The sequence below is a fragment of the Sphaerisporangium rufum genome, assembly GCF_016863395.1.
In the GTDB taxonomy this organism is placed as follows: domain Bacteria; phylum Actinomycetota; class Actinomycetes; order Streptosporangiales; family Streptosporangiaceae; genus Sphaerisporangium; species Sphaerisporangium rufum.
Window position 1 is genome coordinate 1 of sequence record NZ_BOOU01000003.1, and the last position, 57,671, is coordinate 57,671.

General features: G+C 72.8%; 48 protein-coding genes (1 of these 48 running past the window's edge). 27 read left to right on the forward strand and 21 right to left on the reverse strand.

Features of this window, described 5'->3' with window-relative positions:
* Window positions 1-17: 17 nt before the first annotated feature.
* Window positions 18-326: a hypothetical protein gene (locus tag Sru01_RS00935; protein ID WP_203981877.1), complete on the reverse strand. Its 309-nt coding sequence runs from the start codon at window positions 324-326 to the stop codon at window positions 18-20.
* Between the two features lie 369 nt (window positions 327-695).
* Here Sru01_RS00935 and Sru01_RS00940 point away from each other — a divergent pair, with 369 nt between their 5' ends.
* The 8 genes from Sru01_RS00940 (at window position 696) to Sru01_RS00975 (ending at window position 10,094) form a co-directional block, all read left to right on the forward strand.
* A complete protein-coding gene (locus tag Sru01_RS00940) occupies window positions 696-1,544 on the forward strand; it encodes a helix-turn-helix domain-containing protein (protein ID WP_203981878.1) in 849 nt (282 codons plus the stop codon).
* Window positions 1,545-1,907: 363 nt separating this feature from the next.
* Entirely contained in the window at window positions 1,908-2,120 is a 213-nt protein-coding gene (locus Sru01_RS00945; protein ID WP_203981879.1) for a DUF397 domain-containing protein, read from the forward strand.
* A gap of 726 nt (window positions 2,121-2,846) precedes the next feature.
* Window positions 2,847-3,095, forward strand: a complete 249-nt coding sequence (locus Sru01_RS00950) for a DUF397 domain-containing protein (protein WP_239136679.1) — start codon at window positions 2,847-2,849, stop codon at window positions 3,093-3,095.
* Window positions 3,096-3,186: 91 nt separating this feature from the next.
* The gene (gene mscL / locus Sru01_RS00955) at window positions 3,187-3,615 is read left to right on the forward strand and encodes a large conductance mechanosensitive channel protein MscL (RefSeq protein WP_203981881.1); all 429 of its coding nucleotides are present in this window, start codon (window positions 3,187-3,189) and stop codon (window positions 3,613-3,615) included.
* Window positions 3,616-4,107: 492 nt separating this feature from the next.
* On the forward strand, window positions 4,108-5,115 hold the full coding sequence (locus Sru01_RS00960; RefSeq protein ID WP_203981882.1) for a LacI family DNA-binding transcriptional regulator: 1,008 nt from the start codon (window positions 4,108-4,110) through the stop codon (window positions 5,113-5,115).
* Window positions 5,116-5,125: 10 nt separating this feature from the next.
* Window positions 5,126-6,631, forward strand: a complete 1,506-nt coding sequence (locus Sru01_RS00965; protein WP_203981883.1) for a serine/threonine-protein kinase — start codon at window positions 5,126-5,128, stop codon at window positions 6,629-6,631.
* Window positions 6,632-6,924: 293 nt separating this feature from the next.
* Window positions 6,925-8,514 (forward strand): cellulase family glycosylhydrolase, encoded by a 1,590-nt coding sequence (locus Sru01_RS00970; protein ID WP_203981884.1) that lies wholly within the window; start codon window positions 6,925-6,927, stop codon window positions 8,512-8,514.
* Between the two features lie 266 nt (window positions 8,515-8,780).
* Window positions 8,781-10,094, forward strand: a complete 1,314-nt coding sequence (locus tag Sru01_RS00975; RefSeq protein WP_203981885.1) for an ice-binding family protein — start codon at window positions 8,781-8,783, stop codon at window positions 10,092-10,094.
* A 78-nt stretch (window positions 10,095-10,172) separates the two neighbouring features.
* On the opposite strand, the gene Sru01_RS00980 is transcribed toward Sru01_RS00975, so the two are convergent.
* The gene (locus Sru01_RS00980) at window positions 10,173-10,382 is read right to left on the reverse strand and encodes a DUF6158 family protein (protein ID WP_203981886.1); all 210 of its coding nucleotides are present in this window, start codon (window positions 10,380-10,382) and stop codon (window positions 10,173-10,175) included.
* A gap of 763 nt (window positions 10,383-11,145) precedes the next feature.
* Between Sru01_RS00980 and Sru01_RS00985 the strand changes: the two genes are divergently transcribed.
* The 3 genes from Sru01_RS00985 to Sru01_RS00995 all read left to right on the forward strand — a co-directional run bounded on the left by Sru01_RS00985 (window position 11,146) and on the right by Sru01_RS00995 (window position 17,401).
* Window positions 11,146-14,028, forward strand: a complete 2,883-nt coding sequence (locus tag Sru01_RS00985) for a glycoside hydrolase family 48 protein (protein WP_275412127.1) — start codon at window positions 11,146-11,148, stop codon at window positions 14,026-14,028.
* Between the two features lie 237 nt (window positions 14,029-14,265).
* Window positions 14,266-16,611: a glycoside hydrolase family 9 protein gene (locus tag Sru01_RS00990; RefSeq protein WP_203981888.1), complete on the forward strand. Its 2,346-nt coding sequence runs from the start codon at window positions 14,266-14,268 to the stop codon at window positions 16,609-16,611.
* Between the two features lie 220 nt (window positions 16,612-16,831).
* Complete coding sequence (locus tag Sru01_RS00995; RefSeq protein WP_239136681.1) at window positions 16,832-17,401, forward strand: C40 family peptidase; 570 nt, start codon at window positions 16,832-16,834, stop codon at window positions 17,399-17,401.
* A gap of 27 nt (window positions 17,402-17,428) precedes the next feature.
* Here Sru01_RS00995 and Sru01_RS01000 read toward each other — a convergent pair whose 3' ends face one another.
* Window positions 17,429-18,733 carry an ImmA/IrrE family metallo-endopeptidase gene (locus Sru01_RS01000; protein ID WP_203981889.1) on the reverse strand — a complete coding sequence of 435 codons (1,305 nt, stop codon included), beginning with the start codon at window positions 18,731-18,733 and terminating at the stop codon, window positions 17,429-17,431.
* Window positions 18,730-19,131: a hypothetical protein gene (locus Sru01_RS01005; RefSeq protein WP_203981890.1), complete on the reverse strand. Its 402-nt coding sequence runs from the start codon at window positions 19,129-19,131 to the stop codon at window positions 18,730-18,732. The genes Sru01_RS01000 and Sru01_RS01005 overlap by 4 nt, the downstream gene beginning before the upstream one ends.
* Before the next feature lie 299 nt (window positions 19,132-19,430).
* Here Sru01_RS01005 and Sru01_RS01010 point away from each other — a divergent pair, with 299 nt between their 5' ends.
* Both Sru01_RS01010 and Sru01_RS01015 read left to right on the forward strand, forming a co-directional pair.
* Window positions 19,431-21,710, forward strand: coding sequence for a glycoside hydrolase family 3 N-terminal domain-containing protein (locus Sru01_RS01010; protein WP_239136683.1), 2,280 nt, complete (start codon window positions 19,431-19,433; stop codon window positions 21,708-21,710).
* 154 nt (window positions 21,711-21,864) lie between these two features.
* The gene (locus Sru01_RS01015) at window positions 21,865-23,538 is read left to right on the forward strand and encodes a RecQ family ATP-dependent DNA helicase (RefSeq protein WP_203981891.1); all 1,674 of its coding nucleotides are present in this window, start codon (window positions 21,865-21,867) and stop codon (window positions 23,536-23,538) included.
* A gap of 64 nt (window positions 23,539-23,602) precedes the next feature.
* On the opposite strand, the gene Sru01_RS01020 is transcribed toward Sru01_RS01015, so the two are convergent.
* The 5 genes from Sru01_RS01020 to Sru01_RS01040 form a co-directional block, all read right to left on the reverse strand.
* Window positions 23,603-24,340 carry a phosphatase PAP2 family protein gene (locus tag Sru01_RS01020; RefSeq protein WP_203981892.1) on the reverse strand — a complete coding sequence of 246 codons (738 nt, stop codon included), beginning with the start codon at window positions 24,338-24,340 and terminating at the stop codon, window positions 23,603-23,605.
* Window positions 24,324-25,136 carry a phosphatase PAP2 family protein gene (locus tag Sru01_RS01025; protein ID WP_239136684.1) on the reverse strand — a complete coding sequence of 271 codons (813 nt, stop codon included), beginning with the start codon at window positions 25,134-25,136 and terminating at the stop codon, window positions 24,324-24,326. Before Sru01_RS01025 ends, Sru01_RS01020 begins: the two co-directional genes overlap by 17 nt.
* 49 nt (window positions 25,137-25,185) lie before the next feature.
* On the reverse strand, window positions 25,186-26,223 hold the full coding sequence (locus tag Sru01_RS01030) for a YihY/virulence factor BrkB family protein (RefSeq protein WP_239136686.1): 1,038 nt from the start codon (window positions 26,221-26,223) through the stop codon (window positions 25,186-25,188).
* Between the two features lie 3 nt (window positions 26,224-26,226).
* Window positions 26,227-27,120: a diacylglycerol/lipid kinase family protein gene (locus tag Sru01_RS01035; protein ID WP_507763310.1), complete on the reverse strand. Its 894-nt coding sequence runs from the start codon at window positions 27,118-27,120 to the stop codon at window positions 26,227-26,229.
* 72 nt (window positions 27,121-27,192) lie between these two features.
* Window positions 27,193-27,930 (reverse strand): PP2C family protein-serine/threonine phosphatase, encoded by a 738-nt coding sequence (locus Sru01_RS01040; protein ID WP_203981894.1) that lies wholly within the window; start codon window positions 27,928-27,930, stop codon window positions 27,193-27,195.
* A 116-nt stretch (window positions 27,931-28,046) separates the two neighbouring features.
* Here Sru01_RS01040 and Sru01_RS01045 point away from each other — a divergent pair, with 116 nt between their 5' ends.
* The 3 genes from Sru01_RS01045 (at window position 28,047) to Sru01_RS01055 (ending at window position 32,067) form a co-directional block, all read left to right on the forward strand.
* Complete coding sequence (locus Sru01_RS01045) at window positions 28,047-29,972, forward strand: N-6 DNA methylase (protein WP_203981895.1); 1,926 nt, start codon at window positions 28,047-28,049, stop codon at window positions 29,970-29,972.
* 40 nt (window positions 29,973-30,012) lie between these two features.
* Window positions 30,013-30,906 carry a serine/threonine-protein kinase gene (locus Sru01_RS01050; protein ID WP_203981896.1) on the forward strand — a complete coding sequence of 298 codons (894 nt, stop codon included), beginning with the start codon at window positions 30,013-30,015 and terminating at the stop codon, window positions 30,904-30,906.
* 87 nt (window positions 30,907-30,993) lie between these two features.
* Window positions 30,994-32,067, forward strand: a complete 1,074-nt coding sequence (locus tag Sru01_RS01055) for an FUSC family protein (protein ID WP_239136688.1) — start codon at window positions 30,994-30,996, stop codon at window positions 32,065-32,067.
* Window positions 32,068-32,082: 15 nt separating this feature from the next.
* Here the strand turns inward: Sru01_RS01055 and Sru01_RS01060 are convergent, their stop codons facing one another.
* Together Sru01_RS01060 and Sru01_RS01065 are read right to left on the reverse strand one after the other, a co-directional pair.
* Complete coding sequence (locus Sru01_RS01060; protein ID WP_203981897.1) at window positions 32,083-33,222, reverse strand: globin domain-containing protein; 1,140 nt, start codon at window positions 33,220-33,222, stop codon at window positions 32,083-32,085.
* A gap of 4 nt (window positions 33,223-33,226) precedes the next feature.
* Entirely contained in the window at window positions 33,227-34,021 is a 795-nt protein-coding gene (locus Sru01_RS01065) for a pyridoxamine 5'-phosphate oxidase family protein (protein ID WP_239136689.1), read from the reverse strand.
* A gap of 220 nt (window positions 34,022-34,241) precedes the next feature.
* Between Sru01_RS01065 and Sru01_RS01070 the strand changes: the two genes are divergently transcribed.
* From Sru01_RS01070 to Sru01_RS01085, 4 genes are all read left to right on the forward strand, one after another.
* Window positions 34,242-35,195 (forward strand): TIGR03557 family F420-dependent LLM class oxidoreductase, encoded by a 954-nt coding sequence (locus Sru01_RS01070; protein ID WP_203981898.1) that lies wholly within the window; start codon window positions 34,242-34,244, stop codon window positions 35,193-35,195.
* A gap of 148 nt (window positions 35,196-35,343) precedes the next feature.
* On the forward strand, window positions 35,344-36,705 hold the full coding sequence (locus Sru01_RS01075; protein WP_203981899.1) for an extracellular solute-binding protein: 1,362 nt from the start codon (window positions 35,344-35,346) through the stop codon (window positions 36,703-36,705).
* On the forward strand, window positions 36,702-37,643 hold the full coding sequence (locus Sru01_RS01080; RefSeq protein WP_203981900.1) for a carbohydrate ABC transporter permease: 942 nt from the start codon (window positions 36,702-36,704) through the stop codon (window positions 37,641-37,643). The genes Sru01_RS01075 and Sru01_RS01080 overlap by 4 nt, the downstream gene beginning before the upstream one ends.
* Entirely contained in the window at window positions 37,640-38,560 is a 921-nt protein-coding gene (locus tag Sru01_RS01085) for a carbohydrate ABC transporter permease (protein WP_203981901.1), read from the forward strand. Before Sru01_RS01080 ends, Sru01_RS01085 begins: the two co-directional genes overlap by 4 nt.
* A 36-nt stretch (window positions 38,561-38,596) precedes the next feature.
* On the opposite strand, the gene Sru01_RS01090 is transcribed toward Sru01_RS01085, so the two are convergent.
* Both Sru01_RS01090 and Sru01_RS01095 read right to left on the reverse strand, forming a co-directional pair.
* Window positions 38,597-39,103 (reverse strand): GNAT family N-acetyltransferase, encoded by a 507-nt coding sequence (locus Sru01_RS01090; protein ID WP_203981902.1) that lies wholly within the window; start codon window positions 39,101-39,103, stop codon window positions 38,597-38,599.
* Window positions 39,104-39,176: 73 nt separating this feature from the next.
* On the reverse strand, window positions 39,177-39,386 hold the full coding sequence (locus Sru01_RS01095; RefSeq protein WP_203981903.1) for a DUF3072 domain-containing protein: 210 nt from the start codon (window positions 39,384-39,386) through the stop codon (window positions 39,177-39,179).
* Window positions 39,387-39,814: 428 nt separating this feature from the next.
* Here Sru01_RS01095 and Sru01_RS01100 point away from each other — a divergent pair, with 428 nt between their 5' ends.
* The 4 genes from Sru01_RS01100 to Sru01_RS01115 all read left to right on the forward strand — a co-directional run bounded on the left by Sru01_RS01100 (window position 39,815) and on the right by Sru01_RS01115 (window position 44,045).
* A complete protein-coding gene (locus Sru01_RS01100; protein ID WP_239136692.1) occupies window positions 39,815-40,132 on the forward strand; it encodes a hypothetical protein in 318 nt (105 codons plus the stop codon).
* Window positions 40,129-41,235 carry a sensor histidine kinase gene (locus Sru01_RS01105; protein WP_203981904.1) on the forward strand — a complete coding sequence of 369 codons (1,107 nt, stop codon included), beginning with the start codon at window positions 40,129-40,131 and terminating at the stop codon, window positions 41,233-41,235. The genes Sru01_RS01100 and Sru01_RS01105 overlap by 4 nt, the downstream gene beginning before the upstream one ends.
* Window positions 41,232-41,885 carry a response regulator gene (locus Sru01_RS01110; protein WP_203981905.1) on the forward strand — a complete coding sequence of 218 codons (654 nt, stop codon included), beginning with the start codon at window positions 41,232-41,234 and terminating at the stop codon, window positions 41,883-41,885. The genes Sru01_RS01105 and Sru01_RS01110 overlap by 4 nt, the downstream gene beginning before the upstream one ends.
* A 138-nt stretch (window positions 41,886-42,023) precedes the next feature.
* Window positions 42,024-44,045 (forward strand): MMPL family transporter, encoded by a 2,022-nt coding sequence (locus tag Sru01_RS01115; RefSeq protein ID WP_203981906.1) that lies wholly within the window; start codon window positions 42,024-42,026, stop codon window positions 44,043-44,045.
* 60 nt (window positions 44,046-44,105) lie between these two features.
* Here Sru01_RS01115 and Sru01_RS01120 read toward each other — a convergent pair whose 3' ends face one another.
* Together Sru01_RS01120 and Sru01_RS01125 are read right to left on the reverse strand one after the other, a co-directional pair.
* Window positions 44,106-45,374, reverse strand: coding sequence for an aspartate aminotransferase type Ic (locus tag Sru01_RS01120; protein ID WP_203981907.1), 1,269 nt, complete (start codon window positions 45,372-45,374; stop codon window positions 44,106-44,108).
* 79 nt (window positions 45,375-45,453) lie between these two features.
* Window positions 45,454-47,205 (reverse strand): sulfatase-like hydrolase/transferase, encoded by a 1,752-nt coding sequence (locus Sru01_RS01125; protein ID WP_203981908.1) that lies wholly within the window; start codon window positions 47,203-47,205, stop codon window positions 45,454-45,456.
* Between the two features lie 541 nt (window positions 47,206-47,746).
* Between Sru01_RS01125 and Sru01_RS01130 the strand changes: the two genes are divergently transcribed.
* Window positions 47,747-49,417: a S8 family serine peptidase gene (locus Sru01_RS01130; RefSeq protein WP_239136693.1), complete on the forward strand. Its 1,671-nt coding sequence runs from the start codon at window positions 47,747-47,749 to the stop codon at window positions 49,415-49,417.
* A gap of 163 nt (window positions 49,418-49,580) precedes the next feature.
* On the opposite strand, the gene Sru01_RS01135 is transcribed toward Sru01_RS01130, so the two are convergent.
* Window positions 49,581-50,777: an NAD(P)/FAD-dependent oxidoreductase gene (locus Sru01_RS01135; protein ID WP_203981910.1), complete on the reverse strand. Its 1,197-nt coding sequence runs from the start codon at window positions 50,775-50,777 to the stop codon at window positions 49,581-49,583.
* 103 nt (window positions 50,778-50,880) lie between these two features.
* Window positions 50,881-51,825: an RNA polymerase sigma-70 factor gene (locus Sru01_RS01140; protein WP_203981911.1), complete on the reverse strand. Its 945-nt coding sequence runs from the start codon at window positions 51,823-51,825 to the stop codon at window positions 50,881-50,883.
* Between the two features lie 509 nt (window positions 51,826-52,334).
* Between Sru01_RS01140 and Sru01_RS01145 the strand changes: the two genes are divergently transcribed.
* Window positions 52,335-53,681: a lectin gene (locus Sru01_RS01145; RefSeq protein ID WP_239136695.1), complete on the forward strand. Its 1,347-nt coding sequence runs from the start codon at window positions 52,335-52,337 to the stop codon at window positions 53,679-53,681.
* Between the two features lie 221 nt (window positions 53,682-53,902).
* A complete protein-coding gene (locus tag Sru01_RS01150) occupies window positions 53,903-54,271 on the forward strand; it encodes a DUF427 domain-containing protein (RefSeq protein WP_203981912.1) in 369 nt (122 codons plus the stop codon).
* Between the two features lie 16 nt (window positions 54,272-54,287).
* Here Sru01_RS01150 and Sru01_RS01155 read toward each other — a convergent pair whose 3' ends face one another.
* From Sru01_RS01155 to Sru01_RS01170, 4 genes are all read right to left on the reverse strand, one after another.
* Window positions 54,288-54,590 carry a DUF1905 domain-containing protein gene (locus tag Sru01_RS01155; RefSeq protein WP_203981913.1) on the reverse strand — a complete coding sequence of 101 codons (303 nt, stop codon included), beginning with the start codon at window positions 54,588-54,590 and terminating at the stop codon, window positions 54,288-54,290.
* A 103-nt stretch (window positions 54,591-54,693) separates the two neighbouring features.
* Window positions 54,694-56,364: a PucR family transcriptional regulator gene (locus tag Sru01_RS01160; RefSeq protein ID WP_239136697.1), complete on the reverse strand. Its 1,671-nt coding sequence runs from the start codon at window positions 56,362-56,364 to the stop codon at window positions 54,694-54,696.
* Window positions 56,365-56,461: 97 nt separating this feature from the next.
* Window positions 56,462-57,568: an o-succinylbenzoate synthase gene (menC, locus tag Sru01_RS01165; RefSeq protein WP_203981915.1), complete on the reverse strand. Its 1,107-nt coding sequence runs from the start codon at window positions 57,566-57,568 to the stop codon at window positions 56,462-56,464.
* A protein-coding gene (locus Sru01_RS01170) for a GNAT family N-acetyltransferase (RefSeq protein ID WP_239136699.1) crosses the window boundary here: on the reverse strand, window positions 57,565-57,671 show its end. It continues 766 nt past the right edge of the window; only the last 107 of its 873 coding nucleotides appear in the window; its start codon lies off the right edge, out of view; its stop codon occupies window positions 57,565-57,567. Before Sru01_RS01170 ends, menC begins: the two co-directional genes overlap by 4 nt.

A 57,671-nucleotide genomic window follows, 5' to 3' on the forward strand; every position in this document is an offset into this window, starting at 1 on the left:
TCAGACGCGGTGCGTGGTCAGACGCGGTGCCGGGCGGCGGGCGCCTCGACGAAGTTCAGCAGCCCGTCCCCCTTACAGGTGCGGCAGGCCCCGCCGCACTCCCCTTTTCCCGAGCCCCCGCAGGTACGGCAGGCGGCCACCCGGTCGAAGCGGGGGTCGCGGTAGCGGTGCCCGGTACCGAGCCGGCTGATCTCCCAGCCCTGCACCCAGGCGAACCCGTCGATCTCGGCGAACACCGCGTCGCCGAGCCGGCGGCGGCGGGTGATGGCGTGCTCGCGGACGAGCGCCCACAGGCCGGCTGATATCCCGGCGGGGCTGACATTCATCGAAGATCGTCCTCTCGCTCCAGGTGTGGGACTGCGGCCGAGCCCCCCGGCCCGGCGATGGTCACGGCGCCGTCGTGGCCCGCGCTCGATCCGGCCGCGCCCCGTCCGCGCGGCGCCCCCGCCGGAGCCGCCACCGCGAGAGTCCGGTCGTCGGAGGCGGCGTTCGCGGCGTCGGGGGCTACCATTTCTTTACCCTTGCCCGTGCCACCGGCAAACGCCTTTGGCAATTGCCATAGGAAAGTGTCCCCGAAGGGTACGCCGGGGGTGACGGCGTGGCCAATAGGGTTGGCTCCCGGCGGCCGACCGGTCCGCACCCCGGCGAGCGGCGGCGGACCGCCCGGGTGACCCTTCCAGAAGAGGTGAGCGCGGATGGCCGGGCCGAATCCGACCCTGCGGCGCCGCCAGCTCGCCACCCGGCTGCGCGAGCTGCGCAAGCAGGCGGGGCTCAGCATCGAGGAGGCCGCGCACCGCCTGGAGTGCTCGCCCGCCAAGATCAGCAGGATCGAGACGGCCCAGCGGAGCGTCATCCCGCGCGACGTGCGCGACCTGTGCCTGATCTACCAAAGCGACGAGGCCGAGGCCGAGGCGCTCATCACCATGGCGCGGGAGGCCCGGCAGACCGGCTGGTGGCAGGAGTACGAGGATCTCGACCTCGACCCCTACATCGGCCTGGAGGCCGAGGCCTCGGCGATCACGATGTACGAGACCACCACCGTGCCGAGCCTGCTGCAGACCGAGGACTACGCCCGCGAGGTGATCCGCGGCTGCCTGCCCCGGATCAAGCAGGAGGTGCTGGAGGAGCGGGTCGACGCCCGGCTGAAGCGCCAGCGGCTCCACCTGGGCGACCGGCCGCCCAACTGCTGGGTGCTGCTGGACGAGTCAGTGCTGCACCGGCACGTCGGCGGCCGCGCGACCATGCGGGCCCAGCTGGCACGGGTGGTCGAACTGGCCGAGATGCCGCACATCATCGTGCAGGTGATCCCCTTCACCGTGGGCGCGCACATCGGGTTCGACAGCATGTTCATCCTGCTGGAGTTCCCCGGCGATCTGATCCCGGCCACCGTGTACGTGGAGTCGCTGATGGGGGACTTCTACCTGGAGAAGCCCCGGGAGCTGGAGCGGTTCCGCGAGGTCATCACCCACCTGCGCGCGGCAGCCCTCAACCCGCGCGACTCGGTCGCCCGGATCGCGGAGATGGGCCGTTCGTACGCCGGCTGACCATCAGGGCACACCTCCGACAAATGGCGATAAACACCCAATCAGCCTGTTGGGTCTGACATTAATCGCCAACCCTTCCATATCGGGCAAAGGCTAACTTCCCGCCAGCCGAGGGGTGATGCCGCCGATAGAAGTGGCGAACTTCGACCAGCTCAGGCTGTTGATCATGTTGACATGTCCCCGATAGCTGCGATAAATGATCACCAGGAGCCCCCGCGCGCAGCGCCGGTCCACCCGGACCATGCCTGCTGCGGGGGCTCATGCCTATTTATCCGGCCCGATCACGTCGGTCGCGCCCGCGAAGGGCGGCGACCCAGGACGGGCGCGGCGCGGCGGGACGGCCTCGCTTTATCAGGAGAGACGATGACGTCGCAGTACGTTTTGCGCTATTCCGGGCTGAACTGGAGAGCCGCCGGCCAATGCAACAACGGCACCTGCGTGGAGGTCGCCGAGCTTCCCGACGGCGGCGTCGGCATCCGCGACAACAAGGCCGGCGACGGCCCGGTGCTCGAATTCACCCTGGAGGAGTTCCGCAGCTTCGTCCAGGGCGTCAAGGCCGGCGAATTCGACCTGTGAGGCCGCCGGAGTGCCGCGACGGCCGCCCGGACCGCGCGGCGGCCCGGCCGGACGGCCCGGCGATACCGGCGGCGGCCGCCCCGATGGGACCGGGCGGCTGACCTGACGGTCGGCGGTCGCGGGACGCGGTGACGCTACGAGCGCGCACGTCCCGCGGGAACGCTCCCCGAACGATGCGTGACGGTGGAATCCCGATGAAACGCAGCCGAGCAGACGGCGCCGGACGCTAATTCCGGCAATACCGGCAATACCCGCCTTTCGGGTGCTCCCGGCGCCGTTTCCGACCTGCCGCCCGCCGCGCCCCGGCGGTTTCCCGCCCGCCCGCCCTGGCGCCACCGGCACGCGAGCCCCGTCGCCTCCTCGCTCCGACCGCCGCGGCGTGCCCCGCCGCGACCGGCGCCCGGCTTCGCCGGCCGGATGCGCGAATCCCTATTTTCCCCGAAACGGCTTCTCCGGTTATCCGGTCAGCGGCCGGACGTAATCCTCGGTGCGGCTATTGATTGGTACATAAGGCGAACCGGCCCGCCCGCCGGCGAATGCCGTCCGGGCATCCGGCCGGAGCGTTCTGGGCCCCGCCCCCCATCATCGTCCGCGATGCCTTACCGGCACCCGTTTCATTTCCGCCGCCATCATCTATGATTTAACCGGTGCCAACGTCCCGACAGCGATTTCCGGTGAATGTCCCGTGGAGGGAGACCGATGGCGGGCGGACCTGCTTTCCATGACGTGACATGGCATGCCGCGTGCAACAACGGCAGTTGCGTCGAGGTGGCCTACGACGACGGATGGGTGGGCGTGCGTGACGGCAAGCGCGGCGACGGCCCGGTCCTCGTCTACTCCGGCCCGGAGTGGATCTCCTTCATCGACGCCGCCAAGGCCGGGCGGTTCGACCTCGACCGGATCGCGGCCGGCGGCCCCCGGGGCGACCACCACGGCCCCCGGAACGACGACCGGGACCACCGGGACGGCCCCTGAGCCATCGGGGCGCCGGCCTGGTTTGCGGATCACCCGGCGGGTAGCCCGGAAGGCTCACCCTGGCGGCTCGCCTTCCCTGGAGGATACGAGGATGGGCGGTTTCAAGAAGTTCCTGATGCGCGGCAACCTGGTGGAGCTCGCGGTGGCGGTCGTGATCGGCGCCACGTTCAGCGGGCTGGTGCAGGCCTTGGTGGCCGACCTGATCACCCCGCTGATCGCCGCGGTGACCGGCGGGCGGCAGCCGGACTTCTCGAAGTACGTCTTCACCGTCAACGGAGCGGAGTTCAAGTACGGCGACTTCATCAACCACCTGCTGACCTTCATGATCATCGCAGCGGTCATCTACTGGCTGGTGGTGATGCCGATGACCCGGTTGATCTCCTTCTTCGACCGCGACAAGCAGGCCACCGAGAAGAAGTGCCCGGAGTGCCTGAGCGACATCCCGCTGGAGGCCCGCCGCTGCGCCTTCTGCACCGCAGAGCTCAGCCGGGTGCCGGCGAACGACCGGCCGCCGGCCTGAGAGCGCCGCCCGGCCGCCCGCCCCGGCGGCGGGCGGCCGGACGGAAGAAGCCGTGGGAACGGTCCATTACCGCGACCTCCGACTTTCCCGCTGAACGGCTCACAATTCGCATTCGCGGACATAGGACGCGAGAACCTGTCATACCACACGAAACCCGATGAATTGGGTAACAGGCTGGTAACTTTTCCCCTGGCGCCGGCTCCGGCGGGTGGGCCGCCCCGGTCCGGGCCGAGCGACCCGAGCAGGCCTATCATCCCATTCTGCGGTATAGACCACTTCGGTCACGGGTGCGACGGGAAGCCCGTCATCACCTCTTCTACCAGCAACTTCTGACTGGGACCTTTCATCCTCTGACATCTGACCGTAACATCGCTCGGGAGATCGGGCGTGGAACATTTACCCGAAACATCTGTTGACACCCAAGAAACACTGTTATTGTAATGGGAGCGCTCCCACGCCTTCGCGATATGCCTTGAAAGCGGAGGAAGCCGGATGGCCGAACAGCCCACGCTTGCCCAGGTAGCAGCCGAAGCAGGGGTCTCCCCCGCCACGGCATCACGAGTGCTCACCGGTTCGGTCCGGGTGAGCACATCGACCCGCCGTCAGGTCCATGACGCCATGTCACGTCTGGGTTACGTACGGCATCGCGCACCGCGGGGCACCTCTGCCCGGCGGTCCGACCAGCTAGTCGCGGCGGTGATCTGCGAGCACACCCAACGCATGTTCTCCGAGCCGTTCTACGCGCGGCTCCTGTCCGCCGCGGACGAGGTGTTCACCGGGTACGGCATGCCCTTCGTGGTCATGACCGCCACCTCGGCCACCTCGACGATCGCGGCACCACCCCTGGTGACCGGATCTTTCGACGGAGTGCTGCTGGCCGGCGCCCGGGAGCGGCATCCCCTCGCCGTCACCCTGGCCGCGTCGGGCATCGCGGTACGCAGCGCCGGCCGGCCGCCGGACGGCATCGACCTCCCGTTCGTCGACATGGACAACCGGGACGGTGCCCGTCAGGCGGCCGAACACCTGCTACTCACCAACCGGCGGGCCATCACGGTCATCGCCGGGCCGCCCACGCTTCCCGGAGCCCGGGACCGGCTGGACGGTTTCCTGCGAACCCTGCAGGCGGCCGGGATGACCGACGTCCCGGTGGCCTACGGGGACTTCACCCACGCCTCGGGGGCGCACGCCATGCAGTGGCTGCTCCAGCGCTCCCCTCACCTCGACGCGGTCTTCGCCGCCTCCGACCCGATGGCGGCCGGGGCGATGCAGGCGCTGCGCCGGGCCGGGCGCCGGGTGCCGGACGACGTGGCGGTCATCGGTTTCGACGACGCCCCGCTGGCCCGGCACACCACGCCCACCCTGACCACCGTCCGCCAGCCGGTCGAGGAGCTCGCCATCCTCACCGCGCGCATGCTGCTCATGTCCATCACCAACCCCGACGACGTCCCGCACGGCAACCCCATACTTCCCACGGAGCTGGTGGTACGTGAATCCACTTGATACCGGGGGCATGCAGGAAGGCGATGTGCTCACCCGCCGGTACCGGCTGGTCGAGCAGATCGCCACGGGGGGAATGTCCGCCATCTGGCGGGCATTCGACCAGTCGCTGCACCGGACGGTCGCCATCAAGGTGCTGGACGGCTGCATGTCCGACCACGGCGGGCGCGATCTCATCCGGCGGGAGGCGCGGGCCACCGCCCGCCTCATCCATCCGGACGCGATCGAGGTCTACGACTACGGCGAGACGGTCACCGACCGCGGACGGCTGGCCGCCTACGTCGTTATGCGCCTGCTGGACGGCCGGCCGCTGTCCGAGCGGATCGACGAGGGGCCGCTGCCCTGGCGGGAGGCGGCGACCATCGGCCTCACCGTGGCCAAGGTGCTCGCCGCCGCCCACCAGCGCGGCATCGTGCACCGCGACGTCACCGCCGAGAACGTGCTGCTCACCCTGGAGGGCCCGAAGCTGCTGGACTTCGGCATCGCGGCCTTCGTCGGCGAGCAGGTCGACCAGCGTCTCGCCGACTACGGCACCCCGCCGTACGTCGCACCCGAGCGGCTCACCGGCGCCGCCGCGCACCCCGCGGTGGACGTGTACGCGCTCGGTGTGCTGATCTTCGAGATGCTGACCGGCGCTCCGCCCTACCCGGAGACGACCTGGGAGGCGGTCGAGTCGGCCTGCCGGACCGGCCCGCCGCCGGTGCCGGCGGACGTTCCCGGCCTGCCCCCGGAGATCTCCGAGCTGTGCGCGGGATGCCTGGCCCACGAGCCGGGGGCCAGGCCGAGCGCGCAGCACGTGGCGGACGTGCTCACCGCCGCACTACGGGAGCCGGAGACCCCGGCCGGCCCGTCCCCGTGGGCGCGGCGGGCGAGGATCGTGACCGTCGCCGCGGCCGTGCTGACCTCGTGGAGCGCCCTGCTGCTGTGGTTGCAGCCGGACTTCTCCGCGCCGGTCGTCGCGGCCTTCGACAGCTATCCACCCGCCACGCCGATGCCGTCCGCCGGCGGCCCGTCCACCCCCGGGGAACCAGGACCCCGGGAGACGGGCGGTGCCGCGTCACGGGCCTCCGCCGAACCGGTCGCCGACCGGCCGGAAAGGGAGCGCTCTCAGCCCACCGTCACCGTCACCGCGCCCGCGCCCCAGGCGGTCACCCCGCCGGAGGCCGGGAAGCCGAAGAAGTTCTCCGCGGGCGACGCCGGGCCGGCCGTGCGCCGCAGCCCGCGGGCCGCACCGGCGGCCACCGCACTGCCCAGCCTCGACCAGGCGGTGGGCAGGTTCAACGCGGCGCTGCGCGCGGGCGAATCGACTGGGGACATCCGCCCGGACGTCGCCCTGGACCTGCACCAGGTCCTGCGGAACACGCTGCGCGACTCCTCCGTCGACCCCGTCCAGGGACTCGACGACGTGCGCGGCAAGGTGGCCACCCGGTTCGAGGAGGGCGCGCTGTCCGCCGGCGCGCGGACCGAACTGGAGCAGGAACTCCGGCTGATCAGCACGATCCTGCAGAAAACGGCCTGACCGGCCGGCACGTACCTCGGACCGGCCACCAGGCGTCCCCTCCGCCCGGTGGCCGGTCCGCCGTCCGGCCCGATCGCGGGCTGAAAGTTACATGACGCCGCGCAGGTCACCGCGCCGGCGGATCCGCTCCCGGTTGACGGTGCCGAACCGCTCGCCGAAGCATGACCAGCGGCCGGCCCGCCCACGCGGCCGGTCCCGTCCCGGCCGCCCGTACGCGGCCGGCGATCTTCGGCCGCGGCCGGCCTCGCCCCCGGCGGCCCACCGCGCCCACCACGTCCACGAAGGGCACCCGTATGAAGTCACCCTGGATCGGGCGGAGGTGGCAGGCCGCGCTCACCGCGGTCGCCGCCACCGCCGCCACCACCGCGCTGGCGGTCACCCTTGGTTCGGCACCCGCCCAGGCGGCGGGCGGCACCGGCACCGGCTACCTCCACACCAGCGGCAACAAGATCGTCGACAGTACCGGTGCGACGGTGCGACTGACCGGTATCAACTGGTTCGGCATGGAGACCGACAACAAGACCTTCCACGGTCTGTGGGCGAACAACCCCTGGCGCAACCAGCTCGACCTGATGGCGAGCCTCGGGTACAACACCATCCGGGTGCCCTTCTCCGACGACGCCATCAAGCCGGGCGCCGTCGCCACCAGCGTGAACACCTACAGCAACCCCGACCTGGTCGGCCTGTCGCCGCTGCAGATCCTCGACAAGGTGGTCGACTACGCCGGCAGCAAGGGCATGCGCATCATCCTGGACCGCCACCGGCCCACCTCGGCCGGCCAGACCGCGCTCTGGTACACCTCCGCCGTGCCGGAGAGCACCTGGCTGGCGAACTGGAAGTCGCTCGCCCAGCACTACGCGGGCAACACCACCGTGATCGGCGCCGACCTGCACAACGAGCCGCACGCCGACGGCACCGAGCCCAACAGCACCGGCTCCTGCTGGGGCTGCGGCGACAGCGCGCGCGACTGGCGGCTGGCGGCCGAGCGGGCCGGCAACGCCATCCTGTCGGTGCAGCCCAACTGGCTGATCTTCGTCGAGGGGGTGAGCTGCCCGAGCGGCGGCAACGCCAACGCCTGGGACGGCATCCCCGACGAGCCGTGCGGCTGGTGGGGTGGCAACCTGTCCAAGGCGAAGGACTACCCGGTGCGGCTGAACGTGGCCAACCGGCTGGTCTACTCCCCGCACGAGTACGCCACCTCGGTCTTCCGGCAGACCTGGTTCGACGACCCGACCTATCCGGCGAACATGCCGGCCATCTGGGACCGGTTCTGGGGCTACATCCACAAGCAGAACATCGCCCCGATCATGATCGGTGAGTTCGGCACCACCATGGCCAGCGAGACCGACCGGATCTGGCTGCAGGAACTGATGAAGTACACCGGCACCGGGGTGAACGGCATGTCCTTCACCTACTGGTCCTGGAACCCCAACTCCGGCGACACCGGAGGCATCCTCAAGGACGACTGGGCGACCGTCGACCAGGCCAAGCAGAGCATCCTGCAGCCGTACCTCATCCCGCCGACCGGCGGCGGCACCGGGCCCGGCGGCCCGTCACCGTCGGCGACGCCGACCCAGGGCGGCACCGTCTCCTGCGGCACCACCTACACGGTCACCAACGCGTGGAACGGCGGGTTCCAGGCGGAACTGGTACTGAAGAACACCGGGACCTCCACCTGGAAGAACTGGTCGGTGCGCTGGACGGTTCCCTCGGGGGTCACCCTGGGCAGCGGCTGGAACGCCACCGTGACCCAGAGCGGTACCACCATCACCGCCAAGGCGCCGAGCCACGCGCCGGACCTGGCGGCCGGCCAGTCGGTGTCGGTGGGCTTCACCGCCAACGGGCCGTCCACTCCCGCCCCGACCGCCTTCACCTGCGCGTAGGCGGCGATCTTCGCGGCCGGCCGTTCTTCTATATACCGCGCTTTTCTGACGCCATATTCGGAAATTCCAGGAGCATTCCGTAAAGCGATGAACGGCCGAGATCGGAGCCACGCACCCTCGGCCGGAGAAACGGCCGGTCCGCGGTTTCCCTGGTGGCGCATGTCGTAGCCGGAGCGAGAACACGCTGCTCAGTACGGTGACATGTCGGGGCGCGTCCGCCATCGACGCGCTTTCCACATGGTACTGACAATGCCGAGGAGCGTGTTATGGAATATCGCGGATCGCGGACGCGGACGGTGCGGCGAATCACCCGGCCGCTGCTGGCCACGGCCACCGGAGCGGCCCTGCTGGCCCCCGGTCCGGCCGGCGCGGCGGCCCTGGCCGGCAGCGGGAGGGGCGAGCCGCCACCGCCGGCCCCCGCCGACCCGGGCCGGCCGCCCTCGACCGGCCGGCCTCCGGTGCGCCCGCTGGAGCCGGCGCCGCTCGGGAACCCGCCGCACCTCCTGCCGCCCGCCGAGGACCGGCCGCCCGTGGTGGCCCCGCTGGCCGACCGGCCGCCTGTCATGGCACCGCCGGCCGACCGGCCGCCTGTCATGGCACCGCCGGCCGACCGGCCGCCCGTGGTGGCCCCGCCGGCCGACCGGCCGTCCGGCGGCCGGGCACGTCCGGCGGGGGCGCTCGGCGCGGCCGGCCGGTTCGCCGTGCTGGCCGGAATCCCGCCCACGGCCGGCGGCCGCAACCGGGTGCTCGGCGATCTCGCGATCAGCCCGGGCCGCACAGCCGGTGGCCTGGACCCGGGCGAGGTGACCGGCGCGCGGCACCTGGGCGACGCGGCCGCCCGGCAGGCCCGCCGGGATTTCGCCGCCGCCTACGCCGACCTGAGCCGGCGGCGGGCGACCGGCACCATCACGCCGTCCCGGAGCCGCCCCGCGCTGCGACCGGGTGTGTACGTCTCCACCACCGGTGGCTTCACGCTCACCGGCAACGTGACGCTGGACGCGCACGGCGATCCGGACGCGCTGTTCGTCTTCCGCGGCCGGTCGTTCACCACCGAACCCGGCAGTTCGATCACGCTGAGCGGCGCCGCGCAACCGTGCAATGTCATGGTCGTGACCGAGGACGTCGCCCGCCTGGGCGCCCGGTCCGACTTCCGCGGCACGCTGCTGGCGCGCGGCGGTGCGCGGCTCGGGACGGGCGCCAGGGTCGAGGGCCGGGTGCTCGCGGGGCGGGACGCGACCGTGTCGCTGCAGGGGAACACCATCACCACGCCGCCCTGTGCGGTACCGCTGGCCGGTCAGGCCACGGTGACCATCCTGGCGGTACTGGACCCGGCCAGTGGCAAGGACGCCGGCCCGCTGCGGCTGGTCGCCACGGTACGCGCCGCGGACGGGCCACCGGCCGGCCAGGTCATCTTCACCCGGGACGGGATCGGCGTCGGCGCGGCCCGGCTCGACGCCCGGGGGCACGCCCGGTTCTCCCTGCCGGTGTCACCGGGACGCCATGAGATCACCGCCCGCTACGCGGGGTCGGCCGGTCACCACTCCAGCGTCTCGGCGCCCGTGGTCACGCGCCTGCGCTGAGCATCGGCCGCGGGCGGCGCCGTCCGCCGGCGGACGGCGGACGGCGGCCGCCAGGGGGCGGACCGGCGAAGACGCCGGTCAGTTGCCGCTGGGATCCGGCGGGACGGCGGGCCCTTCCCCGGCGCGGCGCCGGTCGAACTCCTCCTCCAGTTCACCGGTGCGGACGGCGAACTCGTCGAGGGCGTCTTCGGAGCCGTGCAGCAGCGTCGCCATCCATGACTCCTCAAGCTGGCGAAGCTCATCGCGGAGGTCTCGCACGCTCAGGTTTCTCGGATCGGATCTGTTCATGGGTTCCACCCTGCACCCGGACACCGAGTGCCGTCACCCGCCACAAGGGCGGCATATGTCACAGCAAGGGATCCACACAGTGAGTGGATCTCCCGTCACTCAGCGCTCCGCGATCAGGGGAATGCCGTGCTGACCTGGGTGAACGTGAGATCGTTCCGGCCCGCGGCCGGCGGCGGCGCCGGCCGCCGATCGACGAGATGTGGCGTTGCTCACACTTTGTGAGCAAACTGTCCGCGATCTGTGACCGGCTGTCACCGGCCGGCTTACGGGCGCCGGCCCCGGTGGGGCCCGAACCGGCCCGCCCGGCAGACCACGCTTCTTTCGCCGATTCTCCGGATAGGCGGGTTATTTCTTGCGCCATCGGAGCCGCGAAGCGAGGTTTTCCGGCTTCCCGGGCCGGCGTCCCCGGCCGGCCGGAAGGGGCGGATCGGCGGGCCGCCACCACCACCGCCGGAACCTGAAAGTTTCAACCATGCGGGGGCGCCGATTCGGGCCCGGAGGCGAGAACGGGCAGGCCGCCGCTGATGAGGCCGGACATCGGCGGAAATCTGCCGGACATGTCATTGACATCTCTGCGCCGCTCACCAGAATCCGATGTGGGAGCGCTCCCATCAACTGACCCCTTCCCCTCCCGGTCTCCGACCGACGCAGCGCGAACTTCCGTACCACTCATCACCCTTTCTCACTTTGGAGTACCTCCGGAATGTCAACATCATCGGTAGGAGCGGGAGCGCTCCCACGATCGCGCGCGAAGCGTCGCGGCGTGTGGGTGGCGCTCACCGGCCTCGCGGCCGGCGTTTTCACCCTCCTGGCCTCCACACCGGCCTCCGCCGCCGTCGCCTGCTCGGTCGACTACACCACCAACGACTGGGGCAGCGGCTTCACCGCCGACGTCAAGATCACCAACAAGGGTGACGCCTGGAACGGCTGGACCCTCGGCTTCAACTTCGCCGGCAACCAGCGGATCACCTCCGGCTGGAGCGCCACCTGGTCGCAGAGCGGCACCGCCGTCACCGCGCGGAACGCGAGCTGGAACGGCAACCTGAGCAACGGGCAGTCGACGAACATCGGCTTCCAGGGCACCTACAGCGGGACCAACGCCAAGCCGGCCTCGTTCACGGTCAACGGCGTGACCTGCAACGGCGGGACCACCCCCACCCCGCAGCCGCCCACCGTGAGCCTGACCTCGCCGAGCGCGGGCCAGACGTTCACCGCGCCGGCCACCATCGGCCTGGCCGCGACCGCCGCCGACAGCGACGGCACGGTCAGCAAGGTCGACTTCTACAACGGCACCACGCTGCTCGGCTCGGACACCACCGCGCCGTACACCTACACCTGGACCGGGGTGGCCGCGGGCAGCTACTCGCTGACCGCCAAGGCGACCGACAACTCCGGCGCCAGCACCACCTCCTCCCCGGTGGGCGTCACGGTGGCCGGCACCTCCCAGCCCAGCATCGTGGTCAGCCCCAAGACGGTGGTCGTGGCCGAGGGCGGCGAGGCCACCGTCGGCGTGAAGCTCTCGCAGGCCCCGACCTCCACCGTCACGGTCGGCATCGCCAAGGCGTCGGGCGGCGACGCCGACCTCACGGTCTCGCCCGCCACGATGACCTTCACCACGTCGAACTGGAACACCGCGCAGAACGCGACCGTCAGCGCGGCCGAGGACGCCGACGAGACCTCCGGCAGCGCCACGTTCAACCTGTCCGCCTCCGGCTGGACCGGTGACTCGTTCACCGCCACCGAGGCCGACAACGACGGCAGCAGCGGTGGCAACGAGTACGTGCAGCGGTTCACCACCATGTACAACAAGCTGCACGACCCGGCGAACGGCTACTTCTCCCCCGAGGGCGTCCCCTACCACTCGGTGGAGACCCTGATGGTGGAGGCGCCGGACCACGGCCACGAGACCACCTCCGAGGCGTTCAGCTACTTCCTGTGGCTGGAGGCGGTGTACGGCCAGGTCACCGGCACGTGGACCAACTTCAACAACGCCTGGGCCACGATGGAGAAGTACATCATCCCGGCCACGGCCGACCAGCCCACCAACTCGTACTACCAGGCGAGCAAGCCGGCCACCTACGCCGGCGAGTGGGACGACATCAAGCAGTACCCGTCGAAGCTGGACGGCGGCGTCTCGGTCGGCGTCGACCCGATCGCGGGCGAGCTGAAGAGCGCCTACGGCACCAGCGACATCTACGGCATGCACTGGCTGCTGGACGTGGACAACACCTACGGGTTCGGCCGCTGCGGCGACGGCACCACCCGCCCCGCCTACATCAACACCTACCAGCGCGGCCCGGAGGAGTCGGTCTTCGAGACCATCCCGCAGCCGTCCTGCGACGCCTTCAAGTTCGGTGGCCCGAACGGCTACCTGGACCTGTTCACCGGTGACGCCTCCTACGCCAAGCAGTGGAAGTACACCAACGCCCCCGACGCCGACGCGCGCGCCATCCAGGTCGCTTACTGGGCGCACACCTGGGCCAAGGCGCAGGGCAAGGAGTCGCAGATCTCCGCCACGGTCGCCAAGGCCGCGAAGATGGGCGACTACCTCCGCTACGCGATGTACGACAAGTACTTCAAGAAGCAGGGCTGCACCAGCACCTCCTGCGCCGCGGGCACCGGCAAGGACAGCTCCGCCTACCTGCTGTCCTGGTACTACGCCTGGGGCGGCGCGCTGGACACCTCCGCCGGCTGGGCCTGGCGGATCGGTTCCAGCCACAACCACTCCGGCTACCAGAACCCGCTCGCCGCGTGGGCGCTGTCCAACGTGGACGTGCTCAAGCCCAAGGGTTCGACCGCGGTCACCGACTGGAGCACCAGCCTGACCCGCCAGATGGAGTTCTACCGCTGGCTGCAGTCGACCGAGGGCGCGATCGCCGGTGGCGCGACCAACAGCTGGCAGGGCCACTACGCGGCTCCGCCGGCCGGCACGCCGACCTTCTACGGCATGGCCTACGACTGGCAGCCGGTCTACCACGACCCGCCGTCCAACCAGTGGTTCGGCTTCCAGGCCTGGACGATGGAGCGGGTGGCCGAGCTCTACTACGCCACCGGCAACGCCATGGCCAAGACGGTCCTCGACAAGTGGGTCGCCTGGGCGATGGCCAACACCACCATCGCCGCCGACGGCTCCTACCAGATGCCGTCGACCCTGCGGTGGACCGGCCAGCCGGACACCTGGAACGCCGCCAGCCCGGGTAACAACGCCGGCCTGCACGTCTCGGTCGTGGACTACACCACCGACGTCGGCGTGGCCGGTTCCTACGCCAAGGCTCTGATGTACTACGCCGCCAAGGCCAACAACACGGCGGCGAAGAACATGGCCAAGGCGCTGCTGGACGGGGTCTGGAAGCACCAGGACAGCAAGGGTGTGTCGCTGCCGGAGACCAAGGCCGACTACAACCGCCTGGACGACCCGATCTACGTCCCGGCCGGCTGGAGCGGCAAGATGCCGAACGGCGACCCGATCAACTCCAGCTCGACCTTCATCTCCATCCGCTCGTTCTACAAGAACGACCCGGACTGGCCGAAGGTCCAGGCCTACCTGAACGGCACGGGCCCGGCCCCGACGTTCAACTACCACCGGTTCTGGGCGCAGGTCGACGTCGCCGTCGCCCTCGCCGAGTACGGCCGGCTGTTCCCCTGATCCGGCCGTCCGGCCGGCGCGGCGGTGCCTGACACGCCACGCGCCGGCCGGGAGGCGGAGCGAGAAACGGGCCGCGGTGGCGCCTGACACGCCGCCGCGACCCGGGGACCGGCCCCGGCGCCCTGACCGCCGGGGCCGGTCCCTCCCGGCGGGACGCGGTGGGCCTGACCCCCACCGCGCCCCGCTCCTGCCGAAGGCGGGCCCGGCCCGCAGCACTCCCGGTTCGAGAGGCGTTCGATGTCCCTCAGAAGCACCATCTCCGGCGTGGCGGCACTGGCCGCGGCGGTGACCTTCCTCCCGGTGCTCACCTCCTCCGCGGCGGCCGCCCCGGCCTTCAACTACGGCGAGGCCCTGCAGAAGTCGCTGTTCTTCTACGAGGCGCAGCGCTCGGGGGACCTGCCGGCGACCAACCGCGTCAACTGGCGCGGCGACTCGGGGCTGAACGACGGCAAGGACGCCGGCCTCGACCTCACCGGCGGCTGGTACGACGCCGGCGACCACGTCAAGTTCGGGCTGCCGATGGCGTCCAGCGCGACGATGCTCGCCTGGGGCGGGGTGGAGTACCGCGCCGCCTACCAGAACTCGGGACAGCTTCCCTACCTGCTGGACAACCTGAAGTGGGTCAACGACTACTTCATCAAGGCCCACCCCTCCCCCAATGTGCTGTACGGCCAGGTGGGCAACGGCGGCACCGACCACGCCTGGTGGGGGTCGGCCGAGGTCATGCCGATGGCCCGCCCGGCGTACAAGATCGACGCCAGTTGCGGCGGGTCCGACCTGGCCGGCGAGACGGCGGCCGCGATGGCGGCCTCCTCGATGGTGTTCCGCCCGACCGACCCCGCCTACGCCGACAAGCTGGTCACCCACGCCAAGCAGCTGTACACCTTCGCCGACACGGTGCGGAAGAAGTACAGCGACTGCATCACCGACGCCGCCGGCTACTACAAGTCCTGGAGCGGCTTCAACGACGAGCTGGTCTGGGGCGCCGCCTGGCTCTACCGGGCCACCGGTGACGCGGCGTACCTGGCCAAGGCCGAGTCGTACTACGACACCCTCGGCACCGAGCCGCAGAGCACCATCCGGTCCTACAAGTGGACCATCGCCTGGGACGACAAGTCGTACGGCGCCTACGTGCTGCTGGCCCGGCTGACCGGCAAGCAGAAGTACATTGACGACGCCGACCGCTGGCTGGACTTCTGGACCGTCGGCGTGAACGGCGCCCGGGTGAACTACTCCCCCGGCGGCCAGGCGGTGCTCGACTCCTGGGGCTCGCTGCGCTACGCCGCGAACACCTCGTTCGTCGCGCTGGTCTACAGCGACTGGCGGACCGACGCGACGCGCAAGGCGCGCTACCACGACTTCGCTGTCCGGCAGATCAACTACGCGCTCGGCGACAACCCGCGCAAGTCCTCCTACATGGTCGGGTTCGGCGCCAACCCCCCGAAGAACCCGCACCACCGGACCGCGCACGGCACCTGGACCAACAACCTCCAGGAGCCGGCGCCGACCCGGCACACCCTGTACGGCGCGCTGGTCGGCGGGCCGAAGTCGCCGGACGACGCCTACGCCGACAGCCGGAGCGACTACGTGATGAACGAGGTCGCCACCGACTACAACGCCGCCTTCACCGGCGCGCTGGCCCGGCTGTACCAGGAGTACGGTGGTGCCGCGGCGGCGAACTTCCCGGTCGCCGAGACGCCGGACGGGCCGGAGATCTACCTGCAGGCGTCGGTGAACTCCGCGGGGAGCACCTACACCGAGATCAAGGCGCTGGTGGTGAACCACTCGGCGTGGCCGGCCCGCGCGCTGACCGACGGGTCGTTCCGCTACTACTTCAGCCTGGACGGCGACACCACCCCCGCGCAGATCACCCTGTCGTCGGCCTACAACCAGTGCAAGCCGCCGACCGGGCCGACGCAGTACTCCGGTGCGATCTACTACGTCACCATCGACTGCTCCGGCCAGACGATCGCACCGGCCGGCCAGTCGGAGTCGCGGCGCGAGGTGCAGTTCCGCATCGCCAGTTCGTCGGGCTCGTGGGATCCGTCCAACGACTGGTCCTACACCGGAGTGGCCACCACCCCGGGCGCGACGCCGGTGACGGTGACCCGCATCCCGCTCTACTCGGGGACCACCCGGATCTGGGGCGAGCCGCCGGGCACCGGCCCGAACCCCACTCCCACTCCCACCCCGACTCCGACCCCCACGCCCACCCCGACCCCCACGCCCACCCCGACCCCCACCCCGACCCCCACGCCGACGCCGACGCCCACCCCGGGCACCGCGTGCCAGGCGACCTACACGGTCACCAGCTCGTGGGGCGGCGCGTTCCAGGCCGACGTGTCGGTGCGCAACAGCGGCAGCACGCCGATCACCGGCTGGACCGTCTCCTGGACGTTCGCCAACGGACAGGTGATCAACCAGCTGTGGAACGGCAGCCACACCCAGTCGGGCGCGGCGGTGACGGTGAGGAACATCGGCTGGAACGGCAACCTGGCCGCCGGCGGCTCCGCGGCGTTCGGCTTCACCGCGAGCCAGAACGGCACCAACGCGGTCCCCACGGTGACCTGCCGGCCGTCCTAGCCCCTTGAACGTGGTCTCGACAAGCCCTGGGAGCGCGAGACCGCGGCCCGGCCGGGCCTCCCGCGAAGCCCGGCCGGGCACCCTTCCCAGCCGCGCCGTCCCCTGCGGACGGGGTCACAGCACTCTGTACCAAGAGTGAGATTCTGTGAAAACCCGCAATAAATGATCGTTCTTTGCTCAGAATCGAGTTGACGCGTTCGGGCGAGGGACGGGAGTGGCGGTGGCGCGCGCCGGCCGGGTGTTGATCATCTCTGGCATCATCGCACTGGCGGCGGGCTCGGCACCGCTGCTCGTGGTGGATCACGGCCCGGAGCGGGTGGTGCCCATCGCCCTGGCCATCGCCGGCGGCGGGCGCACCGCGGAGTGGCCCGGCGGGGCCATCCCCTACGTGTGGGGCGGCGGCCACGGCGATGACGCCGGCCCTTCCCTGGGCACCTGCGAGGGATACAGCGGCAGCGTCCGCCCCTGCCCGGCGGCCACCACCCGCGGCCTGGACTGCTCGGGGCTGGTCCGCTGGGTGTACCGCCTGGCCTTCGACCGGGACGTGCTCGGCGGCGGCACCACCGACGACCACGTCCGCCGGTTGCGGCGCGTCCCGACGGCCGCCGCCCGCCCCGGCGATCTCGTCTTCTTCGGCAAGGTGCGCAAGCGGACGGTGCGGACCCACCACGTCGGGATCTACATCGGTGGCGGCATGATGATCAACGCGCTGCGCACCGGCACCACCATCCGCACCGACCCGGTGACCGTGCTGCCCGACCTCGCCGGCTACTACCGCTACGAAGGCTGACCGCCGCCCTGCCCGGAGCCCGACAACTCAGCCGAGCAGCTGGTTCTCGACCTGGTGCTCGATCACCTTCTCCGACACCTGGAAATGCTCGGCAAGGGTGCCCAGGTCCTCCTGTGTCATCGTCTCCACCGGCGTCCCGGCGATCTCCCGGATACCGGCGGCCGGCGCCAGCAACTCGGCGGCGAACGCCCGTTCCACCTGCTGACGGTCGGTCGCGGCGGTGGTGACGAGGAAGAGCGGTTCCGGTTCCCACACGTGGTGCCAGAGCGCCCGGGAGAGCGTGAACCGCCGGGAACCGGCCGCCCGTCCGCTCGCCACCACCACGGACGGTCCCCTTTCCTCCGCCGCTCCGCCGACGGCCTGCAGGCCACGATCGACGGCGGGCCGTTCTACGGCGGCGACATACGCGTCGAGCGGGAAGACGTCCTCGTCCGGAACGCCGGCCGCACGGCGCACCATTCGCGCCTGGGCCCATCCCTTCTCCCACGGCCGATGCCCTGGCGACGGCCGTGGAACGCCCATCGCCGGACGGAGATCCAGCGCCGCGGGGGCGTTCCGTGCCGTTCCGATCTCCGTGCGAGCGCGCTGTATCCACTCCAGTGCCTCGGCCATGCGCACCGGGTCGACGGCGTCCAGGAAGTCACCGAACATCGCCGGCGGCATCTCGCCGGCGGCAGCGATGATCAGATCCTCGTACGGTCCCGCCTCGGCGTATGGATCCAGACCCAGCCGGGCCGCCGCGAGGCAGAATTCCACTTCCTCCGGCTCCGCCTGCTGGATGGCGGCCCACTCCTTCTCCAGGGGAGTATCGGAGATCCCCTTTTCGGCGAGCCGCGTCAGGACGGCGGAGATCAGATGGCCCAACTCCTCCGTGATCGATGGGCCGTCGACGAACGCCTCTCCCCGGGACAGGAAGCGAATCGGCCGGGTCGCCGGCACGTGGCGATCCTCGCGCCAGAGCAGATGCGTCTGACCCCCCTCTGGAATGATCAGCAACTCCGGCCACAGGAACCCGTCACCGCTGGCGCGCACGCAGTGCCGGCGGAGCATCTGGGGGTCATGCCAGATGCCCGACCGCACTCCCAGCGTCCGGGCGGGGCGGGCATCGGCCCGCAAGAACCACCAGTTGTAGGCCAGCCACTCCGCGATCGGATAAAGCGGGCAATAGACGGACCGCCGGGAGCTTCCTGAGGGAATGTCCTCCACCAGGGTGATGTGGTCGCCGCCCACCGCGATCTCGATCCGTGCCCAGGTGACGCGATGTTCCGGCAACCGCACCGGAGGTGGCGCCTCCCACTCCCAGCGGATTCTCAACTCCGGCGTCGTTGTCACCGTCCACCGTCCTCGCCGAATGTCTCCGGCCACTCCTCCGGACCGAGCGGGTATCCCTTGTACTGCCCGAGTTCCCTATTGACCAGTCTCGCCTCGTACACGACATCGTTCACGCGATGCCATGCGTACCGAGGGAAGTCTCCCTCCCAAGGCGCACCCACGTTGCCCTGCGCGACCGTCTCGCGCAACCACTCGGTTATCCGCGCTGGATCAGCGAGTTTCGGGTCATATTTGCTCGCGTCCGCCCGCAGCCTGGGCTGCCCGGCGAACGAAGGATACGACTTGTGCTCAGCGCTGCCAACGTAGGAGACGCGCTCGGCGAGTTCCTTCAGCGCCACACCTTCCGGCGGTGAGGTGCGGACCCGACGGAGCGGACGGCGACGATGGGGGGCGCGCATGGGGTCACTATTACCGGCGGCCGGGCGACGGTGCAGCTGAAAATGGTTTTAGCCACCTATGTCTGTTCACTCGTATGTAGTAAATAATGCTCCTTTAGCGATGGTTCGGGAGAGTCATCGGCTTCACCATCATTTGTCATATGTCCTGTTGGCCGAAGGGGCACCGCCGGAAGGGCGGTTCGGGGTTGGCCGGGTGAAAGTTTCCGGTGGGTTCGCAGGTGGGCGGGGGTGGCTGCGGGGTGGATTTGACCGGGGGAAACGGCCGTTCCTACGGTCGCGGCGACAGCGAGGAGGCGAACATGGGTGTCGTTGACCGCTCCCGCCGGTGGGCCGGCAGGTTGAAGATCTCCGTGCTGGTGGTGCTGACGCTGGCGACGTTCGGCGTGGTGGAGCCGGGCCGGCCGGCGACGGCGGTGGGCGTGCTGCCGTACCAGGATCCGGGCCTCGGCGTGGCCGCCCGGGTGGACGACCTGCTGGGCCGGATGTCGCTGGACGACAAGGTCGGGCAGATGACGCAGGCGGAGCGGGCCGCGCTGAACCCGGTGTCGGACCTGGCGACCTACCGCATCGGGTCGGTGCTGTCGGGCGGCGGCTCGGTACCGTCCCCGAACTCGCCGGCCGGCTGGGCGGACATGTACGACAGCTTCCAGCGGCAGGCGCTGTCCACCCCGCTGGGCATCCCGATGATCTACGGGGTGGACGCCGTGCACGGCCACAACAACATGGTGGGTGCGACGATCTTCCCGCACAACATCGGGCTGGGCGCGACGCGCGACCCCGACCTGGTGCGGCGGGTGGGCCGGGCCACCGCCGAGGAGGTGACGGCCTCCGGCGCCGACTGGACCTTCGCGCCGTGCCTGTGCGTGGCCCGGGACGACCGGTGGGGGCGCACCTACGAGTCGTTCGGCGAGGACCCGCAGCCGGTGAGCCAGATGGCGGACATCGTCACCGGCTTCCAGGGGCCCTCGCTCGGCGGCCCGGCCTCGGTGCTGGCCACCGCCAAGCACTACGTGGGCGACGGCGGCACCACCGGCGGCAAGGACCAAGGCGACACCCGGCTGAGCGAGGCCGACCTGCGGGCGATCCACCTGCCGCCGTTCCGCGCCGCCGTCCAGCGGGGCGTCGGCTCGGTCATGATCTCCTTCAGCAGCTGGAACGGCCAGAAGCTGCACGGCCACCGGTACCTCATCACCGACGTGCTCAAGGGCGAGCTGGGCTTCTCCGGGTTCGTGGTGACGGACTGGGCGGGCATCGACCAGCTGGACGGCGCCACCGGCTTCACCGCCGCCGAGGTCACCACCGCGATCAACGCGGGGATCGACATGGTGATGGTGCCGACCGACTACAAGAAGTTCATCTCGCTGCTGAAGTCGGAGGTGCAGGCCGGGCGGGTGCCGATGTCGCGGATCGACGACGCCAACCGGCGCATCCTCACCAAGAAGTTCGAGCTCGGCATGTTCGAGAAGCCGCTGGCCGACCGGTCGTACGCCGGGACGGTGGGCGGCACCGCGCACCGGGCCCTCGCCCGCGAGGCGGTGCGCGCGTCGCAGGTGCTGCTGAAGAACGACGGCGGGCTGCTGCCGCTGCCGAAGAGCGGCGGCAAGATCTTCGTGGCCGGCAAGAACGCCGACGACATCGGCAACCAGAGCGGTGGCTGGACGATCACCTGGCAGGGCTCGTCCGGCCCGATCACTCCCGGCACCACGATCCTGCAGGGCATCCGGGAGAAGGCCGGATCGGGGACCACCGTCACCTACAGCCGGGACGGCAGCGGCATCGACTCCTCCTACCGGGCGGCCGTCGCGGTGGTGGGCGAGACACCGTACGCCGAGGGAGAGGGCGACCGCACGTCGCTGGCCCTGGACTCCGCCGACCTGGCCACGATCTCCCGGCTCCGCGCGGCCGGGGTGCCGGTGGTCGTCGTGCTGGTGGCCGGGCGGCCGATGGACATCGCCGGGCAGATCGGCGGCTGGCACGCCGCGGTGGCGGCGTGGTTGCCGGGCACCGAGGGCGGCGGGGTGGCCGACGTGCTGTTCGGCGACCACGCGCCCACCGGAAGGCTGCCGATGACCTGGATGGGCTCTATAGGCCAGCAGCCGATCAACGTGGGCGACGGCAAGCAGCCGCTGTTCCCCTACGGCCACGGGCTGACCTACGGCACCCCCACCCCGACGCCCACACCCACGCCGACGCCGACCCCCACGCCGACGCCGAGCGTGAGCCCCACCCCGAGCCCGACCCCCACGCCCACCGGTGGGGCCTTCGGGTGCCGGGTGACCTACAAGGTGAGCAGCCAGTGGCAGGGCGGCTTCAACGGTGACGTGACGATCGGGGTGACCGGCGCCGCGGTCGACGGCTGGACGCTCGGTTTCGCCTTCCCCGGCGACCAGCGGGTCTCCAACGCCTGGAACGCCCGCGTCACCCAGAGCGGCGCCCAGGTCACCGCGACCGACAGCGGTTACAACGCGCGGATCCCGGCGGGCGGCGGTACCTCGTTCGGCTTCACCGCGGCCTTCGCGGGGACCAATTCCCCGCCGGCCGCCTTCACGCTGAACGGGGTGCGCTGCTCCACGGCCTGATCCGCAGGCGGCCGCCCAGGCCCGCCGGCCCGGCCGGCGGGCCGGCGGGCGTAGCCCTCCGCATACGGGGCAATGGGTCCAGCGCCGGAGATCTCCGGCGCGCGCCAGGCGTGACGAGCGCCGGCGCGCCGAGGGACTACAGAGACGGATCGCCATGGATCTGGTGAAGAGGGCCACCCGGCGGTACGGGCGCAAGGCACGCTCGCTGCACAAGGTGGCCCGCGAGGCGTTCGGCTGGCACGAACTGCGGCCCGGCCAGCAGGAGGCGATGGAGCACCTGCTCGACGGCCACGACGTGCTGGTCGTCATGCCCACCGGGAGCGGCAAGTCGGCGGTCTACCAGATACCGGCGCTGCTGCTGGACGGACCGACCATCGTGGTGTCCCCGCTGATCGCCCTGCAGCGCGACCAGGTGGCCGGGCTGCGGGGCGTGGAGGCCGGCGGTGCCGTCGCGGTCAACTCGGCGCAGTCGGACGGCAAGAGCGACGCCTCGCTGGACAAGATCCGCGCCGGCCAGGCGGAGTTCGTCTTCCTGGCGCCCGAGCAACTGGTCAAGCCGGAGACGATCGACCGGCTGCGCGAAGCGCGACCGTCCCTGATCGCCATCGACGAGGCGCACTGCGTGTCCGCCTGGGGACACGACTTCCGCCCCGACTACCTGCGCCTGGGCAAGGCCATCGAGGCGCTCGGCCACCCGCCGGTGGCCGCGCTGACCGCCACCGCCGCCCCGCTGGTCCGCGACGACATCCTCGCCTCCCTCGGACTCGGCGACGCGCGGGTGATCGTCCGCGGGTTCGACCGGCCGAACATCGACCTGCAGGTGCGCCGCTTCGTCGACAAGGAGTCCAAGCGGCGGGCCCTGGTCGAGGACGCGGCGTCCCGGCCCGGGCTGGGCCTGATCTATGTCGCGACCCGGCGGGCCGCCGAGGAGTACGCGGCGGCGCTGCGCGAGGCGGGCCGGCGCGCGGAGTACTACCACGCGGGGATGAAGGCGGCCGAGCGGCACCGGGTGCACGAGCGGTTCCGCGACGGCGAGCTCGACACGGTGGTGGCCACGTCGGCGTTCGGGATGGGCATCGACCAGCCTCAGGTCCGGTACGTGCTGCACTCCGATCCGCCCGAGTCGCTCGACTCCTACTACCAGGAGATCGGCCGGGCCGGGCGGGACGGCGAGCCGGCCGAGGCCGTGCTGTTCTACCGGCCGGAGGACCTGGGCATTCGCCGGTTCTTCGCCGGCAGCCGGGTGGACGAGGACCTGCTGCGGCGGGTGGCGACGCTGGTGCACGAGCACGGCGGGACCGTCCCGGCGCGCGAGCTGCGGGAGCTGCTGGACGTCGGCCCGTCCAAGCTCACCGGCCTGGTCAACCTGCTGGAGCGGGTGGGTGCGGTGGCGGTGACCCGGCGCGGTGACCTGCGGCCCGACCCCGACGGGCCGGATCCGGACCGGGCGGCCGCCGAGGCGGTCGAGCTGGACGCGACCCGGCGGCGGGTGGACGAGTCGCGGATCGACATGATGCGGGCCTACGCCGAGACCACCGGGTGCCGGCGGCGGCTGCTGCTGGAGTACTTCGGGGAGCCGTTCGAGCGGGCGTGCGGGAACTGCGACACCTGCCGCTCCGGGACGGCCGCGGCGGGCCGGCCGGCGGCCGCGGCCGCGGCGGACGGGCCGTTCGCAATGCACGCCAAGGTGCGGCACAGCGCGTGGGGGCCGGGCGTGGTGATGAGCCGGGATCCCGACCGGGTGACCGTGATGTTCGAGGAGGTCGGCTACAAGACCCTCTCCCTGGAGGCCGTGGAGCGCGACGGCCTGCTCACCCTGGCCGAGTGACGGAACGGCGGAGCCCCGGCGGTGACGTCACCGCCGGGGCTCCGCCGGGTGCGGCGGGACCGGGTCAGCCGGTCAGCGCGCTCGGCTCCGGCCGGCGGCCGCCGGGCCGCCAGGGGGTGCCGAGGATGGCGTAGGCGGCGACGGCCACGCAGACGAAGCCGAGCACCAGGCCCCAGCTCACGTCGCTCAGGTGGTGCATGCCGCGGTAGAGCCGGGACACCGCCACGATGAGCGGGGCGGCCAGGCCGAGCACCCACCACAGCACCCGCAGCGCGGTGTGGCGGTGGGTGTGCAGGGCCAGGACGACGGCCATCCCGACGTAGAAGCCGACCGCGGCGCTGGTGTGTCCGGAGGGGAAGCTGGAGGTGGGCGGCGCCGGGTCCAGGTGGTGGACGCCGGGCCGGGGACGCTCCACGAAGTAGGTGGCCAGCAGGAAGACCAGGTTCTGGCTCCACACGGCCACCACCAGGAAGACCGACTCGCGCCAGCGCTTGAAGACCAGCCGGAAGGCGATCGCCGCGATGGCGGTGAGCACGATGATCACGGGGGTGTCCGACAGCATGGAGCCGTAGTGCGTGAGATCGTTCAGCAGCGGCGTTCGGTCCTGCTCGAACGCCTCGTTCAACGCCACCTCGCCGGACACCTCGGCGTGCAGCGGCTTCATTATCAGCCAGCCCAGCCCGAGCGTCACGGCGGCGAGCAGCGCCAGGGGGAGCAGGATGAAGCGGGCCACCGCGGCCACCTTCTCCGTCCAGCCCGCGCGGCCGGACGTCCGTGACGCCGCTTCAACGTCGCTGACCATATGCACGTCCCTTCGGTGAAATATCATCTTTGGCCTCCGGCTCGACACCTTCCCGGTGCGGCTCGGCCGGCCGGCGCCCGATCTCCCGGCGCCACGTCTCGAATGCGGCGGTCGTCGCCGCGACCACGGCGACGCCGAACACCACGCCCGCCGTCACGTCGCTCACCCAGTGCACCCCGAGCGCCACCCGGGTGTAGGCGACGCTCAGCACCAGCAGCGCGCCGATGATCCAGGCGGCCACCCGCTGCCGGCGGCCGAGCAGCGGCAGGATCAGCAGGATCAGGATCCCGACGCCGAGCGTCACGTTGACCGCATGCCCGGACGGGAAGGACGCGCCGGGCGCCAGGTCCACCGGGTCCGGCAGGTGCGGCCGGGCGCGGGCGACCACCACCTTGAGCGCCAGGCCGAGCAGCCCGCCGACGGTGATCGTGGTGAGGGCCCAGATCGCCAGGCGCGGCGCCCGCCGGTACAGCAGCCAGGCCGCGGCCAGGCAGACCAGCACCCGCCAGGTGTTGGGGCCGAACACGTCGGTCCAGACCGACAGCAGGCGCACCCAGGCGGGGTGCTCCAGCGCGTAGGCGTGCAAGGTGCGGGCGACGCTCTCGTCCAGGTCGTTCAGCGGCTCGAACGCGGTCTCCACCAGCACCAGCAGCAGCGTGAACGGCACCAGCACCAGGAACAGCGCGCCGGAGGCCAGCGTCAGCCGCAGGCCGAGCCGCCGGTCCCGGTCCGTCCGCCGGCCGAACCAGCGCCGGCCGAAGCCACCGGCCGGTCCCGCCGTTCGCATCGCTTTCATGAAGAACCCCTTCCCCCGGTTCCGCCGCCGGGCGGGCCGTTCGGCGCGCTCATGTCCCCACCCGCTCCTCCGGCTCGTTCGCGGGCCAGCCGGTCCCGGTGGACTGGGTGGCGTGCTGCCCGCCCTGCCGGGCACCGGGACCGGGATCGGGGGTGATCGCACCGCCCGCCCCGCCCCGGCAGGCCTCCAGCTGGGCCGCGAACGCCAGGCCGAGGAACAGGGCCACCGAGCTGAGCAGCGACCAGAGCATCAGCGCCATCACCGCGGTCAGCGGGCCGTAGGTGCGGCCGAAGGACCCGTTGTTCTCGATGTACAGGGTGAGTGCCCAGCTGAACAGGGTCCACAACGTCAGCGAGACGACGGCGCCGATCGCCAGCCAGCTGTGGCCGGGCTGCTTGCGCCGGGGGGCGGCCCGGAACAGCACCGAGGCCGACAGCACGGCCAGCAGGAAACCGACCGGCCACCGCGCCAGCATCCAGGCGATCTCGGCGGTGTCGTCCCAGTCGTACACCTCGGCCAGGGCGGTGCCGAGCGACCGGCCGCCCACCATGATCACGAAGCCCAGGGTCATGAACGAACCCGCGGTGACCGCCATGGCGATCGCCTTGGCGTATTTGAGCTTGAACGGCGTGTCGCGCTCCACCCCGTAGATGCGGTTGGCGCCCCGCTCCACCTGCGCCATGGCCGTGGTGAGGGCGACCACCGCGGTCACCAGGCCGAACAGCAGCGCGATGGCGCCGCCGTCGTCGGCGTGCCGCCGGCTGGCGGCCAGCGCGTTCTCCACGACGTCCGCCCCGGACAGCGGCACGACCTCGTGGATGACCAGTTGCACCACCTTGCCGAGCCGCTCCTGGTGCAGCACCGAGCTCAGCCCCACCGCGGCGATGCCCGCCGGGATGACCGCCAGGCAGATCTGGAAGGCGAGGGCCCGGGAGTTGCTGAACCCGTCGCCGTAACGGAAGCGGGTGAAGGAGTCGCGTACCAGGTGCCAGCCGCCGTACCGGCGCATGGTCACCCAGGCGTCGTCGGCGCCGAGCTCCTCGCCGCTCATGGTCCGGGTCTCCGGGACCGTGGTGGCGGTGCCCACCGGTCAGCTCTCCGACCCGCGCGGCACGCGCAGCAGCAGCGCGCCCGGGCGGGTCTCGATGCTCATGTGGCTACCGTGGCCGATGGTGTCGCCGTCGCACTCGTGCAGGACGGGCGGCACCACGTCCACCTCGACCCGGGCGGCGGTGTACCGCTCGACGCGGCGGTCGTAGCGGCGGGACCTGGTCAGCACGTGGCCGACCACCCGTAGCCAGTCCGACGGGCGGCGCGGCGCGAGGACCAGGACGTCCAGCTCGCCGTCGTCCGGCCGGGCGTCCGGCAGCAGGCTGAGGCCGCCCTGGAGGCGGCCGACGTTGCCGACGAGCACCATCATCGCGCGCCGGCGCAGCGTCACCCGGCCGTCCAGGCGGAGCGTGACGTCGAACGGCTTGTCCCGCAGGTGCTTGACGATGCTGCCCGCGTAGGCGAGCCAGCCGATGCGCCGCTTGGCGCCCTCGCTGGTGCTCTCGGCCATCGCGGCGTCCAGCCCGATGCCGGCCATCACCACGAACGGCCGGCCGTCGATCACGCCGGCGTCGATGGCCCGGGTGTCGCCCTCCACTCCGGCGGCGACCGCCTCGGCCAGGGTGCCGGGCAGCGACAGGTTGCGGACCAGCAGGTTCCCGGTGCCGACCGGCAGCACGGCGAGCGGCACGCCGGTGTCCAGCAGGCCCTCGGCGCAGGCGCGGACGGTGCCGTCGCCGCCGGAGGAGAAGACCAGGTCGGCTCCTTCGGCCAGCGCCTGCTTCACCATGCCGACGCCGGGGTCCTCGGCGGTGGTCTCGAACCACAGGGGTTCGTCCCAGCCGTGGCGGGCCAGCTCGGCCGCCACGGCCTCGCGGTGCCGATCCATCTCGGCGACCTTCGTTGGGTTCACGATCACAGCAGCTCGGGGCACGGCGTTCCGTACTACCCGCTTCGCCGCGCTTTGAACGGGCCGTCACGCCAGATCGGGGGCGCGTTCCGGCGGTCAGCCGGCGGGCGGCACCTCGGCGACCACGCAGCTGATGTTGTCCGGGCCGCCGCCCTGCCGGGCCAGCTCGATGAGCCGGTCCGCCGCGGCGCCGAGATCGGCCGGCCCGGTCAGCGTCTCGTGCAGCGCCTCCGGCCCGACGACGCCGCTGAGCCCGTCGGAGCAGATCAGGTAGCGGTCACCGGGCCGGGCCTCCCGCATGGACAGGTCGGGCTCGACCGAGCCGCTGCCGCCGAGGGCGCGCATGAGCAGGGAGCGGCGCGGGTGCGCCGCGGCCTGCTCGGCGGTCATCTGCCCGTCGTCCACCAGCGACTGGACCAGGGTGTGGTCGCGGGTGATCTGATAGAGGCAGCCGTCGCGCAGCATGTAGGCCCGGGAGTCGCCGATGTGGGCGAGGGCGAACCCCATGCCGTCCCACAGCATGGCGGTCAGCGTGGTGCCCATGCCGGTGAGCCGGGGGTCGCGCTCGGCCATCTCCTTCAGCTGCCGGCCCGCCTCGGTGATCGCGGCCTCCAGCGCGCCCAGCGGGTCGGCGCCCGGCGGATCGCCGTCCAGCGCCGACAGCGCCGCGATGACCGTCGCGCTGGCCACCTCGCCGTGGCTGTGCCCGCCCATGCCGTCGGCGACGGCGAGCAGCCGCGGCCCGGCGTACACCGAGTCCTCGTTCAGCGAGCGGCGCAGGCCCACGTCGGTGCGGGCCGCGTAGCGCAAGGTGAACGACGCGTTGTTTGACATGAGCTCAGTAAAGCATTGGTTGAAACACTTCACAAGTATATGATTGGTGGATCGCCGCCGCCCGGTGCCATCTCCGGCGGCGACGGGTCGCGGAGCCGAAAGGAGATGTGCCGCCGATGGGACAGGACGCCACGTTGAACGCGGGCGACATCGCCCGGCTCGCCGACGTCGGACGTGCCGCCGTCAGCAACTGGCGGCGCCGGTACGACGACTTCCCCCAGCCGGTGGGCGGCACGGCCGCGAGTCCGCTGTTCTCCCTGCCCGAGATCGAGGACTGGCTGCGCCGTAATGGCAAATCGTATGAGATGTCGCTGGGAGATCGGGCCTGGCAGGCGCTGAAGACCGCCGGGGACGATCTGCGTCTGGGCGAGCTGGTCGGCTGCGCCGGCGCCTTCCTGCTCTACCTGGCGCGCGAACCGGCCGCCGCGCGCCGCGCCGCCCGGGCGGCCGATCCGGCCGCGGTGCTGCGCCGGGACGCGGCCCGCGCCACCGCCGACCTCCCGGTCCGGCCGGACTGGAGCCTGGTCGGCGCCGGGCGGTACGCCCTGCTGGCCGACCTGGCCGCCGAACAGGGGCCGGCCGCGGCCTTCGAGCTGCTGTGCGAGCGCTACGCCGAGGCCCACTCGCGGCAGCTGTCGGTCACCCGCCCGGACATCGTCGCGCTGCTGGCCGGGCTGGCCCGGCTGGAAGGGCAGGGCGGCACCGTGCTGGACCCGGCCTGCGGCGTCGGCGCCCTGCTGCTGCCGCTGGCCGGGGCGCGGCTGCTCGGCCAGGAGAGCGGCGAGGCGGCCGCGCTGGTCGCCGCCGCGCGCCTGCTGCTCGGCGGGGCGCGCGCCGAGATCGCCGCCGGCGACTCGCTGCGCGCCGACGGCTTTCCCGGCCGGCGGGCCGACATCGTGCTGTGCGACCCGCCGTTCAACGAGCGCGCCTGGGGTTACGAGGAGCTGACCGGCGACCCGCGGTGGGAGTACGGCCTGCCGCCGCGCGGCGAGCCGGAGCTCGCCTGGGTCCAGCACTGCCTGGCGCACGTCCGGCCCGGCGGGCTGGTCGCCATCCTCATGCCGTCCGCCGCGGCCGGCCGGCGGCCCGGCAAGCGCATCCGCGGCAACCTGCTGCGGGCCGGCGCGCTGCGCGCGGTGGTGGCCCTGGGGCCCGGCGGGCCGGACCTGTGGCTGCTGCGCCGCCCGGAGCCGGGCGCGCGCCAGCCGTCCACCATGCTCGTCGCCGAGGCCGGTGACGAGCCGTCCGGCGTGCTGGACGCCTGGCGGGCCTTCGGCGCCGCCCCGGAGGCCGAGCCGCCCGGCGGCCGGGCGGTCCGCATCATCGACCTGCTGGACGACGAGATCGACCTGACCCCGGCCCGCTACCGGCCGCGGCACCCGAAGGAGGATCCGGCCCGCGCCTACGCCGCCGCCCGGGAGCGGTTCCAGGCGGCGGCCGCCGCGCTCGGCGGATCCCCGCCGCGGCTGGCCGCCCGCGCCGGCGACCTGCCGACCACGACCGTCGGCGAGCTGGTCCGGGCCGGGCTGGTCGGCTTCCACCAGGGTCCGGCCCGGCCGGCCGCCGGGCACGGCGACCTGCCCATGCTGACCGTGGCGGACGTGGTGGCGGGCGGCCCGCCGTCCGGCCGCACCCGCCACGACCCCGGGCAGGTCGTGCTGGAGCCCGGTGACGTGGTCGCCACCGCCTCGGCCACCGAGTGCGCCGCGCGCACGGTGACCGAGGGCGGCGCGGTGCTCGGCCCGCAACTCCACCTGTACCGGGTGGACCCCGAGCGGCTGGACCCCGACTTCCTGGCCGGCCACCTGCGGTACGCCGGTACCGCCGGGACGGGCCGGGCCCATCCCGGCGCCAGCCGGGTCGACGCCCGCCGGGTGCGCATCCCCCGGCTCCCGCTGGCCGAGCAGCGGGCGCACGGCCGCGCGTTCCGCGAGCTGCTGGAGCTGGACGACCGGCTGCGCGAAACGAGCGCGCTGGGGCGGAAGCTGGTCGGGCTAGGCTTTGACGGGCTGGCCGGCGGTCATCTCCGGCCCGACGGCTGAGGTGCGGCCTTCCCCGAGCGAACCCCCAGGAGAGGCACGAATGGTCATCGGCGACCGGTACGTACTCGACGACCTGCCCCTCGGGCAGGGCGGCATGGGGGCGGTCCACGGTGGCCATGACAAGCACCTGGACCGGCGGGTGGCGGTGAAGTTCCTGCGGGTCCCCGGCGGGCACGACGAGGAGCTCGAACGCCGTTTCGTCCGCGAGGCGCGCATCCTGGCCCGGCTGCAGCACGCCGGCGCGCCGGTGCTATACGACTTCGGCACCCAGGACGGGCGGCTGTTCCAGGTGATGCAGTTCATCGAGGGCGTGACCGTGGCCGACGTGGTCAGCGAGCACGGCCCGCTGCCCGTCCCGTGGGCGGCCGCGATCGCCGCCCAGGCCTGCGCCGTGCTGTGCGCCGCGCACGCCCTGTCGATCTGCCACCGCGACCTCAAGCCGACCAACCTGATGCTGTGCCCGGATGGCAGCGTCAAGGTGCTCGACTTCGGGCTGGCCATGATGCAGGACGCGGGCGCCGCGCAGTTCACCCGGATCGGGCAGATCCTCGGCACCCCGGCGTACATGTCGCCCGAGCAGATCCAGCGGGGGGTGGCCGGGCCGCGCAGCGACCTGTACGCGCTCGGCTGCGTGCTGCACGAGATGCTGTCCGGCCGCCAGCTGTTCGTCGGCCCGACCGAGTACGCCGTGTTCGACAAGCAGGTGAACGAGCGGCCGGCACCGGTCCCCGGGGTGCCCGCCGAGCTGAACCGGCTGATCGCCGGGCTGCTGGAGAAGCGGCCGGAGGACCGGCCGGCCGACGCCGCGGCCCTGTACGACCGGCTCCAGCCGTTCGCCGTCGACCTGCCCATGCTGCCGGGGTTCCTGACCCCGCCGCCGGTGCCGAGCCCCGGCCGGATGTACGCGCGGATGGTGGGCCGGGTGCTTCCCTGACCGGCCGCCGCGCCGCGCCGCGCCGCGCGGGCCGGCCGATCGGGTATACCGGGATCGTCCGCCGCCGGCCGGAAGGAGAGTGACAGCGTGCGCCGCCGCCTGGAAAGGCTCGCCTCGATGGCGCCGTCGATCCTGCAGTGCTCGGTGGGCGCCGCGCTGGCCTGGTTCATCGCCCGGGAGTTCCTCGGGCACCCGCGGCCGTTCTTCGCCCCCATCGCCGTGGTCATCTGCGTGGGGGTCGCGGTCGGGCGGCGCGTCCGCCGGACGGCCGAGATGGTGGCGGGCGTCAGCCTCGGCATCGGGGTGGGCGACCTGCTGGTCGCCTGGATCGGCTCCGGCGCCTGGCAGATCGCCCTGGTGGTGGCGCTGGCGATGGCGATCGCGGTGCTGCTGGACGAGGGCGGGGTGTTCGCGCTGCAGGCCGGCACCTCGGCCGTCCTGGTCGCCACCCTGCTGCCGCCCAGCGGCGTCGGCGGCCTCCAGCGCATGGTGGACGCGCTCACCGGCGGGCTGGTGGCGCTGGCCATGGTGGCCCTGCTGCCCGCCGACCCGGTCGCCCTGGTCCACCGGCGCGGGCGCGTGGTGCTGGACGAGCTGGCCGACGCGCTGGAGGGGGCCGCGCAGGCGATCGCTTCCGCCGACCTTTCGCTGGCCGGTGACTGCCTGGACAAGGCGCGCGGCTCGCAGAAGGCGGTCGAGGACCTGCGCGCGGCGCTGGTGTCCGGCCGGGAGATCGCGTTGATCAGCCCGCTGCACTGGCGGGCCCGCGGCCGGCTGGCCCGCTACCAGGCGGCGAGCACGCCGCTCGACCACGCGCTGCGCAACACCCGGGTCCTGCTGCGCCGCACCATCGCCGCGCTGCGCGACCGCGAACCCATGTCGCCCGAGCTGCCCGACCGGCTGCGCGGCCTGGCGGAGGCCACCCGGCTGCTGCGCGACGAGCTCGCCGCCGGGGCGGACCCGGTGCGCGCCCGGCGCGGCGCCCTGGCCGTCGCCGACGGGCTGCGCGCCTCCGGCTCCCGGCACGCGGGCATCTCCACCCAGGTGGTGGCCGCCCAGCTCCGCTCCATCATCGTGGACCTGCTGGTCGCCGCGGGCACCGGCCGGGCCGCCGCCGCCGCGGCGCTGCCCGCGGAGGCCGGCCCGGGCGACTCCGGCTGAGCGGCCGGACGCGGCTCAGGCGGTGTGGACCAGCGGCGCGGCGGCGCCACCGGGGTCGTACTCGGTGTGGATCATTCTGGGCGGCACGCCGAGGCCGCGCAGCTGGCCCACGGTCACCCGCACCATGTCCGGCGAGCCGCAGACGTACACGTCCCCGTCCAGGGTCACCCGGTGGTTCTGCACCGCGTCGATCACCCGCTCGCGCCGCGGGTCGGCCGGGTCGTCCGACACCGCCTTGACCACTCGCAGCCGCCGGTGCGCGGAGCGCAGGGCCATCAGATCGGGCAGATCGTAGGCGTCGGTGTGCCGGCGGACGCCGTGGAACAGGTCGATGTTCGGCCGCTCCGGCAGCCACATCGACTCCTCGACCATTGCCTTGAGCGGCGCCAGGCCGGTGCCGCCCGCGATGAACACCAGGTGCCGGGTGCTGGCCCGGTCCAGCAGCATGGCGCCGCGCGGCGGGCCGAGCAGCACGGTGTCGCCGGGCCGGGTGTGGTGGGCCAGCGCCGTGCTCACCCAGCCGCCCGGCACCACCCGCACATGGAAGGTCAGCCGGTTGTCCGGCCGCGGAGCGTTGGCGATCGAGTACTGCCGCCACACCTTCGGCCAGACCGGCGTCTGCAGCGTGGCGTACTGCCCCGCCCGGTACGGGTAGCGCTCGCGCGGCTCGACGGTGACCACCACGAGCTCCCGACCGCGCATCTCGTGCCCGACCACCACGGCCGGCCACACCGCGGGCGTGTGGGCCGCCTCCTGCTCGGCCGCGTGCACCATGACGTCGGCGACGAACCGGTAGGCGTCGATCCACGCGGCGTCGTACACCGCCCGCCACGCCGGGCCGACCTCGGCCCGCATCGCGTGCACCAGGCACCGGCCGACGGCCGGGTAGTGCTCGGGCAGCACCCCGTACTTGCGGTGGTCACGCGCCAGCTGGCCCAGGTACTCGGTGAGCCCGGGACCGTCCTCCAGGTTGAGCACCACCTGGGTGAGGGCGTGCAGCAGCCGGTCCCGCTGGGCGTTCATCGCCGGCGGGAACATCTCCCGCAGCTGCGGATGGTCGGCGAACAGCTTGGCGTAGAAGTGCACGCCGATCCGGTCGGCGACCGGCGCCACCACGTTCCAGCTCTGGCGGATCACCGCGATGTCGACGGGCATGGCATCACTCCGGTGGCCGGGCGACTGCCGCGCGGCCGGTGTCCTGGCCGGTCACCCCGGCCGCCTTGGCGGCGGTGACGCCGAAGTGGTCCTCACCGGGCGGCCGCCGGCGCTGGGCCGTGCGCCGGTCCTGGCGGGCGAGCAGCGGGATGTGCTTGGAGCAGTGGATGTAGGCCTCCTCGACCTCGACCGCGACCCACCGGTCCGTCCGGCGGCCGGGTGCGGTCCGGTCCTCGTCCTCCAGCCCGAACCGGGCGGCGGCATCGTACGCCGTAATGATCGTAGCCGCCCCGTTCACATGCAGGCCCACCCGGTCGGTGAAGAAGTCCATGAACAGCAGGCTGATGTGCGGGTTCTCCATGATGTTCCCCATGCCGGCCAGCACCCCGTTGCCCCGGTACTCGGGGTAGATCAGGCGGTCGTCGCCGAGTACGCGGACGAAGCCGGGCGGGCCGGCGCGGAAGGAGGTGTCGCAGTTGCCCCGGGCGTCCGCGGTGCCGACGAACACCATCTCCTGCCGGGCGACGAACTCCACCATCTCGGGGGTCAGCCGGTCGGTCATCTGCCGGTCGTAGAAGCGCGTCGCCCGCTCGCGAGTGCCGAAGAGCTCCTGCAGGACGTGCTCGCCGTTCGATCCGGGCAGGCCGTCGCCGCCATGATCGCCGCCATGATCGCCGCCCTGCGACCGCTCGCGTTCCTGGCCATCGTCCGCCGCATGCCGGCCCATCGGGCTCCCCTCGCCGTCGCGCTCGCGCTTCGTCTCCGTGACCGGCCCGCCACCGGGCAGGGCCGGCCCCATGCACCATTCGTCACTTTAATGAACAAGGTCATCATCAGTCAGCCCTCTCGATGGGATCTTCTGACTGGACCGGTCATCCGGCTCCGCCGGCCCGGGCCGCGACGGGACCTCGCCCGGGCGGGGGCGGCGGTGACCGGACCGGCGCGTGCGGCCGCACCGTCCCGTTTGACCGGGTCACGGGGGGTAAGGAAGGCGGAACCCGTGATCGTGAGGAGCGCAGATGACCACCTTCGGGTACTTCCTGTCCAGCGAGGAGCACGAGCCGAAAGAACTGGTACGGCAGGCGAAGATGGCGGAGCGGGCCGGCTTCCGGAGCCTGTGGATCTCCGACCACTTCCATCCGTGGATCGACGAGCAGGGGCACAGCCCGTTCGTCTGGTCGGTCATCGGCGCGGTCGCCGAGGCCACCTCGCTGCCCATCACCACCGCGGTGACCTGCCCGCTGGTGCGCATCCACCCGGCGATCATCGCGCAGGCGGCGGCCACCACCGCCTCGCTCACCGGCGGCCGCTTCCGGCTCGGCGTCGGCACCGGCGAGGCGCTCAACGAGCACATCATCGACACCCGCTGGCCGCCGGCCGCCGAGCGGCTGGAGATGCTGGAGGAGGCGGTCGGCCTGATGCGGCGGTTGTGGACCGGCGAGCTGGTCACCCATCGCGGCACCCACTACAAGGTGGACACCGCGCGGCTGTACACGCTGCCGGACGAGCCCCCGCCGGTGTACATCTCCGGCTTCGGCGACAAGTCGATCGAGTTGGCGGGCCGGATCGGCGACGGTTACATCAGCACCGGGCCGTCCGCCGAGTCCGTGGCGAAGTTCCATGCCGCGGGCGGCGAGGGCAAGCCGGTCCAGGGCGGGCTGAAAGTCTGCCACGCCCCCGACGCCGCGCAGGCCCGCACGACGGTGCACCGCCTGTGGCCCAACCAGGGCATCCAGGGCGAGGCCGCCCAGCTGCTGCCGTTGCCCCGCCACTTCGAGCAGCTCGCCGAGATGGTCACCGAGGAGCAGGCCGCCGGCGGCACCCCCTGCGGCCCGGACCCCGAGGAGCACGTCAAGGCGATCACCGAGTACGTCGAGGCCGGCTTCGACGAGGTCTACGTCAGCCAGATCGGCCCCGACCAGGACGCCTTCTTCGACTTCTACGCCAAGGAGGTCCTCCCCCGCCTGGGTTAGCCCGCCCCTGGGCCGGCCCGCCCGGCAGGCGCCGGGCGGCGACGCCTCCGGCCGCCCGGCGCCTGCTCAGCCCGCGTTTCCGCTGGTTTACTCCGCCGGAGCAGGGAAGTACGAGTCGGTCAAGCAGGAAGTAGAGAAAGGTACGGCCTTGACCGGTTCGCGAGTGTGCCGTACAGCGGTGGCCGTCGTCCTGGCCGGCGGGCTCGCCGCCTGCGGCGGGGTGGGTTCGTCCGGCGGCGGCACCGGCGGTGCGAGCAGCGGCGGCGAGGGCGGCGCGCTGACCACCATGGGTTTCGGATTTCCGGACGAGATCGCCACCGTCCGGGTGGACGCCTTCAAGAAGGCCTATCCGGACGTGCGGCTGGCGGTCAACGAGGGGCAGTTCGACGAGCAGGCGTTCCTGTCGGCCGTGGCGGCCGGCAACCCGCCGGACGTGGTCTACCTGCCGCGCGACAAGATCGGCGGCTACGCGGCGCGCGGCGCGATCCAGCCGCTGGACGAGTGCGTGGCCACCGAGCGCATCGCCACCGGCGACTTCTACCCGGCCGCCCAGCAGCAGGTGAAGTACGCCGGCAAATGGTACGCCGTGCCGGAGTTCTACAACTCCATCATCCTGCTGGTCAACGACAAGGCCGCCAAGGACGCCGGGGTGGACCCCAAGTCCATCGACACCTCCGACTGGGACGGGCTGGCGAAGCTGGCCGAGAAGATGACCAGGCGGGACGGGAACCGGATCAAGCGGTTCGGTTTCTATCCCAAGCTGCCGGAGTTCCTGCCGCTGTGGGCCAAGGCCAACGGCGCCGACATCCTCTCGGCCGACGGGCGCACCGCCCACCTTTCCGACCCCAAGGTGGTCGAGGCGCTGGAGTACGCCACCGGCCTGGTCAAGGCGCAGGGCGGCTGGACCGGGCTGAAGGCCTTCACCGACACCTTCGACTACTTCGGCGCGGAGAACCCCTTCACCAAGGACCAGATCGGCATGATGCCGACCGAGCAGTACCTGGTCAGCTCGATGGCGGGCACCTCGCCGGACGCCGGCATCACCGTGCTGCCGTTCAAGGGCCGCGACGGGCGGCCGGTCAACAACGTGGGCGGCAACGCCTGGGTGATGCCGAAGGGCGCCAAGAACCCGCAGGCCGCCTGCCGGTGGATGAAGACCATGACCGCCAAGGACACCTGGATCGCCGCCGCCCGGGCCCGCGCCGACAAGCGGGCCAAGGAAGGCAAGATCAATATCGGCACCTACACCGGCAACGCCGCCGCCGACGAGGTGATCTTCTCCCAGATCGTCAAGCCGAGCGGCAAGCCGGCCTACGACGACGCGGTCAAGGTGATCCGGTCGGTGCAGCAGGCCGGGTTCGTGGTCCCGCAGTCGGCCGCCGCCGCCGAGTTCGTCAAGACCTGGCAGGACGCCTCGACCCGGGTGCTGCTCGGCCGGCAGGACGCGGCCGGCTCGCTGGACAAGGCCCAGCGCGACGCGCAACGCGCCCTGGACGAGGCCGCGCAGTGACGACCGCCGCGCCGGCCGGTCGCCGGGTGCGCCGGCTGCGGCCGGAGACCCGGTGGGCGTACATCTTCATGGTGCCGTGGCTAGTGGGCCTGCTGGTCTTCCAGCTCGGCCCGATGATCGCCAGCCTGGCGCTCTCCTTCGCCGACTACGACCTGATCTCCGCCCCCCGGTTCACCGGCCTGGACAACTACGCCCGCATGCTGGAGGACGACAAGGTGGCCCGGGCGGTGGGCAACACCGCGCTCTACACCGCGCTGCACGTACCGCTGGCCGTCGTGCTGGCGCTGGTGCTGGCGCTGGTCCTCAACCGGATCACCGGCCGGGCGGCCGGCGCGTTCCGCACGATCTTCTACCTGCCGTCGATGACCCCGTACGTCGCGGTCGGCGTGCTGTTCCTGTTCCTGCTCAACGGCCAGGCCGGCATGGTGAACGACTTCCTGGCGCTGTTCGGGATCTCCGGCCCGCAGTGGACCACCGACCCGGACTGGATCCTGCCCGGCATCGTGCTGATGTCGCTGTGGAACCTCGGCTCCACCACGATCATCCTGTTCGCCGCGCTGCGCAACGTGCCGCGCGAGCTGGCCGAGGCCGCCATGATCGACGGCGCCGGCCCCTGGCAGCGGTTCCGCTCGGTGACGCTGCCGATGATCAGCTCGGCGCTGTTCTTCGTGGTCATCATCAACACGATCACGTCGCTGCAGATGTTCGACCAGGTCTACACGATGTTCTTCGGCAACCAGATCGCCCAGCAGTCCTCCGGCGACGCGGCGCTGTTCTACGTCGTCTACCTGTTCCAGCAGGCCTTCCAGTTCCTGCACATGGGATACGCCTCCGCGCTCGCCTGGCTGCTGTTCCTGGTGATCGCGGTGATCACGCTGATCCAGGTGAAGGTGGGGAACCGGCTGGTGTATTACGAGGCCGAGGAGCACGCCGGATGACCACCACCCTGCACCCCGCCGAACCGGCCGTCCAGGCGCCCGCGGCCGCGCGCGGCGGCGGCGACGGGACCGCCGACACCGCGGCGCGCGGCACCCGCAAGGTGTTCTTCCTGACCATTCTGGCCGCCGCCTCGGCCCTGTTCCTCTACCCGTTCGTCTGGCTGGTGGTCGCCTCGCTCAAGCCGCGGGACCGGACGTTCGCCGACCCGTTCCTGCCCTGGCCGAGGCCGTTCGCGCCGGGCAACTACGCGGCGGTGTTCGAGGCGGCGCCGGTGCTGACCTGGCTGGTCAACTCGCTGGTGGTCGGGATCGCCGCCGCGCTGGCGGTCACCCTGTCCAGCGCCTTCGTGGCGTTCGGCTTCGCCTACTTCCGCTTCCCGGGCCGCGGGCTGCTGTTCGGCAGCGTGCTGGCCACGATGATGCTGCCCGGGGCGGTGACCCTGGTGCCGACGTACCTGATCTGGAACTCGGTGGGGCTGACCGGCACCCAGGTGCCGCTGTGGGCGGCCAACCTGTTCGGCTCGGCGTTCTACATCTTCCTGCTCCGGCAGTTCCTGCTGGGCGTCCCCCGGTACGTGTTCGAGGCGGCCCGGGTGGACGGCGCGTCGTACTTCGACCTGTTCTGGCGGATCGCGCTGCCGCTGTCCCGGCCGGCGTTGATCATCGCGTTCATCTTCGAGCTCAAGGCGAGCTGGTTCGAGCTGATGAAGCCGCTGATCTACCTGCAGGACCCCGGGCTGTACACGCTGCCGCGCGGGCTGAAGGCGATCGTCGACACCTTCTACCAGGGCGGCGATCCCAAGTGGGAGATCGTGCTGGCGGCCAGCGTGATCACCACGCTGCCGCTGATGGTGATCTTCTTCATCGGCCAGCGGTACTTCGTGGAGGGCATCGCCACCACCGGCCGGCGCGGCTGACGGCACCGGCCGGTGCCGGTCGTCATGGGCCGGCCGTCACCGGCGCCACTCGCGGTCGAGGATGCTCATGTCCGCCGCGGACCACCACTCCCCCTCCACCAGGGTCATCTCACGCCGGACGCCCTCGTGCCGGAAGCCGAGCCGCTCGTACAGCCGGGTGGCACCGGTGTTGTGCAGGTAGACGCCGAGGTCCACCCGGTGCGCCCCCATCTCCTCGAACGCGACGCGCAGCGCCTCGCCCACCATGGCGGCGCCGGCGCCGCGCCCGCGCCCGGCCGGCGCGACGATGACCAGGCCGAGCCGGACGACCCAGCCGGGCCGGTCGGGCAGCAGCGTCACCAGCCCGAGCGGCGGGCCGTCCCCCTCGACGGCGACGAACATCCGGCGGCCCGGCTGCGCCGCCCGCAGGGCGAGCAGCTGGCCGGCGTCGAACGGCCAGCCGAACCCGCTGTTGCCCGACCAGGTGGCCAGCGCCGCCGGGCCGTCCACCCAGGACGCCACCGCGGCGGCGTCCTCCGGCCGGAAACCCCGTATTTCGATCATCGGGCTTTTGTAGCAAACCCGCCGGCCGCCGGGAACCGGCCCCCTGCGGTGCGCGGCCCCGGCGAAGGCCGGCTCAGGCGTTCCGGAGCCGGCCGCTGCGCTCCTGCAGCTCGTCGATGAGCCGGGAGGCGTCGGCCTTGGACAGGTCGTCCGGCACCTCCTGGCCGGCCTCGCGGGCGAGGGTGCGCAGGTAGGACTCCTGCGGCCCGGTCATGGGCTCGTCACCCGTCGCCCACTCCTCCGGGTCCTTCTCCACCGGTCCGTGCTCCACGTCGCTCGCCATGTCGCTCCCCCTTCGTCCTCACTCCGTCTCGAACGGGAGTTCGCTACCCGGATCGTCCAGCGTCTAACCGGCCACTATTCCCGATAAAACAAGTAGGAAATGTTGACTAGGCCGGCGGGGCACGCGTACAGTCATCGGCATGAGCAAGGGCAAGCACCTGACCAGGCGCCCGCACGTGGACTTCTGCCACGTCGCCAGCGCGCAGTGTCGCTGATCCGATCGCGGTCCCCGCAGCCTCCCTCTCCGCCCCGGGCGAGCGCCCACCGGCGCCCCACCGGCGCCCGCGCCCCGGCGCCCCGCGTGGCCGACGCCGCCCGCGCGCCCCCCGCACGAACCACCCTCCGGCATGCCCCGCCGCCCGCCGCGGCCGCGCGAGCATGCCCGCTCTCCGACGAGGACCACCCACCGTGCTCAAAATCAGACAACTCGTGCCCCCACTCCTGCTGCTCGCCGCCGCCGGCTGCGCCTCGGCCGAAGGCAAGGCCGGCCCGGGCGGCACGGAGGTGACCGAACTGCGCTACCAGGGCTCCGCCGGCGCGGTCACCTTCCCCGAACTTGCCGCCGACCTCGGTTATCTCGGCGACGTCAAGCTGAAGTGGATCGGCGACACCACCTCCGGGCCGCAGGACATCCAGTCGGTCGCGACCGGCCAGACCGAATTCGGCGGTACCCGCGCCTGCCGTACCCGCCCCACCGCATCGGCGGTATCGCCCCGGGCGGGACGGCGGATTACCGTACCGGGGTGAGGACAGTGGCCCTGGTGTGCGGGATGGCCGTACTCGTGGTGGGCACATCGGTGCTCGCCTATGGCAACCAGCCGGCGGCCAGGCCGCTCGACCCGGCCGGGTACGCCCTGCTCCTGGCCGCCGTCGCGAGCCTGGCGTGGCTGCCATCTCGGCCGGACCGGGCGCTGGCCGGAAGCGTGGCGGCGGCGGTGGCCTACTTCGCGTCCGGGTATGCCTACGCGCTGTGGCCGGCGCCCGCCCTGGTGGCGACGTCCGCCGCGATCTCATCCGGCCGCCGGGCGGTGGGGTGGGCGGGAGCCGGGGTGCTGGTCGCCGTCCCGGTGGGTGCCGTGAGCCTCGCTCCCCGACTCGACGGCATCGTCGGAGTGGTCCTGTGGACGTCGCTGGTGCTGGTGGTCACCCTGTCCGCCGAGGTGTCGCGGACCCGCCGGGCCTACGTCGCCCTCATCGAGGAGCGGGCGGCGGCGGCCGAGCGCGACCGCGCCGAGGAGGCGCTCCGCCTGGCCCAGGAGGAGCGCCTCAAGGTCGCCCGGGAACTGCACGACGTCACCTCGCACACGGTGTCGGTGATCGCGCTGCACGCCGCGGTGGCCGCCGAGGCGGTGGACCGGGCGGGCGGGCCGCCGGAGGCGGCCGAGGCGCTGCTGGTGATCCGCCGGGCCAGCCGGGAGGCGCTCGCCGAGATGAAGGCGGTGCTGGGGGTGTTGCGGCCCGGCGGCACCCGCCCGCAGCCGGGCTCGGCGGAGCTGCCGGAGCTGCTGGCCACCGCCACCGTGCCGGTCGCCTTCGAGACGACCGGTGCGCGGCGACCCCTGCCGCCCGCCGTCGACCTGACCGTCTACCGGGTCGTGCAGGAGGCGCTGACCAACACGATGCGGCATGCCGCCGCGAGCCGGGTGACCGTCGCGCTCGACTACGCGGCGGACGCGGTCGAGGTCCGGATCGACGACGACGGCCGCGGCGGCGACGCGCCGTGGGGGCACGGCCTGACCGGGATGGCCGAGCGGGTCGGCGCGGCCGGCGGTGAGTTCAGCGTGGGTGAGCGTCCCGGCGGTGGCTTCCGGGTGGCCGCGCGGCTGCCCGCCGAGAGAATGGGACCGTGATAACGGTCCTGCTGGCCGACGACCAGCCACTCGTCCGCGCCGGCCTGCGCGCGCTGCTCGGCAGCGAGAGCGATCTGAGCGTCATCGGTGAGGCCGAGGACGGGGCTCAGGCCGTACGGTTGACCGCGGAGCTCGCACCCGACGTGGTGCTGATGGACATCCGCATGCCGCGCATGGACGGCCTGGAGGCCACCAGGCGGCTGGCCGGCGGCCGGGCCAGGGTGGTCGTGGTCACCACCTTCGACCTCGACGAGTACGTCTACGCCGCGCTGCGCGCCGGAGCCGGCGGCTTCGTGGTCAAGGACGCCGAACCGGCCGAGATCCGCCATGCCGTACGGGTCGCCGCGCGGGGGGACGCCCTGCTGTCGCCCGCCGTGACCAGGCGGCTGATCGAGCGGTTCGCCGCCCTGGACGAGCCGCGGCTGGGCGCCGAACGGCTGGCGCCGCTGACCGCCCGCGAGCGCGAGGTGCTGACCGGGGTGACCCGGGGGCTCGGCAACGTCGAGCTGGCCGAGCGGCTGTTCATGAGCCCGGCCACGGTGAAGACCCACGTCAACCGCATGATGGCCAAACTGGGGGTGCACGACCGCGCCCAGCTGGTGGTGATCGGCTACGAGACGGGATTGGTCCGTCCCGGAGACGGCGGCTGAGCCGCGTTCGTGCGTACCGGGCCGATGCCGCCGGCCGCGGAACCGGACCGGGCCGCCGCGGGTACCGCGGATGGGGTAGCCGGCCACCAGCAACCGGTGGACGCGGGCCGCCGGCCGCGCTCCCTAGCGTTCGGCGACATGACGCGTTTCCTGCTCGACCGGCGATGGCCGGTCCTTGTGTTGTGGGCGGTGCTGACGGCCGCGCTGGCCGCGGGTGCCGCCGCCTTCCCCGGCCCGAGCCACGACGACTTCACCCTGCCGGGCTCGGAGAGCGGGCGGGCCGCCGGCCTGCTGGGCGGCCCGCCGCCGGAGTCACCCGGCACGCTGGTGGTCTCCGGCGCCGACCCCGGCGCGGTGCGGCTGTCACTCGCGCGGATCACCGCCCGCCTCGGCGCGGTCGACGGGGTCACGACCCGGCCGGGGCCGGCCAGCGACGATGGGCGGGTGGCCACGGCGGGCATCGACTACCCGGACGCCGAGACCGCGTACCGGATCAAGAACATGGGGCTGTCCGCGCCCGGTGTCCAGGTGGACCTGGCGGGCGACGACTTCGCGGACTTCACGCCCGGCGGGTTGACCGAGGGCGTCGGGCTGCTGGCCGCGGCGGTGATCCTGCTGCTGGCGTTCCGCTCCCTCCTCGCCATGCTGCTGCCGATCGTGATCGGCGTCGTCGGCGTGGTGTGCGGCAGGTCGATGCTGACCCTGCTGGGGCACCTGGTCCCCACGCCGGGCTTCGCCGGCTATCTGACGATCATGCTGGGGCTCGGGGTGGGCATCGACTACGCCCTGCTCGTCGTCACCCGCTTCCGCACTTCGCTGCGGGAGAGGCTGGCGGTGGAGCCGGCGATCGAGGCGGCGATGCGGACCGCCGGCCGGTCGGTGCTGTACGCCGGGATCACGGTGATCCTCACCGCGGCGGGCATCCTCTTCCTCGGACCCGAGCAGGGCGGCGGCATCGCGCTGGCCGCCGGATGCGGCGTGCTCATGGTCATGCTGGCCGCCCTGACGCTGCTGCCGGTGCTGCTGCGCCTGATCGGGCGGCGGATCGACCGGCGGGCGGCGCGGGACGGCCGCCGGACACCGCCGGCCGCGCGGTGGGGCGCGGTGGTGCAGCGGCGGCCGTGGACCACGGGGCTGATCGCGCTCGGGGTGCTGCTGATCCTTGCCGCCCCGGCGCTCGACCTGCGGGTGGGCTGGTCGGACGCCGGCAACCGGCCGGTCACCGATACCACCCGCCGGGCCCACGACACCCTGGCCCGCGCCTTCGGGGCCGGCGCGGGCGGCCCGCTCATCCTGGTCACCGCCGAGAAGGGCGACGGCGCCCCCGGCGGGTGCGCGGCCCCGCTGGCGGCGGCCTGCGCGCGGGCCGAGGGCATCCCGGGGGTGGCCAAGGTGCTTCCCGCCGGCGAGCAGGCCGCGCTGGTCGTACCTGACACCGGTCCCCAGGACGCCAGGACGGCCCGGCTGCTCCACCGGCTGCGCGCCGACCTGCCCGCGCACGTGCTGGTGACCGGCTCGACGGCGGCCGCCGCCGACTACGCCGCCCACACCGCCGCCCGGCTGCCGTGGATGGTCGGCGCGGTGCTGGCCGCCTCGATCCTGCTGCTGCTCATGATGTTCCGCAGCGTCGTGGTGCCGCTGAAGGCCATCGCCGTCAACCTGCTGTCCATCGGCGCGGCCTACGGCGTGTGCGTCGCCGTCTTCCAGTGGGACGTGCTGGGGCGCGGCACCGGCGGCCCGATCGACGCCTGGGTGCCGACGATGCTCTTCGTCATCATGTTCGGCCTGTCGATGGATTACGAGGTCTTCCTGCTCTCCCGGATCCGCGAGGAGTACCTGCGCACCGGCGACAACGGTCGCGCGGTGCGCGAAGGGCTGGCCGGGACGGCCCGGGTGATCTCCGCGGCGGCGGCCATCATGTTCTGCGTCTTCGCCGCCTTCGGCGCCTTCGACGACCGGGCGCTGCAGATCATGGGCGTGGGCCTGGCCGCCGCCGTCCTGCTGGACGCGACGGTGGTGCGGCTGGTGCTGGTACCCGCGGCCATGCAGGTGCTCGGCGACCGCAACTGGTGGTGGCCCGGGGACCGGCGGGCGGCGGAACCGGCGACCGCGCCGCCCGCCGCTCCGGCCGCGCCGCCCGCCGCTCGCGGCCCGTGGTGATTCGTCGCGGTGATACGTCGCGGCGAGTGCCGCCGGCGCCGGCCCGCCGGGTTCGCCGGGTCAGCCGGTCGCGGCCCGCTCGGCGCCGACCAGCCGGACGCACACGGCGAGCCCGGCGATCGCCGCCTCCAGGTCCGGCAGGCTCGGGAAGGTGGGGGCGATGCGGATCGTCCGGTCCGCCGGATCCTTGCCGTACGGGTGGGTGGCGCCCGCCGGGGTGAGCACGATGCCGGCCTCGCCGGCGCGCCGCACCACCTCGCGGGCGCACCCTTCCGGGACCTCCAGGGCCAGGAAGTAGCCGCCCCGCGGGGTCGTCCAGGACGCCAGTCCGGTGCCGCCCAGCTCGGCGGCCAGGATCCGCTCGACCGCGTCGAACTTGGGACGCAGCAGCTCGCGCTGGCGTCGCATGTGGTCGTGCAACCCGGCCTCGTCCCGCAGGAACAGCGCGTGCCGCAGCTGGTTGACCTTGTCCGGGCCGATGGTCCGCCGGGACACGCGGTCCAGCCACCAGTCGACGTTGGCCGGCGAGCCGCCGATGAAACCGACGCCGGCGCCGGCCAGCGTGACCTTGGAGGTGGAGCCGAAGACCAGGGCGCGGTCGGGGTCGGCGCCGGCCGCGCAGGCGGCGAGCAGATCGGCCAGCCCGGCCGGCTCGCCGGTCAGATGGTGCACGGCGTAGGCGTTGTCCCAGAAGATCCGGAAGTCCGGGGCGGCCGTCCGCATCTCCGCCAGCCGGCGGACGACGTCGTCACCGTAGGTCTCGCCGCTGGGGTTGCTGTATTTGGGCACGCACCAGATGCCCTTGACCGCCGGGTCGGCGCCGGCCAGCCGCTCCGCGGCGTCCATGTCCGGTCCGGCGCCGGTCATCGGCACCGGGATCATCTCGATGCCGTACCGCTCGCAGATGGCGAAGTGCCGGTCGTAGCCGGGGACCGGGCACAGGAAGGCCACCCGCTCCTCCTCGGCCCAGCGGCGCGGCGAACCGGGCACCCCGGCCAGCAACGCCTGCACGACGACGTCGTGCATCAGTTCCAGGCTGGAGTTGCCGGCGGCCAGCAGCCGGTCGGCCGGCACCTGCAGCGGGCCGCTGAAGATCTCCCGCAGTTCCGGTAGCCCGCGCGGCCCGCCGTAATTGCGGCAGTCCGTCCCGTCGGCCGCCCGGTACACCGGGCCGGGCAGTTCCAGCAGCCCGGCGGACAGGTCCAGCTGGTCCGGCGCGGGCTTGCCCCGGGTGAGATCCAGCCGCAGCCCGCGCGCCGCCAGCTCCGCGTACTCGCGCCGGGCGCGGTCCACCGGCGGCACCCCGTCCCGCACGTCGATCGATGTCATCGGTTTCCTCCGAGTTCGCACCGCAGCCGACGATACCGTCCCCGGCGCGGGCCCGCCGGGCGTCCGGCGCGCCGGCCGGTCAGCGGCCCGGCCGGGACGGCGCGGGGGCGCCGCCGAACGCGGTGAGGAAGCGGTCGCGGAAGGTGTCCATCGGCCAGACCGGCGCCCCCGGGCCGGGCCGCAGGCCGTCCTGCCAGCCCCAGCCGGAGATCCGGTCCAGCACCGCCCGGTCCTTGGCCACGATGGTGATCGGCACGTCCCGGCTCGCCCCCGGCCCGGTGACCAGCGGCGCGGGCTGGTGGTCGCCGAGAAAGACCAGCACCAGGTCGTCGTCGCCGTACCGCTCCACGTACGAGAGCAGGCCGGTCAGCGAGTACTCGATGGAGCGCCGGTACTCGGCGCGCACCCGGGCCGGGTCGCTCCACACCTGGTCGGGGTCCTGGCCGGCGGCGCGGATGGACCGGAACACCGAGCCGTCGCCGAGTTCGTCCCAGCCGACCATCCGGGGGATCGGCGCCCACGGGGCGTGGCTGGAGACCAGCGCGACCTCGGCCATGACCGGCGGGTGGTCCTTCTTCGCGCGCTCGGCACGCTGGAAGCTCTCCAGGGTGAACTGGTCGGGGACGGTGCCCCAGTTGAAGCCCGGCCCCCGGTAGCCGAGGTTCCACGACGCGTACACCTGGTCGTACCCGAAGAACGCCCCCTCCGGCCAGGCCCGGGTGACGCCCGGCATCACGCCGACGGTCCGCCAGCCGGCCCGCCGGAACGCGCCGTTGAGGGTGAGCCGGTCGCTCTCGACCGTCGCCTGGTAGCGCTGCTGGTCGTTCACCCAGCGGCCGGACAGCAGGGTGGCGTGCGCCAGCCAGCTGCCGCCGCCGATGGTCGGGGAGGTGAGGAAGCCGCTGCGCGCGGCGTACCCGGCGGCACGCAGCCGGCGGTCACCCTCGGCGAGCACCGCGCCGACCCCGCCGGCGAACTCCTGGTCCTGCACCGCGTCCCGGCCGTAGCTCTCGACGAAGGCGAGCAGGACGTCCTTGCCGCGCAGGCCGGCCAGCAGCGCCTCCCCCGGCGTGGCGCGGAACGGGTCCTGGCGCAGCGCCGCCTGGAACTCCTCCTGGTCGCGCAGGCTGGTGCGCACCTGGAGCAGCCGGTCGGCGGCCAGCGCGGCGACCGGCGTGCCCGGCGCCAGCTGGGCGCCCAGCAGTGCGCAGATCACCCAGGTGACGGCGAGCACGCCCAGCGCGCCGGCCGACGCGGTCCGGCGCCGGGCCGCGGCGCCCGCCAGGCGCAGCGCCGACCACGTCATCAGCACCAGCACGGCGACGGCCAGCAGCACCGCCCCGGCCACCGCGCCGACGGCGCCGGCCGGGCCGGCGGACTCGGCCACGAAGTCCACCCCGGCCCGCAGGAAGTACCAGTCGGACACCAGGTTGAACGGCCGGGCCAGCACCGACTGGAAGCCCAGGTCGGCCGCCTTCACAATGGCCAGCAGGCCGATCACCGCCCCGGCGGCCGCGGCCACCGCCCGGCGGGCGCGGCCCCGCAGTGCCAGGATCAGGACGCCGGCCAGCAGCGCCTCGGCCGGGAGCCGGACGAACCCGGCGGCGGTCAGCGCGTCGGGCCGGTCCGGCGCCAGCAACGCGAACGCCACCAGCAGGCCCGCCACCGGCGTGCCGGCCCGCCGCAGTGTCCGCCGCAGTGTCCGCCGCAGTACCCGCCGCGCCGATCCCCGCCCCGCGGACGGGGGCGCCACGTCCGGCGCGGGCTCGCTGTTGGACTTGGCGTCGGGCAGCGGCCCGGCGACGTCCGACGCGGGTCCGGCGTCGGACACGCGTTCGGCGTCGGACACGGGTCCGGCGTCGGTGGACGCGGATCCCGCGTCGGTGGACGCGGGTCCGGCGGCGTCCGGTGCGGCGGCGTCCGGCGGCCCGGAGCTCCGCTCGCCGGCGGGAGGAGCGCCCTCCGGTCCGGTACGCCCGGCGGCGGCCGGCCGGTGCCGGTGGTATCGCGTGAAGACCGACAACCCGTGGCCCTTCTCTGCGCGGCTCCACGCGGAGCCTGGTGGCGCGGCGGTGGGCCGGCGCCGGGTGGCGGTCACCGTCCCGGATCGCCACCTCTGGCGGGAAATCCTGGTACACCAGGTCGGCGAAATCCGGCAAACCACGAACCGTAGCCGGTAAATGGCGTTATGCAGCCATCGAGAGGCCGGCAGAGGTTGTTGCGAATGTCACACCTTCATAGCGAAGTGCGCCAGATGTGGCGCATTGCCCGGATCTTCGCGAACGATGAGCCGGCATGACGTCAACTCACCGGAGGTGCGTGTGAAACGCGTCCTCGTCGTAACCGCCGCGGCGGCCGTGATCGCCACAACCATGGCGCTCCCCGCACAGGCCGTCCGAACGACGGCCGCAGCCGCGACGACGACCCAGTACGTGGTCCTCTACAAGGAGGGTGCCGCGGCCGCGGACGCCCGCAAGGCGATCGAGTCGGCGGGCGGCACCGTCGTCAAGGTGAACACCGCCGTGGGGCTCGCCACGGTCACCGCCACCGACGCCGGCTTCGCCGAGGCGGTGCGCGCGAGCGCGGCCGTCCAGGGCGTCGCCCGCGACCGGGTCATCGGCACCGCGCCCGACCTGGTGAAGAGCAAGCGTGAGGCGCGCGGCGCCAAGCGCGACGCCGACGTCGAGAAGGAGGGCCGCGGCGGCAAGGGCCGGCCGGAGCGTCCTCGCCCGACGAAGGACGAGCCGCTGTCGGACCTGCAGTGGGACATGAAGCAGATCCACGCGCCGCAGGCCCACGCCTACGAGCAGGGCGACCGCAAGGTCCTGGTCGGCGTGATCGACACCGGTGTCGACGGCTCCCACCCCGACATCGCGCCCAACTTCGACCGCAGGCTCAGCCGCAACTTCACCGTGGACATCCCCGCGGACGCCAACGGCGACCCGATCGACGGACCGTGTGAAGAGGAGCCGGACCGGTCCTGCCAGGACCCGAGCGACGTGGACGAGGACGGCCACGGCACGCACGTCGCCTCCTCGATCGCCTCCCCGATCAACAAGCTCGGCATCGCGGGCGTGGCGCCCAAGGTGACGATCGTCAACCTGCGCGCCGGCCAGGACTCGGGCTACTTCTTCCTCCCGGCGACCGTCGACGCGCTCACCTACGCGGGCGACCACGGCATCGACGTGGTCAACATGAGCTACTACATCGACCCGTGGCTGTTCAACTGCGTGGACAACCCCGCCGACTCCGCCGAGGACCGGCAGGAGCAGGCCACCATCATCGCCGCCACCCAGCGGGCGCTGAACTACGCGCACCGCCGCGGCGTGACCATGGTCGCCGCGGCCGGCAACCAGGCCATCGACTACACCAAGACCAACGTCGACGCCTCCAGCCCCGACTTCGCGAGCGAGCCGGGCGAGGTGCCGCGCGATCGCACCATCCCGGCGAGCTGCCTGTCGCTGCCGGGCGAGGGCGAGCACGTCATCTCGGTGTCCGCCACGGGCATCAGCAAGCGCAAGGCGTACTACTCCTCCTACGGCAACGGCTACGTCGACGTGGCCGCCCCCGGCGGCGACGCCTACGACACCCCCGACAACACCCGCGACATCACCAAGACGACCCTGTCGGCCTATCCCGAGTCGCTGGCCAGGGCCAACGGCGAGATCGACGAGAACGGCGAGCCCACCGTCGATTACGTGGTGAAGGACTGCCGGGGCGCCACCTGCGCGTACTACCAGTACCTGCAGGGCACCTCGATGGCCTCGCCGCGGGCCGCGGGCGTCGCCGCGCTGATCGTCAGCAAGTACGGCCAGCGTGACCGGCGTGGCGGCATGACCATGTCGCCGGACCGGGTCGAGCAGATCATGAAGAGCACCGCCACCCCGACGGCCTGCCCCAACCCGCCCGCCTACACCTACACCCGGCAGTTGCCGACCGGCCAGACCGCCACCGCCACCCACGTGTGCGAGGGCACCACCGCCGCCAACGGCTTCTACGGCGCGGGCATCGTCGACGCGCTGCGCGCCGTCACCCGCCGCTGATCCTGCACCCCGACGGGGTCCGTCCCACCCGGGACGGGCCCCGTTCCATCGCGCCCGCACCACCGCCGCGCTCCCGCCAGGCTGGCGCGGTGCGGCGCGCATGACCCGGATCCAGCGTGGCGCGCCCCGGACGGTCGCCGGGGGCAGGCGGGCCGGCGGTGGTCTACGCCCGCGTCTGGACGGCCGGGTCCGGCACGGCCCGGCCGGGCACGACGCGGCGGCGCCGGACCGGCATGCCGAGCATCGGGTGGACGACGCTCCAGGCGGCGCCCGCGCAGACCATCTCCTTGACGACCGCGGCGAGCCGGCCGGTCAGCACCGCCGGCCGGGCGTGGTCGTCGGCGGTGACCGACTGGATCAGGCCCGCCCTGCGCCCCAGCGAGATGCACCGGATGTAGTAGCGCAGCGGCGCGTTCGGGAGCTTCCCGCCGGTCAGCCGGGCCGCGATCGCGTCGGCGGCCTGCCAGGCGATCGGGATCCCCGAGGCGCAGGACATCCGCAGCGGCCGGCCCCCGGCGCCCATCGCCCAGGCGGCGTCACCGGCGGCGTACACGTCCGGATGCGATACCGAGCGCATCGTCCCGTCCACCACGATCCGTCCGGTGTCGGTGACCTCCAGCGTGGTCGCCGCCGCGATCGGATGCACCGCGAAGCCGGTCGCCCAGACGGTGACCTCGGCCGGGATGACCGCGCCACCGGCGGTGACCACCCGGCCGGCCTCGACGGCGGTCACGGTCACCTGCTCGTGCACGGTGATCCCGAGCCCGCCGACGACCTTCCGCAGGTGCTCGCGCCCCTTCGGCGCGAGCCCGTCGCCGAGCGTGCCCTGAGCGACGACGGCGATGTCGAGGTCCGGCCGGGCCTCGGCGATCTCGGTCACCGCCTCCAGGCCGGTGAGGCCGCCGCCGACCACGACGACGGTCCGCCCGGCCTCGAGGCGGTTCAGGCGCTCGCGCAGCCGGAGCGCCCCCGGCCGGCCGGCGATCTCGTAGGCGTGCTCGGCGACCCCCGGCACGCCCTGGTCGTGCCCGGCGCTGCCGAGGGCGTAGACGAGGGTGTCGTAGCCCAGCTCTTCGGTGCCGCCCCCGTCCTGGACGGTGACGGTCCGGCGGTCCACGTCGATGCCGGTGACCGTCGCGTACCTTGCTTCGACGCCGGTGCCCGCGAACATCTCGTCCAGCGGCCGGCGCCTGAGGTCCTGGCCGGCCGCCAGCTGGTGCATGCGGACGCGTTCCACGAAGTCGGGTTCGGCGTTGACCAGGGTGATGGCGACGTCCTGGCGGCGCAGCCGCCGGGTGAGGCGGCCGGCGGCCACGGCCCCGGCGTATCCGGCGCCCAGCACGACGATGCGGTGCGGCATTTCCTTGGCTCCTGTCTGTCGCGGTTCACCACCTGAACCGGGCGGGCCGCCGGTTCCTGACAGGAGCGCGGTGTGAAGCGCCTCACACCACCGCCGGGCGGGTTCAGAAGATGGTGGCCAGCGGTTCCCCGTGGTCGGTGGCGGCCCAGTGTGCCGTCGCCCGCCGAAGCTTGTCCGGGTTGACCTGGTGGCGGAACGCGGCGATGCCCTCGGCGGTGACCTCCAGGCACATGACGCCGACGACCTGGCCGGCCACCACGGCCACCACGGCCGGGTCGCCGTTGGCGGTGCCCGCGTAGAGCGCGGGCCGTCCACCGACCAGGGCGCGCTTGGCCGCGCCGGGCCGGAACAGCCCCCACAGGAAGCGCGCGACCGCGGTGGCACCCTCGAACGCCTTGGCGCGGGCCGGGACCTTCCCGCCGCCGTCGCCGATCGCGACCGCGTCCGTGGTGAGCAGGCGGACCAGCGTCTCGATCCGGCCGTCGGCGGCGGCCGCCAGAAACTCCTCGACGATCCGCCGGGCCGCCGCCCGGTCGACCTCGGTCCGGGCCCGGCCGTCCGCCAGGTGCTTCTTCGCGCGGTGGAGGATCTGCTGGCTGGCGACCTCGGTGATGCCCAGGACGGCGGCGATCTCCCGGTGCGAGTGGTCGAAGGCCTCCCGCAGCACGTAGACCGCCCGCTCGCCGGGCGAGAGGCGCTCCATCAGGGTGAGGACGGCGTACGAGACCGACTCGCGCTGCTCGGCGGTCTCGGCCGGGCCGAGCATCGGATCGCCCGCCAGCAGCGGTTCGGGCAGCCACTCACCCACATAGGTCTCCCGGCGCGCCCGCGCGGAGGTGAGCTGGTTGAGGCACAGATTGGTCAGGACCCTGGTCAGCCAGGCCTCGGGCGTCTCGATCCGGGCGACCTCGGCGGCCTGCCAGCGCAGGAACGTCTCCTGCACGGCGTCCTCGGCCTCGGCCGCCGAGCCGAGCAGGCGGTAGGCGATGGCCGCGAGCCGCGGCCGGGCGGCCTCGAACCGGTCGACATCGTCCGCCGTCAGGGGCATGCCGCGATCCTAGCCCGCGCGCCGCGGGCCGCCCCGCCGAGATCCCCCGCGCCGGCCGCCCGCCAGGCCGCGCGGCGGTCCCCGCCGGCCGGCCCGGCTGGACGCTGCGGCGGTAACTTCCGTCGAAACGACGGTAACTTTCATCGGACCGCGCGGGCGACGGCGGTCGCCACCTCCGCGCCGACCGGCCACGGGACCGGATCGGACCGGGCCGGCACCTGGCGAGGCGGGTGGCGATCTCTTGACAGGCCGCGTCATGGTCATGTTTGCTCCCGCTGCACGATCGACCCACCGCGTCCGGGACGAGAGGAGACGCCGGCATCTTCATGCGTTGACGTTGGGAACCACTTATCGGCGTGCCGTGGAAGCTCCGATCGGCCGGAGTTCCGCCGCACCGCGACCTACCAGACCGGCCAGGCACCGCCGGGACGAAGATCAGCGAATTCGGGGCGACGGATCGTCCCCCGCCCAGCCATGCTGCGTTTTCGAACACGGCGGGAGCCACTTGAATGTTGCGGAACAGATCCTTCTTCGCCGCCGTCGCGACGGCGGGACTTCTCGTCCTGGCGACGGGACGTATGGCGCTCAGCGACACCCTCGGCGCGAGCACGGCACCCACCGGCGCCCGCGCGCTCGCGGCGACCGCCGGATGCGGTAAGACACCCACGCTGCGGACCGGGTCGTACACGATCCAGAGCGGCGGCAAGAGCCGCTCCTTCATGCTGAGGTTGCCGACCAACTACCAGAACACCAACCCCTACCGGCTGATCTTCGGCTATCACTGGCGGGGCGGCACCGCCAACGACGTCAACTCCGGCGGGTCCGACGGCGACGCGTGGGCCTACTACGGGCAGTGGCGCCAGGCGAACAACACCGCGATCTTCGTCGCGCCGCAGGGCATCGGCAACGGCTGGGCCAACTCAGGCGGCGAGGACGTCGTCTTCACCGACGACATGATCAAGAAGATCGAGGACGACCTCTGCGTCGACACCACGCAGCGCTTCGCCATGGGCTTCAGTTACGGCGGCGGCATGAGCTACTCGCTGGCCTGCTCCCGGGCCTCGGTGTTCCGCGCGGTCGTGGTCTACTCCGGCGCGCAGCTCAGCGGCTGCAGCGGCGGCACCCAGCCGGTCGCCTACTTCGGGATCCACGGCGTCAGCGACAACGTGCTCAACATCTCCCAGGGCCGGGGCCTGCGCGACACGTTCGTCCGCAACAACGGGTGCACCGCGCAGAACCCGCCGGAGCCGCGCGCGGGCAGCGGGACCCACATCCTCACCGCCTACTCCGGCTGCCGGGCCGGCTACCCGGTGCAGTGGGCCGCGTTCGACGGCGGCCACGGCCCGGCCCCGGTGGACGGCGGCGGGGACAGCGGCGCCCGCACCTGGACGTCGGCCGAGGCGTGGAAGTTCATCTCGCAGTTCCAGGGCGGCGGCCCCGGCCCCGACCCCTCGCCGTCGACGACGCCCACCCCGACTCCGGCCGGCGCCATCAAGGGCGTGGGCTCGGGCCGGTGCCTGGACATCGCCAACAGCAACGGGTCGCAGGCGCAGATCTGGGACTGCAACGGGCAGCCGAGCCAGCAGTGGACCGCGACCAGCGCGAGCGAGCTGCGGGTGTACGGCAACAAGTGCCTGGACGTCAACGGCGGCAGCACCGCCGACGGCGCCGCGGTGATCCTGTGGGACTGCAACGGGCAGAACAACCAGAAGTGGCGCTTCAACTCCGACGGCAGCATCACCGCGGTCGGCGCGAACAAGTGCCTGGACGTGTCCAACAACGGCACCGCCAACGGCAGCAGGATCCACATCTGGTCCTGCCACGGCGGCAGCAACCAGAAGTGGACCCGCACCTGACGGTCCGTCCCTGACCGCTAGGACCACGCCACCGGCAAAGCAAGTGAAGGGCCGGATCGGCCGACCGCCGATCCGGCCCTTCACCGCTCCCGCGCTCCTATCGCGGCCCGGCCGGCCGGACGCGCCGGTGATCCGCCTCCGCACCGGTCCCGGCGGCCGGCGGGCCCGGCGTGCCCCGTACGCTGGCGAAGAAGGAGAGATTTTCCGAGGGGAGCGGGGTCATGAACGCACGAGGGCACGAGATCGAGGTCACGCCGAAGTCGGAGCGGGTCGTGGTGCGGGTCGACGACGTGGTCGTCGCCACCTCCTCCCACCCGGTCGTGCTGACCGAGACGGGCGCGCCGCCGCGCTACTACCTGCCGCGGGCGGACGTGAAGATGGAGATGCTCACCCCGTCGCCGACGACGTCGCACTGCCCGTTCAAGGGCGACGCCACCTACTGGTCGGTCCAGACCGGTGGAAGGGTGGCCGAGGACGCGGTGTGGTCTTACGAGGAGCCGTTCCCCCGGGTGAAGGAGATCGCCGGGCTGGTCGCCTTCTGGACCGAGAAGCCGGGCGTCACCCTGGAGGTCGACGGCCGGACCCGGTGACCCGTCACCCGCGCGCTCACAGGTCGAGGAGCTCGACGGTCACGGTCGCGACGTCACCCACGTCGAGGCCCTCGGCGGTACGGACGGCTCGCTTGATCGGCAGGGCATAGGTCCCGCGCGCGCCGTCCGGGAAGATCGAGGTCCGCCACGTGGTCCTGCCCACGGTGACCCGGACCCGTAGCGAACCGAACCCGCGGCGCCGCCCGCCCGCCAGATCACCGATCTCCTCGGCCGCGTCGACGGGCAGGCTGACGAAGGTCCAGGTATCGGCCCGCCGGGCGTCCCACAGCCACAGCTCCGCGTCGAACACGATCACCATGCGGCCATCATGGCACCACGGTCCGACGGTTCCGGCAGCCGTACCGCGCCCGGACGACGCTCCGGGGCGGCACCGGCCGGACGGCCCCGGCGGTCGGCGGATCTCACGGCGCGGGCGGCGGGGCGTCGCGGAGCACCCGGAGTTGCACCATCAGGGCGAGGCGCTGGTCGGGGTCGGCGAGATCGCACTCGCCGACCTCGGTGACCCGCCGGAGCCGGTACCGGAAGGTGTTCTGGTGGACGCCGACCGATCCGGCGGCCGCCGCGACGTCGCCGAAGGCGTCCAGCCAGGCGCGGAGGGTCTCGACCAGGTCGCCGCGGTGCCGGCGGTCGTAGTCGATCAGCCGGCCCAGCGCCCCGGTCGGCCGGTCGCCGCGCGCCATGGCGAGGTCGCGCAGTTCCGAGATCAGCGTCTCGCCCTGCAGCTCGTCGAACCGGCCGATCCGCCGGTGCAGGCGTCCGTCGCGGAGCACCCGCAGCACCCGGTCCACACAGGACCGGCTGTGCGCCACTCCGGGCAGGTCGCGCGCCACCGGACCGGCGGCGGCGATCGGCGGCGACCGGTCGCCCACCCGGTCCAGGAAGCCCTGCAGGATCCGCACGGCGCGAGTCTCGCCCTGGTCGGCCGCGCCGCCGGTCATCGGCACCAGCCCGTAGGCGACCGCGCCGATCGCCGCCGCCGCGGACCGGGGGTGGACCGCGGACAGGTGCAGGGCGAACGCGTCGCCGAGCCACTGCCGGTCATGGACCACCGCCGCGCCGTCGGAGAGGTCGTGCCGCGGGCCCCGCTCGTCGAGGGCCACCCCCAGCACCAGCAGCGGCCGTCCGGACAGCCCGAGCCGGTCCAGGGCCTCACCGGCGCCGGCGCCCCCCTCCAGCGCGGCGCCGAGCAGGTCGGCGCGCACGCGCCGCTGCACGTCGGCGCCGGCCCGGACCCGCAGCATGTGCAGCGCGACCAGCTTGGCCGACTCGCGCAGCGCCGCCGCGCGCTCCTCGCTGAGACCGCCCGGCACCGCCGCCCAGATGGAGCCGAGCACCTCGTCGCCCGCGCGCACCGAGATGGCGACGCGGGGCACCGTGAAGCCGCCGATCCCGTCGGAGACCGGCTCGATGAAGACCGGATGGTCGCTGCGGAGCAGATCCCGGAACACCCCGCGCTCGTGCAGGACGCGGGCGTAGCGTTCCGGAACCTGCCGGCCAAGGATGGTCTCCACCCGGGAGGGGTCGGCCTCGTCCTGGCGGCCGGAGAAGGCCAGGACCCGGGAGTTGCGGTCCTCGATGGTGATCGGCGCGTCCAGCAGCGCCGCGATCGCGTTGGCGACGGCGAACAGGTCACCGGCGGGCAGCCCGCCGAGCGACTCCTCCTCGGCCGCCCCGGCCCCGGTGCCCTGGGCCAGCAGGGAGCGGAGCATCTCGCCGAGGTGTCCCCACGGGGCGCCGCGGCGCAGGCCGAGCACGGCGACCGCCGCCTGGTCGGCGGCGGCCCGCACCTCCTCGGTCAGCGGGACCGGCGCGCGCAGCACCAGCGCGGCCGCCTGCTGGTCGCCCAGCGTGCGCAGCAGCGCGGCGATGTCCCCCGGAGCGTGCAACCCGACCCCGAGCACCAGGGCGCCGGGCGGCGGCATCGGCCGGTCCAGCGGGTCGTGGAAGACGACGGCGCTGATCTCGCCGGGCCGGTCCGGATCGCCGTGCGCCAGCTCGAGCAGGGTCGCGCCGAGGTCGGCCACGACCCGCCCGAGGTTCGCGCGGGGACGCGCGGCGCCGGCGTGCTTCACGCTCACACCGTAAACGTGCTCCCGCGCCGCCGACCAGTCGGGTCCGACGGATCCGCCGGTTCGGATTCGTCGAATCCGACGGATTCCCGCCGGCCGGTCAGGCAGTGAGCCACTCGGTCGAGGTGGTCACCTCGGCCAGCCGGTCCGGGACCGGCACCACCCCCAGCCCGGGGCCGGCGGGCACCTGGAGGTGGCCGCCGTCCAGCACGAACGGTTCGGTGATGTCCGAGGCGTAGTACCGCCCGGAGGCCGAGGTGTCGCCGGGCAGCGTGCAGCCGGGCAACGCGGCGAGCGCGAGGTTGGCGGCCCGGCCGAGGCCGGTCTCCAGCATGCCGCCGCACCACGCCGGCACGCCGGCGGCCACGCACACGTCGTGGATCCGGCGCGCTTCCAGGTAGCCGCCCACCCGGCCGGGTTTGATGTTGACCACCTCGCAGGCGCCGAGCCGGATCGCCGCCGCGGCGTCCCGGGCCGAGGCGATGGACTCGTCCAGGCAGATCGGCGTCCGGACCAGCCGGGCCAGCTCCACGTGGCCGAGCAGGTCCTCCTCGTCCAAGGGCTGCTCGATCAGCAGCAGGTCGAAGTCGTCCAGCCGGGCCAGGTGCCGGGCGTCGGCCCGGGTGTAGGCGGTGTTGGCGTCCACCTGGAGCAGCAGGCCGGCGCCGAACCGCTCGCGGACCGCGCGGACCGGCTCCACGTCCCAGCCGGGCTCGATCTTGAGCTTGATCCGGAGGTAGCCTTCGGCCAGGTAGCCCTCGACGGCGTCCAGGAGCTCGGGAACGCCGTCCATGATCCCGACCGAGACGCCGCAGGGCACCCGGTCGCGTACCGCGCCGAGCTCGCGGCCGAACGAGCGGCCCTCGGCGCGCAGCTCGGCGTCCAGGATCGCCATCTCCAGCGCCGCCTTGGCCATCCGGTGCCCCTTGACCGGCGCCAGAACGCCGGCGACCGCGTGCGCCCCGGGCGGTGCGGCCGCCAGCACCGCCGGTACCAGGAACCGGCGCAGCACGTCCGCGGCCGCGTCCACGTATTCGGCGGAGTAGTAGGGGCCGGTCATCGCCACGCACTCCCCCCAGCCTTCGGTGTCGCCGGCCACCGCGCGCACCAGCAGGACGTCGCGGGCGGTCTGGGTGCCGAACGAGGTGCGGAACGGCGCGACCAGTGGCATGGAGATCCGTCGCAGCTCGATGCCGGTGAGCTTCATGATTCCCTCCGTACGATGTACCGGCCGGCCCGGTCGAAGCCGTCGATCCGGCCGCCGGCGGCGGTCAGGCCGGTGAGCGTCTCGCGCAGCGCGAGCCGCCAGC

Bases quoted from the DNA above. Each gene is read 5' to 3' on its own strand.
- Sru01_RS00935 (WP_203981877.1), bottom strand. From the start codon at position 326: ATGAATGTCAGCCCCGCCGGGATATCAGCCGGCCTGTGGGCGCTCGTC.
- Sru01_RS00940 (WP_203981878.1), top strand. From the start codon at position 696: ATGGCCGGGCCGAATCCGACCCTGCGGCGCCGCCAGCTCGCCACCCGG.
- Sru01_RS00945 (WP_203981879.1), top strand. From the start codon at position 1,908: ATGACGTCGCAGTACGTTTTGCGCTATTCCGGGCTGAACTGGAGAGCC.
- mscL (WP_203981881.1), top strand. From the start codon at position 3,187: ATGGGCGGTTTCAAGAAGTTCCTGATGCGCGGCAACCTGGTGGAGCTC.
- Sru01_RS00960 (WP_203981882.1), top strand. From the start codon at position 4,108: ATGGCCGAACAGCCCACGCTTGCCCAGGTAGCAGCCGAAGCAGGGGTC.
- Sru01_RS00965 (WP_203981883.1), top strand. From the start codon at position 5,126: ATGCAGGAAGGCGATGTGCTCACCCGCCGGTACCGGCTGGTCGAGCAG.
- Sru01_RS00970 (WP_203981884.1), top strand. From the start codon at position 6,925: ATGAAGTCACCCTGGATCGGGCGGAGGTGGCAGGCCGCGCTCACCGCG.
- Sru01_RS00975 (WP_203981885.1), top strand. From the start codon at position 8,781: ATGGAATATCGCGGATCGCGGACGCGGACGGTGCGGCGAATCACCCGG.
- Sru01_RS00980 (WP_203981886.1), bottom strand. From the start codon at position 10,382: ATGAACAGATCCGATCCGAGAAACCTGAGCGTGCGAGACCTCCGCGAT.
- Sru01_RS00990 (WP_203981888.1), top strand. From the start codon at position 14,266: ATGTCCCTCAGAAGCACCATCTCCGGCGTGGCGGCACTGGCCGCGGCG.
- Sru01_RS01005 (WP_203981890.1), bottom strand. From the start codon at position 19,131: ATGCGCGCCCCCCATCGTCGCCGTCCGCTCCGTCGGGTCCGCACCTCA.
- Sru01_RS01010 (WP_239136683.1), top strand. From the start codon at position 19,431: ATGGGTGTCGTTGACCGCTCCCGCCGGTGGGCCGGCAGGTTGAAGATC.
- Sru01_RS01015 (WP_203981891.1), top strand. From the start codon at position 21,865: ATGGATCTGGTGAAGAGGGCCACCCGGCGGTACGGGCGCAAGGCACGC.
- Sru01_RS01020 (WP_203981892.1), bottom strand. From the start codon at position 24,340: ATGGTCAGCGACGTTGAAGCGGCGTCACGGACGTCCGGCCGCGCGGGC.
- Sru01_RS01025 (WP_239136684.1), bottom strand. From the start codon at position 25,136: ATGAAAGCGATGCGAACGGCGGGACCGGCCGGTGGCTTCGGCCGGCGC.
- Sru01_RS01040 (WP_203981894.1), bottom strand. From the start codon at position 27,930: ATGTCAAACAACGCGTCGTTCACCTTGCGCTACGCGGCCCGCACCGAC.
- Sru01_RS01045 (WP_203981895.1), top strand. From the start codon at position 28,047: ATGGGACAGGACGCCACGTTGAACGCGGGCGACATCGCCCGGCTCGCC.
- Sru01_RS01050 (WP_203981896.1), top strand. From the start codon at position 30,013: ATGGTCATCGGCGACCGGTACGTACTCGACGACCTGCCCCTCGGGCAG.
- Sru01_RS01060 (WP_203981897.1), bottom strand. From the start codon at position 33,222: ATGCCCGTCGACATCGCGGTGATCCGCCAGAGCTGGAACGTGGTGGCG.
- Sru01_RS01065 (WP_239136689.1), bottom strand. From the start codon at position 34,021: ATGGGGCCGGCCCTGCCCGGTGGCGGGCCGGTCACGGAGACGAAGCGC.
- Sru01_RS01070 (WP_203981898.1), top strand. From the start codon at position 34,242: ATGACCACCTTCGGGTACTTCCTGTCCAGCGAGGAGCACGAGCCGAAA.
- Sru01_RS01085 (WP_203981901.1), top strand. From the start codon at position 37,640: ATGACCACCACCCTGCACCCCGCCGAACCGGCCGTCCAGGCGCCCGCG.
- Sru01_RS01090 (WP_203981902.1), bottom strand. From the start codon at position 39,103: ATGATCGAAATACGGGGTTTCCGGCCGGAGGACGCCGCCGCGGTGGCG.
- Sru01_RS01095 (WP_203981903.1), bottom strand. From the start codon at position 39,386: ATGGCGAGCGACGTGGAGCACGGACCGGTGGAGAAGGACCCGGAGGAG.
- Sru01_RS01115 (WP_203981906.1), top strand. From the start codon at position 42,024: ATGACGCGTTTCCTGCTCGACCGGCGATGGCCGGTCCTTGTGTTGTGG.
- Sru01_RS01120 (WP_203981907.1), bottom strand. From the start codon at position 45,374: ATGACATCGATCGACGTGCGGGACGGGGTGCCGCCGGTGGACCGCGCC.
- Sru01_RS01130 (WP_239136693.1), top strand. From the start codon at position 47,747: ATGGCGCTCCCCGCACAGGCCGTCCGAACGACGGCCGCAGCCGCGACG.
- Sru01_RS01135 (WP_203981910.1), bottom strand. From the start codon at position 50,777: ATGCCGCACCGCATCGTCGTGCTGGGCGCCGGATACGCCGGGGCCGTG.
- Sru01_RS01140 (WP_203981911.1), bottom strand. From the start codon at position 51,825: ATGCCCCTGACGGCGGACGATGTCGACCGGTTCGAGGCCGCCCGGCCG.
- Sru01_RS01145 (WP_239136695.1), top strand. From the start codon at position 52,335: ATGTTGCGGAACAGATCCTTCTTCGCCGCCGTCGCGACGGCGGGACTT.
- Sru01_RS01150 (WP_203981912.1), top strand. From the start codon at position 53,903: ATGAACGCACGAGGGCACGAGATCGAGGTCACGCCGAAGTCGGAGCGG.
- Sru01_RS01155 (WP_203981913.1), bottom strand. From the start codon at position 54,590: ATGGTGATCGTGTTCGACGCGGAGCTGTGGCTGTGGGACGCCCGGCGG.
- menC (WP_203981915.1), bottom strand. From the start codon at position 57,568: ATGAAGCTCACCGGCATCGAGCTGCGACGGATCTCCATGCCACTGGTC.